Here is a 56,834-nt window from a genome sequence, read left to right on the forward strand (position 1 = left end):
CGCGAACGGACGGGTCGCGGTCCCGGCGTCCGACATGTACGGCACGACGTAGAAGGCGCAGTCGGCCGGGTCCGCCGGGAAGTCCCCCGTGCCGTCCCAGAAGCGGTAGACGAGGCCGTCCGGAAGCCCCTCGATCTCTTCGGCGGGATACGGCAGCCATACGTCGTGGGGCCGCGTCGAAGCGGTCGGCGTCGTCGTGGTGGCCCGGGTCGCCGGAGTGGTCGTGGTCGTCGAATTCGTCGGAGTCATGGTCAGAAGGCTATTGCCGGTCCCGGCACCGGGCCGCGTCCCGGCAGCGGCGCGGGGAGGGTCCGGGCCGTCAGGAGCCGTACGGGCAAAGGCGGTCGGCGGGAGGCTGCGCGAGGCGCGGCGGCCGGCAGAGGTTAGTTTGGGGTGCGTTGTGGTCCCGTGACGGCGGGGCCGAGGGAGGGTTCGGGGAGTTGGAGCGCAGGAGTCTCGGTGCGGCGGCGCTCGCCGTGGGTGCGGTCGGACTTGGCTGTATGCCGATGAGCTGGGCGTACAGCGCGTCGCAACGGCGCGGTGACCGAGCGTTGCGTGCGGTGCACGCCGCGCTCGACGCGGGGGTCCAACTGCTCGACACCGCCGACATGTACGGCCCCTTCACCAACGAACTGCTGGTCGGCCGGGCACTGAAGGGCCGCAGGTCCGATGCCTTCGTCTCCACCAAGTGCGGCCTGCTGGTGGGTGATCAGCACATCGTCGCCAACGGCCGGCCCGGATACGTGCGGCGGGCCTGCGACGCCTCGTTGCGACGGCTGCAGACCGATGTGATCGATCTGTACCAGCTCCACCGGGCCGACCCCGAGGTGCCGGTCGAGGAGACCTGGGGCGCGATGGCGGAGCTGGTGACGGCCGGGAAGGTGCGGGCGCTCGGGCTGTGCGCGGTCGGGGCGCGGGCTTCCCGGCGGCTCGGGGCCGGTATGTACGACGAAACGATCCGTCAGCTCGATCGGGTGCAGCAGGTCTTCCCGGTGAGCGCGGTCGAGGCCGAGCTCTCGGTCTGGTCGCGGGAGGCACTGGTGTCGCTGCTTCCCTGGTGTTCGGCGCGAGGCGTGGGGCTCTTGGCGGCGATGCCGCTGGGGAACGGTTTCCTGACGGGCACCCTGACTCCGGGACAGGGCTTCGAACCGGACGACCTGCGGGCGCGGCACCCCCGGTTCACGGCCGAGATGATGGCCGCGAACCAGCCGGTGGTGGCCGGGCTGCGCCGGATCGCCGAACGGCACGGGGCGACCGTGGCACAGGTGGCGCTGGCCTGGGTGCTGCGGCAGGGGCCGCACGTGGTGCCGATCCCCGGGACGAAGCGGGAGCACTGGGCGGTGGAGAACGCGGGGGCCGCCGGGCTGCGGCTGACCGAGCGGGACCTTCTCGAGATCGCCCGGCTGCCCCCGGCACGGGGGTCCTGGGACTGAGCACGGGCCCGGGTCGGCCATGGGGGCGCGGGGGCGGGGGCGGCGACGGGGCGGCCCGGGACGATCGCGCGGGGTCCGTGGGGCTCCGCGGTGGGGACCGGAGCCCGTTCCGCGGGCGTGGCCGTGGCGTTCCGGTGTCGTGCTCGCCGCGCCGATCGGCCGAGGAGATCGGCCGGGACGGGCGTCCCGGGGCGGGGCCTCGGTGTAAGAACGGTATCCGGGTCGTCGAAGGCGTTGAAGGGACCGGTGCTGTGCGCGGTGTTCTGTTCGGAACGGTACGAGGCCGAGGCTCAGCGGGAGGTGGAGGGCGGCCTCGACGCGCTGCCCGGGGCGTGACCGGGGCCTCGCTGGCCGCGGGTGCGCTCCTGCTGGCCTCGGGGTGTTCCTCGGACGTCGGTGCCGTCGGCGGGCAGGTCGGCGGCGTGCCCCCGTCCCGGGCCGCCGCCCCCTCCGCCACCGGCCCGGCGGCCACGCCGTCCGCGACGGTCGCCCCGCCGCCCGCGAAGGGCTCGGTGCGGGTGGTCTCCACGCTCACCGAGGGCCTCGATTCGCCGTGGGGGCTGGCGGAGCTGCCCGACGGCGATCTCCTGGTGTCCTCGCGCGACAAGGGCACGATCACCCTGATCGACGGGAGGAGCGGGAAGAAGACCCTGCTCGGCGCCGTGCCGGGGGTCGCGCCCGGCGGGGAGGGCGGGCTGCTGGGCATCGCCGTGTCCCCCGACTACGGTTCGGACCGTCTGGTGTACGCCTACTTCACGACCGCGTCCGACAACCGGATCGCGCGCATGCAGTACGACGAGAACGGCACGACGCCGGGCCGCCTGCTGGGCGCGCCGGACACGATCCTGCGCGGCATCCCGAAGGGCTCGGTCCACAACGGCGGGCGGATCGCCTTCGGCCCGGACCACATGCTGTACGCGGGCACCGGTGACACGGGCGACGACCGGCTGGCGCAGGACAGGAAGTCGCTGGGCGGGAAGATCCTGCGGATGACCCCTGACGGCAGGCCCCTGCACGGCAACCCGGAAGCCGACTCCGTGGTGTATTCGTACGGACACCGCAATGTGCAGGGGCTGGCCTGGGACCGGCACAAGCAGCTGTGGGCGTCCGAGTTCGGGCAGGACACCCGGGACGAGCTGAACCGGATCGTGCCGGGCGGCAACTACGGCTGGCCACAGGCCGAGGGGAGGTCCGGGAAGAGGGGATTCATCGATCCCGTGGCACAGTGGAAGACGTCCGAGGCGTCCCCGAGCGGGATCGCGTTCGCCGAGGGCTCGATCTGGATGGCGGCCCTGCGCGGTGAGCGGCTGTGGCGGATCCCGCTGTCCGGCAAGGAGGACGGGGAACCCCTGGCGGCCCCGCAGTCGTTCCTGGAGGGGAAGTACGGCCGTCTGCGCACCGTGCTCGCCGCGGGCGGCGACAAACTCTGGCTCGTGACGAACAATACGGACACGCGCGGCACCCCGAAGCCGGGAGACGACAGGATCCTGGTGCTGGAGGTGCGGTAGCGACTACAGCGGTGAAAGGGCGTGCGGCCGGTGTTCAACTTCTTCGAGGAAATCTTCGCACCGGGTCGCAGACACGCCGCCGAGGAACGCAAGCGGCTGGAGCTGTCCCGCGTCGATCTCGGCGTCGGCGACCCGGGGCGCGGTCCGATAGATCTGGCCTCCGGAAAGGTCGTCGTCCGCGCGCCCGGGAGCGGCAGGACGCCCGGTGCCGGCCGGCCGGACGACGACGGGTGCGCCCCGCCGGCGGGCCGGGGTCCGGCGCCGGAGGCCGTGTCCCGCCGCATACCGGGGGCCGCGTCTGCTCGCACACCGGACATGGGCTCGGCCACGGACCCCGACGCGGGCCCGGACGCCGAGCCGCGCGACGGCGGCGCTTCGCAGGGCGGGGCCGGGGCGCGGCCGTAGCACGGACCGTCGGGTTCGTCGGGTTCGTCGAGTACGTCCGGTGCGGCGCGGAACCGACGGAGCCAGAGGCGCGTCACAGGGCGTCGGTGGCGTCCTGGGCGGGGTACAGCCGGAGCCGATGGGCGAGGGCGGCCGCCTCGCCCGGCCGGAGACGCCGAGCTTGGCGAGGATGTTGGAGACGTGCACACTCGCCGTCTTGGGCGAGATGTACAGCTCCTCGGCGATCTTGCGATTGGTGCGGCCGGCGGCGACCAGCCGGTGCACTTCCTGTTCACGTCTCGTCAGTCCGAGGCGCTCCAGGGTCCGCGCCGCGGCCTCCCCCGGGTGGCGCTCGGCGTGTTCCGTCGCCGCGCCGGTGCCGTCGTCCGGGTCGGGAACGGTGACGGGGGGAGCCACGAGTGCGGTCACGGCGGCCGGTGCGCCGGGCCTCTCGCGTTCGCCGTCGACGCGACCGCGGGCCGGGCCGGGGTCGGCGAGGGGGACGCGGGCTCGTGCGGCCAGCCGCTCGACGGTCTCGGCCAGCGGGCGCGCGCCGAGCCGGAGGGCGGCGCGGTGGGCCTCGCACAGCAGGACGGTGGCGGCGGACCGGTCGCCGGGGCGCCGAGGAGAGCCGTGGCCCAGCGGCGGCGGATCCGCGCCAGCTCGTAGGGGCGGTGCAGGGGCGCGAAGGCCGTGGCGGCGCGGGACCAGTGGTCGGGGGCGTCGACCCCCTCGGCACGGGCCAGTTCGGCTTCGGCCCACAGGGCGTACGCGGCCCATACGGGGACGAGCGTCGGCAGCCGCTTCAGACGGGCCCGGACGTCGGCGAGGACCGCCGGCCGGTCGGCGTCCGCGGCGGTACGGCCCCGGAAGTCCGCCTCGGCCGCGGCGGCGACGAGGAGCAGCGGCAGCACGTACCGCTGCTGGGGTCCCGGGCCGGAAGTCCTCGTCCGCCAGGGTCTCGAACGCGGCCCGCGCCTCGGGCAGCCGGCCCCGTCGGACGGCGAGGCTCATGGTGTGCCGTACGAAGGTGATCCGGTGTCCAGGGTGAGAGCCGTATGAGCCGCATCCGCGTCGGGACAGGGCCAGTTGGACTTCAGCCTCGGCCAGATCGCCCCGGGCCAGGGCGAGTTCGGTACGGAAGGAGGCGACGCGGGCCCGTGCGCTCTCGGACCGGGCGGCACGTGCCGCCGCGGCTGCGGTCGTCCGGCTCTCGTCCCAATACCCCAGGGAGAACAGCGAGTTCGCCCGTTCGCAGCGGACGGACGCCTCCATGTCGGCGATGCCGAGGGCGCGGGCGGTGTCGATTCCGTCGTCGGCGGCCGCCACGGCTTCCAGCGAGCGGCCCATGGATTCGAGCGTGGCGGGGGAGGGCGGTGGCGGCCCGGCTCATGACGTCGGCCAGGCGCAGTTCGCCGGCCTTCTCGCGGACGGCGTACATCTCGGCGATGCCGTCGTCCACGCCGCCCGCATCGGCGGTGAGCCGGCCGCGCACGAGTCCGGCGTGCAGCGCGACGCGTTCGTCCCCGACGAGCCGGGCGTACTCCACGGCACGGTCGGCGGCCGACAGCGCGTTCGGCCCGGGCCGGTGCCGGGCACCCCATCCCGCGACGTTCATCAGGACGTCGGCGTGCACGGATGACGGGGGCAGTCCGCGCACGAGGTCCTGGGCGCGGGCCAGTTCCCGTCGGCCGTCGCCGTGTCCGAGGTCCTGTGCGAGCCGGGAGCGCCGGACCCACCAGGACGAGGACGACGACGCGTTGCGCGGAGACACGTTGTGGAGAACGGGGCGTACGGGAGGCCGTCGGCCCCGGTGCCCACGCAGCCGCCGACGGCGGCGACGGCCCCGCGTCGTACCGCCTCGCCCAGGAACTCCTCGACCAGTCTGGTCTTCCCGACGCCCGCCTAGCCGCCGATCAGCAGGGCTCGGGGACCGTCACCGGCGCCGCCGGTCCGGCCGTCGTCCGGCGCGGCGGCCCGGGTGAGCGCGTCCACGAGCGCGGCGAACTCGGCCGCGCGGCCGACGAACACGGGGCTGACGGACACCGAACCGACGGACAGCGAGCTGTCGGAGACGGGACCGACGGGCGCGGGGCCACCGGAGACGGGAATGACGGACTCAGGACTGACGGGCCGGGTCTCCACATCGCCGAGCATCGCACACGAGCCGGGAGCACGGATCCGGGAGCGGGGGTCCGGCAGCGGGTCCGGAACGAGGGTTCCGGAACGGGGGTTCGGGAACGTGGGTTCGGGAACGGGGTCCGGGAGCAGCGGTCCGGAAACGCAGGTCCCGGAGCACGGATCCGGGAGCACGGATCCGGGAGCACGGATCCGCGAACACGGCCCCGGAACTGGGGCGTCGGCCGTCGCGTACGTCCCGCCGCATCCATCGCGTCCAGCCGTTCCCACTCGCCCCCGTGCCTGCGGCCGTGCAGGAGTTCCCAGCGCCCCGGCCCACCCGTCCCCAGGCCTCCGGCCGTTCCACGCCGTACGGGCCCATGGTGGTACGGCGGACGACGCCCCCCGTACGCCGCCCGCCGCACCACCTCTCGCCGCACCGCCGTCGAGGACTCAGTCCGCGGCGGCGAACGCGGTCCGCAGCCGGGCCATGTAGTCGGCGAGCGCGGGGGCCCAGCACCCGTAGTTGTGTCCGCCGTCGCAGGTGGGGGCCAGTGACGACCCGTCGCCGTAGTCGACGAGACGGGTGCGCAGCCCGAGCTGGTCCGAGCGGGCCTTCACACGCTCTGCGGCGATCGCGGTGAAGTGGTCGATGAGCCCCTGGTCACCGGTGTAGAGCGTGGTCTCGGTCCCGGCGAGCGCGGACAGGTTGGCCGGGGAGGCCGGGTTGACCGCCTTCCAGACGCGGTCCGCGTCGAACACCGGGTAGGGGGAACCGTAGATGGCGTCGCTGTCCACGGTGGGGCCGTATCCGGTGCACTTGCCGGTGCCGGAGGGGGTGGAGGTGCTCACGGCGCACCACGCGCCCGTCAGGTTGAGCTCCGTGGCCAGGACCGCTCCCCGGATCTCCGCCATGTCGAAGTCGATGCCCCCGGACAGGGAGGCGGCATGGCCGAAGAGATCGGGACGGGCCTCGGCGTAGTGCAGGGCGCCGGAACCGCCCATCGAGAGACCGACGACGGCCCGGTGGGCCCGGTCGGCGACGGTCCGCAGGTTCGCGTCGATGAAGGGGACGACCTGATCGAGGTGGAACGTCTCCCAGTTCGCCGCCCCCACGACGGTGTTCTGCATGACCCAGTCGGCGTACCAGCCCTTGAGGCCGCCGTCCGGGACCACGGTGATCATCGAGTCCGAGCGCAGCGCGGGGGCTGCCGCCGCGTCGTTCACGTTCCCGCCCCCGCCGTGCAGGAAGTACGCCACCGGCCACCGTCGGTCGGGGTCGGAGCGATAGCCGCTGGGCAGGAAGACGCGGATCTTGTGCGGGCCCGACACCTGCGGTGTGGTCACGGTGATGGTGAAGTCGTTTGCCGAGTGCACCTCGGTGCCGCCCGGGACCTGGGTCAGTCCGAACCCGTCGGACAACACGGGTGGATCGGAGCCCTCGGCGCTCGCGGCCGGTGCAGCGAGCGTCGCCGTCACCGTCATCGCGGCGGCGACGACGGCCGTTCTCGCGTGCAGTCTCCAGGCGTTCAGTGCTGATCTCATCGGTGGTCCTTCCCGAGAGCGGATGTCTCTCATGGTTTCCGGGGGGAGGTGAGGAGCGGAGGGAGCGGACGCCCTTCGGGCTTCGGAGGGCTCAGAGCGCGCAGAACGCGTCCGTCATGCCCTTGCCCGTATCCGCCTGCCCCTTTGTCCCGGCGAGCATGTGGTACTCGTTGTTCGCGTGCAGCGCCTGCTCGGAGCCGTCCTCACTGGTGAGCCACTCGCTGAAGTAGCCGAGCACGGCACCGTTGTGGCCCCACGCCCACTTCCCGCAGGGCAGCTTGACGTGTTCGATGCCCAGGCCGTAGCCGGCGGTGCCCTCGGCGTTCACCGGCACCGTGGTCTTGAGCTCGGCCAGCTGCGCGGGCGCCAGGAGCTTCCCGGTCAGCAGGGCCCGGGAGAACGTGGCCAGGTCGTCCAGCGTCGAGACCATGGCACCGGCGCTCCCGGTGACCTGCACGTTGGAGACCGTGCCGTCGCCGATGAGGAGGACGCGCAGGACGTAGCCGTGAAGGTAGTTGCCGTACAGGGCGGGGTCCTCGGTGGGGAAGCTGGTGTCGCGCAGACCGAGCGGTTCGATGATCCGCCGCTGGACCTCGGTGGCCGGTTCCGAGCCGGTGACGGCCTTGATCACCATGCCCGCGAGCACGTAATTGGTGTTGGAGTAGCCGAACTTCTCCCCCGGCCCGGTCTTGGGAGCGCTCCGGGCGAGGCCGATGTCGACCAGGGACTGCGGCGCCATGGCCTCCCTCGGGTTGGTGTTGAGGTAGTACGGGGTGGACACCTGGAGGGCGCCGAGGTAGTCCGGCAGGCCCGAGGTGTGGTTGAGGAGCTGACGGATCGTGATCTTGGCGCCGTCGTAGCCGTTGGCGGCGACGGCGCCCGGCAGCCATCGGGCGACGGTGTCGTCCAGGGAGAGCCGGTGCTCGCCCTCCAGCTGGAGCAGCACGGTGGAGATGAACGCCTTGGTGTTGCTGCCGATCCGGAACTGCGCCTTCGGGTCGGCGGGCGCCTTGGCGGACAGGTCACCGACCCCCGCCTGCACGTACTGGGCGTTGTCGCCCTTGCGCACCATGCCGACCACGCCCGGGTATCCGTCGGCGACCCCCTGCTGGGCGCCGGACCGGAGGATGTCGGCGGGGGTCGATTCGACGGCGGTGGCCTGGCCGGCACCGCCCGCCAGGAGACAGACGGCGACGGCGGCCGTCAGCAGCCGGCCCCGGCGCCGCGACGACGGCCGGCGGGCCGTTCCCTCGGCGCCGGAACGACCGGCGTCCGTCGCCGTACGGGCCTCGGGACCGGCGAACATGCTCACGCTCATGCGTTTCTCTCCTTCTCGACCGGAATTAAGGGATCGTGCTGGAATCACGGAATCGTGGTGGTGCGGAACGGTGGGATGACGCGGCGGCGTGAACAGCCATGTTCACGCCCGTCGACCACGCACGGGGCGCGCACGCATCGACCGCGCACGAATCCCGCACATGTCGACTCACGTTCCTCACGGGCCTATCGACTGCACGCGGCCGCGATCATCAGCAACAGCAGGACGACTCCCACCAGCTGAAGACACCCGTTGCCGCTCTCCGGGTTCTTCCGGTTGGCCTCGACATGGCCACCGGGAGGAATCCCGGGATGCTGCTTGGTGTAGTGGTCCATCTGACGCCGCGCGCCCTCGGATTCACTGAGCCACGACGTCTTGAAACCGCATTCACCGCACCAGAAGCGATATGCCATGCCGACTCCTCCTATGTGGTGGCGGGAGGCATTTCCATGGGTGCCGGCCGGGTCCGGCGTCCGAACGGCTCCGCTCACCGCGGATCCGCTCGCCGCACCGGCCGGACACCCATGAGCCTGGCGTTCGCGCTGCTCGGAGGACAGGTCATGGCACCGGTCATATATGACCGGTCGTCACGGTAGGCTCACCGACGACCGCGCTCGGTGGTGGAAGGGTGTCGAAGTGACCGATCAGCTCGGCACGCTGTTGCGTCGGCTGCGGACCCGATCGGGGCTGACCCAGGAGCAGTTGGGGGAGCGGTCCGGGGTGAGCGTCAGCACCATCCGCAGACTGGAGACGGGGCGGTCGAGAGATCACCGGCTGGGGACGCTGAACCTGTTGGCGGACGCCCTCGAGGTCGGGCCCGACGACCGGCGGCAGATCGCGGCCCTGCTCGCGAAGCTCCAGGCGGTCGCGCCCGGTCCTGGACCGGCCGCCCCCGGTCCCCCGTCGGCCGAACCCGCCTCCCCTGCAATCGAATCGGCCGCAGGTGCTCTCGAACCGGCGTCCGTCGCGCCCGGATCGACCCTGCGCATTCCCGAACAGGCCTCACAATCACGTGAGTCGACCACCGCAGTTTCATCGGATTCGGCCACGGGAGTGCGCCTTTCGAGGTCCGGCACGGCCGATTCGCCCGGCACTCCGCCCGTACCGCATTCCGTTCCGGCGGCCCGCAGCATGTCCCCGGTGGACGTCCGAGGTGCGCTCGCCGACGCCGCCGCCGAATTGGCGAGGGAAATCGGGCGTCGCTGGCGGCGCGAGGAGGAACAGCGCCGGGTTCACGACCCGTTTCCGTTACCGGTGCGCTGGCGGGAGGCGCCGGAATTCCTGACGGACTATCCGGAGAACATTCAGCGCCTTCCTTCGGGGGCGACTCCGCACCGAATCGACCTGGAGGGCGACGTGCGGAGCGTGGCCGAGGTCTACCGGAGGATCCGGTCCGGGCGGCTGGTGATTCTGGGCCGGGCCGGATCGGGCAAGTCGATCCTGACGATCAGGTTCGTCCTGGACTATCTGGAGGACACGGACCACGCCGACAAGGTGCCGGTGATCTTCAGTCTCGGCTCCTGGGACCCGACGACGATCGCGTTGCGGGACTGGCTGGTCGACCGGCTGGTACGCGATCACCCGCATCTGGCCCGCCGGGCCCCCGACGGGGGGCCGCTGGCCGCCGCCCTCGTCGACGCCGGTCTCGTACTGCCGGTCCTGGACGGCTTCGACGAGGTCGCGGAGGGCCTGCGGCAGGCGTCACTGGAAGCACTCAACGCCGTCTCTCTCCCGCTCGTCCTGACCAGTCGGCGTGCCGAGTTCGCCGAGGCGGTCCATGCGGCGGGGACGCCCCTCGTCTGGGCGGCCGGGATCGAACTCACCGACCTCGCCCTCGACGACCTCGTGGCCTATCTGCCCAGGACGGCCAGGCCGATCGTCCGCGGCAAAGGCATCCGTGGTGAGGGCGCCGACGGTGCGGGTGTCCGCGGTCCAGGCGCCGACGGCGACGGGAGCACCCGGGACGGCGCGGTGTGGGGGCCGGTCCTGGACGGGCTGCGGGACCGGGAGGGCCGGGCGGCGGACGTACCGCTCGCCAGGGTCCTGAGCACCCCGCTCATGATCGTCCTGGCGCGGACGATGTACAGCGAGGCGCCCGACCGGAATCCGGTGGAACTGCTGGACACGGAACGGTTCCCCGACGAGAAGTCCCTGGAGGAACACCTGCTGGCGGGCTTCGTACCGACGGTCTACCGGGGCCACGCCGCCGAACTGACCGCCGCGGACCACCGGCGCGGCGAGCGGAACCGGGTCCGGGCCCGGCCCCGGACCGGGGACGGGAACCGGGACCCGGAAGGCACCGAGCGCTGGCTCGGCTATCTCGCCCACCACCTGGCCCGGCTCGACCGCGACCAGCAGGACCTCGCGTGGTGGCGGATCAGCGGCTCCGTGCGGCTGTCCACGCGCGTCGCGGCCGTCGCACTGGCCTCCGCGCTGAGCGTCGCCGTGTCCGAGTGGCTGGTCGCCCTGTTCTTCATTCCGATGGCGTTCGGTGATTCCCTCCTGCTGGGTGCCCTGATGGGGACATGCGCCGGTCTCTCCTTCGCGTGCGTGTACGGGATCATGGCCGCGGTCGGCGCCGGGACCTTCGAGCCGTCCTACGTGCGGCTGAGACTGCACCGCAGGGGCGAGGGCATCGGCCGGCGTCCGGTCCGCGTGTTCACCACCCGGTTCGGGGCCGTCCTGCTGGGCGGATTCGTCATGGGCGTCGGCTGCGCGAGCTCGCTCGCCCTCCAGCGCCGGCTGTCCTACGGCATCCCGCTCACGAACGAGCGGGTCATCGAGGGCACACTCATCAACATGTTGGCCTTCGGCCTGATCTTCGGGGCGGGCGCCGGGCTGGTGTTCGGCCTGCTGGCCGTGCTCGAAGCGCCCCTGGACGTCGCCTCGGCGGCCACCCCCGCCGGTCTGCTGGCCTGGAACCGCACGACGGTGGGCCGACAGGTCCTCGTCCTCATCCCGGCGCTCACCCTCGCGATCGCCCTCGACGGCTATCTGTTCACCGATCTGTTGCAGGAGTTCCTCGGACCGATGAACTGGGAGTTGGAGGACGGGCTCGTCATCGGGGCGGTCGGCGGCCTCGGCGGCGCGCTCTCGTACGCGTTCTCGTTCACCGCCTGGGGCCAGTGGGTGATCCTGGCCCGCGTCTGGCTGCCCCTGACCGGCAAGCTGCCCTGGGACACGGTCGCCTTCCTGGACGACGCGTACCGCCGGGGCGTGCTGCGCCAGACCGGGGCGGTCTACCAGTTCCGCCACATCCGGCTCCAGCACCACCTCGGCCGCTCGTACCGCGAGCAGCAGGCCCGGTACGCCCCGGCCGGATTCACCGGCCGGAAGTGACCAGGGGCGCGCCGTCACCCGCTCCCGCCCCGACCCGCCGCGGCGTCAGGCGTTCCGGGCGCGCCACTCCGGGGCCAGCACCGACCAGACCTCCGAGTCGTACCGCTCCCCGCGGTAGAGGTAGCTCTGTCGCAGCACTCCGTCGCGCCGCATGCCGAGCCGCCGGGCCACGGCGATGCTGCGGGTGTTCGTGCTGGTCGCCTGCCACTCCACGCGGTGCATGCCGCGCTCGTGGACCGCCCAGTCGATCAGTTTCCGCGCCGCCCGGGTGACCAGGCCGCGCCCCTCCCCCGCCGGTTCCAGCCAGCAGCCGATCTCGCAGTTGCCCGAGTCCGCCTCGAAGATCCGGAACAGGACACCGCCGACGAGCGTGCCGTCCAGCCAGATGCCGTAGAGCCGTCCGGTGTCGTTCGCCTGCTTCTCCGCGTACCGCAGGAGCAGGGCGCGTGCCGAGTCCGCGTCGGTGGCGAAGGAGGCGAGGGGGATCCAGGGGTCGACGAGTGCGCGGGCCCGGTCCATGTGGGCGAGGAACTCCTCGGCGTGCCACACCTCCAGCGGGCGCAGCTCCGCCCCCTCGCCTCCACGGCCCCGGTGGTTCGCCTGACCCGCGTGGCCGCTGCCGTCCCCGCGCTCCCCGCCGTCTCTGCCGATTGCGTCGTCTGCGTCGTCTGCGTCGTCGCCGAGGGATATCGCGAACATCATGCTCCGTCTCGAACCGTCTTCGTCGCCCGCGCGGCCCCGGCCTGTTCCGCCGGTGGCGCCGCGTGCGCCTCTCGCGCGATCCTCGCATGCGCCGTGCCGCGCTCCGGAGCCTCGATGCTGATCCGCGGCAGCCAGCGGTCCAGCCGGCGCGGCAGCCACCAGTTCGCGCCGCCGAGCAGATGCATCAGGGCGGGGACGAGCAGCGTACGCAGGACGAAGGCGTCGAGGGCCACGGCCGCGGCCAGCGCGATCCCGAACATGGCGATGACCCGGTCGCCGCTGAGGACGAATGCGAGGAAGACCGAAATCATGATCACCGCAGCGGAGTTGATCACCCGGCCGGTCTCGGCGAGACCGACCCGTACCGCCCTCCGGTTGTCACGGGTCTCCAGCCACTCCTCGTACATGCGCCCCACCAGGAACACCTGGTAGTCCATGGAGAGCCCGAAGAGCACGGACACCATGATCACCGGCAGGAACGGCTCGATCGGACCGGAGCTGCCCAGGCCCAGCAGTTCGCTCCCCCACCCCCACTGGAAGACCGCCACGACGACCCCGAACGAGGAGGCGACGGCGGCGATGTTCATCACGGCGGCCTTCAGCGGGATGGCGATCGACCGGAAGGCCAGCAGCAGGAGCAGACAGCCGAGCGTGATGACCACACCGACGAAGAGCGGCAGCTTGTCCATGACGGTCCGGGCGAAGTCGTCGTACCCGGCCGTGACCCCGCCCACATGGGCCTGGAGCGAGGTGTTCGCCTCGGCCTTCGGGATGACGTCCGAGCGCAGCCGGTCGACGAGGTCGCTGGTGTCCCGCGACTGCGGTGACGAGGTCGGTACGACGGTGACGAAGGCGGTGTCGCCGCCGGCGTTGTACGTGACCGGGCCGACCGAGGCCACTCCCTCGGTGGCGCGCAGCGTGGCGGGCAGGCCGTCCATCGCGAGCCGGTCCCCGGCGCCGTCGAGCTGCGCCACGATCGTCAACGGGCCGTTGACGCCGGGCCCGAATCCGTCGGACAGCAGGTCGTACGCCTGCCGGGTGGTCGACGAGGCCGGGTTGTTGCCCTGGTCGGAGGTGCCCGGGTGGAGGGAGAGCGTGGGCAGCGCCAGCACCAGCATCACCGCGGCGGCGAGTGAGCCGAGCAGTTTGGGGTGGCGTTCGACGAACCCGGACCAGCGGGCGGCGAACCCGGTGGGGACGTCGGGCCGCGGGCCCTCCTCGGCGAGCCGGGCCCGTTCGCGGCGGCTCAACGCCCGCATCCCGATGAAGGACAGCAGCGCGGGCAGCAGGGTCACGGACGCGGCCACGGTCAGGACGACGGTGAGCGAGGCCGCGATCGCCACACCGTTGAGGAATTCGAGTCGCAGGACGAGCATGCCGAGCAGCGCGACGCACACCGTGGCCCCGGCGAAGACGACGGCCCGGCCGGTCGTGGCGACGGCACCGCGCGCGGCGTCGGCGACCGGCATGCCCTGGCGCAGACCGGCGCGGTGCCGGGTGACGATGAACAGCGCGTAGTCGATGCCGACGCCCAGCCCGATCAGCATGCCCAGCATCGGGGCGAAGTCGGCGACGGTCATCACATGCCCCAGCAGCATGATGGCCGCGTACGCCGTTCCGACGGAGACGAGGGCGGTGGCGATGGGCAGCATGCTGGCGGCGAGGGAACCGAAGGCGAGGAACAGGACACCGGCCGCGACGACGACCCCGATGGCCTCGCTGAAGTGGATGGCGGGCGCCTCGGTGAGGGCGACGGCCGGTCCGCCGAGTTCCACCCGGAGGTGGTCGGCCTCGGCCGCCTTCGCCGTGTCCACGAGGGCCCGCGCCTGGTGCGCGGGGATCTCGTCGGACGGCCGGTCGAAGGTGACCGTGGCGTAGGCGGTGCGTCCGTCGGGGCTGATCTGTCCGGCGCCGGACGCCCCGTACGGCCCGGTGACGGCACCGACTCCGGGCAGTTCCTCGACCGCGTGCAGGGTGCGGGTCATGGTCTGCCGGACGTCGGCGGCCCGCACGGTGGAGTCGGTGGTGTGCCAGACGATGGTGTCCGTGTCCCCGCCGAGGTCCGTGAAGCCGTCCTTCAGGAGATCGGCGGCCCGGCCGGCCTCCGTGCCGGGCACGTCGTACTGGTTGGAGTACGCGGAGCCGGCGAGGCCCGCCGCGGTGGCGGCGCCGCCGAGGGCGAGAAGCCAGACGAGAACAGTGACGAGGCGGTGCCTGATACACCAACGGGCAAGGGCGGCCACCTGACGTGCTCCCTGACGGTTCGCGGACGGTTCGCGGCTCTTCCGGCACACGGCTCGTCGGGCTCGTGCCGCCACGGGTGGGTGGCGCACGGGGGAACGAGACATGGAGCACCCGCGAAGAACGCATGACGTGGGTATGTCCACTCTCGCAGCCGATGGTGATCCTTTGCCCCATTCGTGGCATTACTCACAGGCCCCGCCCGCGAGCGGTGCCTGGTTGCTCGTCCCTGATTCCTTGTGCGTGCCGCCCTGGCCGCGGTGCCGTCGGGCGGTCACGGCCCTCCCGCCGCGGCGGTCCGTCGTCGAGCCGGCCCGAGACCGCGTACCGGCGGTCGGCGTGGGCGACGACGTGCCCGGCCGGAGCGGCCCGGGAGAGCTCGCCGGGCGGGGTGGTGGGGACGGCCGGCTCCCGGAACGGATCACCGTTGCGGTGGTCGTCGAGGACCTCCGTGCACAAATGGGACCGGACGCCCGCACTCCTCGCCCTCCGGCACCGGCGCATCCAGGGCTCGGCGGCCGGGGCGGGCGCGTCCACCACGGCCCGCTCCACCGGGGCGCCGCTCCACCGGGGCGCCGCGCCGCCCGGGAACGCACGAGGCTCCATGCCCACCAGCGTGACCACGAGCACGCGGGGCGCGGACCGACGGTTCCGCCCGGCCTCGAACCTCCGTGCGAACCGCGGGGCTCCGGCCGCCCGTGAACGGCCGGTCCGGCCGTCGCCGTCAGCCGGAGACGCTCGCCCGGCCGTTCTCGATGTGTCCCATCAGCCGACGCCGGAAGCCGCCCTCCCCGTCGACGGTGATCTCCAGGTCGTACCAGCCGTGCGCGTCCGCCGCCGAGTGCACCACCGTACGGCTGCGTCCCGGCTTGACCTCGACCGTCCTGGTCCAGTCGCGCAGGTCCGCCTCGTCGACGTATCCGAGCGGCCGCACGGTGAAGGTGAGCGTCGTCCGCCCGTTGTTGCGCAGGACGAGATGCAGATCCCGCTCGTGCGCGTCGATCCGTGAGCCGACCTCGGCACCGGCCGCGGCGGCGCCCTGGGCGGGCCCGGCGAACTCGCGCCGGAAGCCGTTGGGGCCCGTCACCGTGAACCGGTACGCCGAGCCGTTGACGGGCACCGACCAGTGCGCCGTGCCCTTCACGTCGCGATGCTGCGGCACGGGGAACTCGCCCGCGTACGGGTACAGCGTGAAGTGCGCGGAGGAGCGGCCGGTGTTGCCGAGGGCCACGCGCACCTCACCGCCCACCAGCCGGGCCTGCGCGTCCGGCTGGTACGGCAGCGGGCGGGCCGGGCGCACCCCGGGCTCCTGTGCGGGCATGTGCTGCACGAGCGGCGGCCTCGGCGCCCAGCGTCCGGTGAACGGCGGGATGGCGCCGGGCTGTTCCACGTCGGGCCGCCGCCGTGCGCGCTTGAAGTCGAAGGCCGAGGTCAGATCGCCGGTGACGGTGCGCCGCCAGGCGCCGATGTTCGGCTCCTCCACCCCGGTCCAGCGCTCCAGGAAGCGGATGACGGAGGTGTGGTCGAAGACCTCGGAGCAAACGTAACCGCCCACGGTCCAGGGCGAGACGACGAGCAGCGGGACCCGCATGCCGAGACCGGTCGGCTTGCCCTCCCACCGCTCCTCGGCCACCTCCGGCGGCGCGACGGGCGGCGGCACGTGGTCGAAGAAGCCGTCGTTCTCGTCGTAGTTGATGAGGACGGCGGTGTGCCGCCAGACCTCGGGGTGCCTGCCCAGCACGTCCAGGATCTTGTAGACGATCGTCGCGCTGTGGACCGGCGAGGAGACGCTGGGGTGCTCGGAGTCGAGGGCCGACGGCACCAGGTAGGAGACCTCGGGGAGGGTGCCCGCCGCCACGTCCTTGGCGAACTCGTCGGCCAGCGTGCCGGTCTCCACCCGGCGCAGCCCGCGCTCGAAGAGGCTGCGCTCGGTCCTGTCCAGGGTGGCGACGCCCTGTTCGAGCAGCCCGAACAACCGCTCCCGCTCGGCGGCGTCCGCTTCCCGGACGGCCGAGTAGAAGGACTCCATGTACGTATGACCACCGGTCCTCGCCAGCGCCTTGCGGGCGATCGCCTTGAAGGTGGCGAAGAACTCGATCTGGTTGTCGGTGAAGTTCTCCCACTCGGTGTACGTGCGCCAGCTGCGGCCCGCCTTCTCCAGCCGCTCCGCGTAGGTGCCCCAGTCGTACCCGGGGTGCGTGCCCTCGTCGTACGCGTCGTTGCCGACGGCCCGCTTCCCGTTCGGCTCGTAGCCCGTCCTCCCGCTCCAGAGGTGGTTGCGGTTGGGGCTGGTCGAGGAGTGGATCGAGGAGTGGTAGGCGTCGCAGACCGTGAAGGTGTCGGCCAGTTCGTAGTGCAGCGGGATGTCGCGGCGGTCGTAGTACGCCATGGTGGCGGCCGTCTTCGCGCTCACCCAGCCGTTCATCCAGCCGTCGGCCCACGCTCGGCCGCCGCCGTTCCAGGAGTGGTCGAGCGCGCCGATGTACTGGAGGTCCTTCTTCTGCGTCTCGGCGGCTCCCCGCACCGGGAACGGCAGCACGGAGGCGCCGAGCGGGGCGGGCTGCTCGAAGACCGGCCTGCCGGAGGGCAGCTCGATCGCGTTGCGGTCGCCGAAGCCGCGCACGCCCCGGAGCGTGCCGAAGTAATGATCGAAGGAACGGTTCTCCTGCATCAGGATCACCACGTGCCTGATGTCCCGGAGCCCACTCCCACCGGACCCGGCCGGGTGCGTCGGCTGCGCGGCCATCGCGGCCTGCAGCGACGGCGGCAGCAGCGACCCCGCCGCCGCGGCGCCGAGCGCGCCGCCACCGAGTGCGAAGAGCCGTCGCCGTGAGATGTCCGTGGTCAAGTGAGCCTCCCGAGTCCTGTCGTATGGCCGGGAACGTAATCACGCCAGGTGGCCTCGGGAAGGACTCCGTACGGCTCGGTGGTGAACGTCCAACACGTCGGCCGGAAAGTCCAACCGCCCCCACAGGCCCACGACGGTCCGGCGCCGGTTCGCCCACGCGGTCCGGCCCCGAAGCACCCGGCCGCCCCGGCCCGAGGCACCCGCAGCCGTCCCGGTCCGAAGGAGGCGCCAGGCCGTCCCGGTCCATGGCGCCCGCGGGGGCCCGGCCGAGGCTCGCGCGGCGGTCGGCGCGTCCGCACCGGCGGACGCGGACCCCGGCCCGGACGCGTCGCCGGACGATTCCGGGGGCGCGAACGACGAGGGCGACGACCCGTCGCCGGACCCATCGCCGGACCCGTCGACGCCCGGGGTCGCCGACAACGCCACGGAGGTCTCGCTGACCACGCCGAACCCGGTGGCCGACGCCGACGGGTTCGAGGTGGGCTCCGCGAACCTCAACACCCGATTGCGCACGGACGCCCATGTGGCATCGCCGGACTGCACCACCGAGCCGTACATGGAGTTCGACCTCGGGCGCGCCTGGACCACCTTCGACCTGACGGCGGGGATCGACGACGACTCGAACTACGAGACGGGACGGCTGACCGTCAAGGTGGACGACACCACGCTCTGGGTCGGGACGCTCGAACCGGGCAAGCCGCAGCGGCTGTCCCTGAAGGTGGCGAACGGGCTGCGGCTGCGCATCCAGGTGGACGAGGACTGCGACGGCGCGAAACTCACGCTCGGCACCCCGCTGCTCAAGCGGTAGACGCGGGCGACGGCCCGGACCGCGCACGACGGGGCGGACCGCCCGGGACGGCCTGCTCATGGCGAGACCTGCTCGGGACGGCCTGCTCGGGCCGCCCGCCCCGCCCCGCGTCACGCCCCGATCAGCCGCAGCGCGCCCCACGGCGCCATCGTCGAGAGGCCCAGCGTCGCCGGTACGGTCAGCAGACCGAGCCGGGTGAAGTGGCCGAGCTCCGGCGCGGCGTCGTGGCTGTGCGGGACACGGCGCCGGAGCAGGGTGGCGAGCGAGCCGACACAGGTCAGGTTCGGGCCGAGGTTCACACCGACCAGTGCGGCGAGCACGGGCCGGGACCGGCCGCCGCCACGACCGGGAGCAGGCCGGAGCCGGGGCGCCGGCGGCTGACACGGCCGAAGGGGCGGTGCACCCGGATCACGGGTGCACCGCCCCTTCTGGACGACCACGGGGACCGCCCGTGCTACGGCCGGATCAGCCCTCGACGCCGAGCTTCTCCAGGATCAGCTCGCGCACCCGGGCCGCGTCCGCCTGGCCGCGGGTGGCCTTCATGACCGCGCCGACGAGCGCGCCCGCCGCCGCGACCTTGCCGCCGCGGATCTTGTCCGCGATGGCGCCGTTGGCGGCGATGGCCTCGTCCACGGCCGCGCCCAGCGCGCCCTCGTCCGAGACGACCTTCAGGCCGCGCTTCTCGACGACGGTGTCCGGGTCGCCCTCGCCCGCGAGGACGCCCTCGATGACCTGGCGGGCCAGCTTGTCGTTGAGGTCGCCCGAGGCGACGAGCTCGGCCACCCGGGCGACCTGCGCCGGGGTGATCGGCAGCTCGTCGAGGCCGCGGCCGGTCTCGTTGGCGTTACGGGCCAGCTCGCCCATCCACCACTTGCGGGCCTGGTCCGAGGGGGCGCCCGCCTCGGTCGTGGCGACGATCAGGTCGACCGCGCCCGCGTTGAGGATGGACTGCATGTCGTGCCCGGAGACGCCCCACTCCTCCTTGAGCCGGTTGCGGCGCACCCGCGGCAGCTCGGGGAGGCCGCCCCGCAGCTCCTCGACCCACTCCCGGGCGGGGGCGACCGGCACCAGGTCGGGCTCGGGGAAGTAGCGGTAGTCCTCGGCGTTGTCCTTGATGCGGCCGGACGTGGTCGAGCCGTCCTCCTCGTGGAAGTGACGGGTCTCCTGCACGACCGTGCCGCCGGAGCCCAGCACCGCGGCGTGGCGCTGGATCTCGAAGCGGACGGCGCGCTCGACGGAACGCAGCGAGTTCACGTTCTTCGTCTCGGAGCGCGTACCGAACGTCTCGGTGCCCTGCGGGCGCAGCGACAGGTTGACGTCGCAGCGCATCTGGCCCATCTCCATCCGGGCCTCCGAGACGCCGAGCGCCTTGATGAGCTCGCGGAGCTCGGCGACGTACGCCTTGGCGACCTCGGGGGCACGGGCGCCCGCGCCCTCGATCGGCTTGGTGACGATCTCGATGAGCGGGATGCCGGCGCGGTTGTAGTCCAGCAGGGAGTGCGAGGCGCCCTGGATGCGGCCGGTGGCACCGCCGACGTGGGTCGACTTGCCGGTGTCCTCCTCCATGTGGGCGCGCTCGATGTGCACGCGGAAGACCTCGCCGTCCTCCAGCTGGACGTCCAGATAGCCGTTGAAGGCGATCGGCTCGTCGTACTGGGAGGTCTGGAAGTTCTTCGGCATGTCCGGATAGAAGTAGTTCTTCCGGGCGAAGCGGCACCACTCGGCGATCTCGCAGTTCAGCGCGAGGCCGATCTTGATGGCGGACTCGACGCCGATCTCGTTGACGACCGGCAGCGCGCCGGGCAGTCCGAGGCAGACCGGGCAGGTCTGGGAGTTGGCGTCCTGCTTCAGCTCGGTCGAGCAGCCGCAGAACATCTTGGTCTTGGTGCCGAGCTCGACATGGACCTCCAGGCCCATGACGGGGTCGTAGGACGCGAGGGCGTCCTCGTACGACACCAGGTCGGTGACAGTCACGGTGAAACTTTCCCTCTCAGCCCAGCAGTACGTCGTCGTCGCCGATGCGCTTGAGTTCGCGCAGCAGCAGGGCGATACCGGTGGCGATGGCGGCGGCGGAGACGACGGCGTCGACCAGCCGGAGCGTGTCGTGCTCGGAGCGGGCCTGCTTGGCCTGCCTGATGACACCGAGCGCCCCGAAGGCGGTGGTGCCGATGGACAGGTACGTACCGGCCTTGGACTTCTTGAAGCCCTTGGCCTTGCTCAGCGCGTTCACAGTGACGGAGCCTCCTCCAGCAGCGGATGTCCCCACTTTTCCACGAAGGCGGCCTCGACGGCGGCTCCGACCTTGTACAGCCGGTCGTCCTTCATGGCGGGGGCGATGATCTGCAGACCGACCGGCAGGCCGTCCTCCGGGGCCAGACCGCAGGGCAGCGACATGGCGGCGTTGCCGGCGAGGTTGGTCGGGATGGTGCAGAGGTCCGCGAGGTACATCGCCATCGGATCGTCGGCGCGCTCGCCGATCGGGAAGGCGGTGGTGGGCGTCGTCGGCGAGACGATTACATCGACCTGCTCGAAGGCCCGCTCGAAGTCCCGGGTGATCAGAGTGCGGACCTTCTGCGCGGAGCCGTAGTACGCGTCGTAGTAGCCGGAGCTGAGCGCGTACGTGCCGAGGATGACGCGGCGCTTGACCTCGTCGCCGAAACCGGCCTCGCGGGTGAGCGCGGTGACGTCCTCGGCGGACTTCGTGCCGTCGTCGCCGACCCGCAGGCCGTAGCGCATGGCGTCGAAGCGGGCCAGGTTGGAGGAGCACTCGGACGGCGCGATCAGGTAGTAGGCCGACAGCGCGAGGTCGAAGGACGGGCAGTCCAGCTCGACGATCGTGGCGCCGAGCGACTTCAGCAGCTCGACCGACTCGTTGAACCGCTGGACGACGCCGGCCTGGTAGCCCTCGCCGGAGAACTGCTTGACGACGCCGACCCGCATGCCCTCGACGCTGCCGTTGCGTGCGGCCTCGACGACCGGCGGGACCGGGGCGTCGATGGACGTCGAGTCCATCGGGTCGTGGCCGCCGATCACCGCGTGCAGCAGCGCCGCGTCCAGGACCGTACGGGCGCAGGGCCCGCCCTGGTCGAGGGAGCTGGAGAACGCCACCATGCCGTAGCGGGAGACGCCGCCGTAGGTGGGCTTGACGCCGACGGTGCCGGTGACGGCGGCGGGCTGGCGGATGGAGCCGCCGGTGTCCGTGCCGATGGCCAGCGGGGCCTCGTACGAGGCGAGCGCGGCCGAGGAGCCGCCGCCGGAGCCGCCCGGGATCCGCGTGAGGTCCCACGGGTTGCCGGTCGGGCCGTAGGCGCTGTTCTCGGTGGAGGACCCCATGGCGAACTCGTCCATGTTGGTCTTGCCGAGGATGACGACGTCGGCGTCCTTCAGCTTCTTGGTGAGGGTCGCGTCGTACGGCGGGATCCAGCCCTCGAGGATCTTGGAACCGACGGTGGTCGGGATGCCCTCGGTGGTGAAGATGTCCTTGAGCGCGAGCGGGACACCCGCCAGCGGGCCCAGCTTCTCGCCCGCCGCCCGCTTCGCGTCGACGGCACGGGCCTGCGCGAGCGCGCCCTCGCGGTCGACGTGCAGGAAGGCGTGGACCTTCTCGTCGACCGCGTCGATCCGGGCCAGGTGCGCCTCGGTGACCTCGACGGCGGTCAGCTCGCCGGACGCGATCTTCTCGGCGATCTCGGCGGCGGTGAGCTTGATGATGGTGCTGTTGTCCGTCATGGTTTCAGCCCTCCCCCAGGATCTGCGGCACCTTGAAACGCTGCTGCTCCTGGGCCGGGGCGCCGGAGAGCGCCTGCTCGGGGGTGAGCGACGGACGGACCTCGTCCGCGCGCATGACGTTGGTCAGCGGCAGCGGGTGGGAGGTCGGCGGTACGTCTTGGTCGGCGACCTCGGAGACGCGGGCGACCGCGCCGATGATGTCGTCGAGCTGACCGGCGAAGTGATCGAGCTCTTCGCCCTTCAGCTCCAGACGCGCCAGCCGGGCGAGGTGGGCGACCTCCTCGCGCGTGATGCCAGGCATGCAGCGATCCTCAGGGGTTGGTGTGCGGTTTTGGCCCAATCCTATGGTGTCGGCCGCCAACGCTCCCGCCACCCGGGTGAACCTCCTGGTCGGGCGGCCGATCGGGGCCGGCCGCCCTCGCCGTCGCGGACGCGGGCCGGACGGTCGCGCCGTCGCGCACCCGTGTCGGGCGGTGGCGACGCACGTCGGCGGTCAGGTCGTCGCGGGCCGCGAGTCGGCCGTCCGTCCCGGAGGGCGCTGCTCCAGCTCCGGCGTCGCCGCGGCGGCTGCGGCGGCTGCGGCGGCCGCGGCCGCCAGCTCGGCCGGTCGGCGCCAGCCGTGCTCGCCGCGCGCCCGCAGCCAGGCCGTCGTCTCCTGCGGCGGCATCGCCGCGGCGACCAGCCATCCCTGCACGGCGTCGCAGCGCAGGTCCCGCAGCCGCTCCCAGGTCTGGTCGTCCTCGACGCCCTCCGCGACCACCAGCAGGCCCAGCGAATGCGCCAGGTCGATGGTGCAGCGGACGATCTCCGCGTCCTCGTTGTCGACGGCCAGCCGGGCCACGAACGACCGGTCGATCTTCAGCTCGCTGACCGGCAGCCGCCGCAGATGGACCAGCGAGGAGTACCCCGTGCCGAAGTCGTCGAGGGACATCTTCACGCCGTGCCCGGTGAGCCCGGCCAGGGTGTCGGCGGCGCGCTGCGGGTCCTCCAGCAGCACATGCTCCGTGATCTCCAGCTGGAGCGCCCCGGCCGGGACGCCGTGCCGGGCGAGCCGGGCCGCGACGCTGCCCGCGAATCCGGGGGTGTGGACGTCGCGCGGCGAGACGTTGACCGCGACCGGGACGAACAGCCCCTGCGCCCGCCACCGGGCGACCTGGGCCAGCGCCGTCTCCAGGACGTACTCCGTGAGGTGCGGCATGAGCCCGGACGACTCGGCGATGGCGATGAACTCGTCCGGAGGGACCCGCCCGCGCTCCGGGTGCACCCAGCGCACCAGCGCTTCGAGGCCGGCCACCTGGCCGTCGAAACGGACCTTCGGCTGGTAGTGGAGCTCCACCTCACCGGCGTCCAGCGCCCGTCTCAGGTCGCCGAGGAGCCCGAGCCGGTCGGGGGTGTTGCTGTCCCGCTTCGACTCGTACACCTCGACACCCGTGCGGTCGCGCTTGGCCTGGTACATCGCCACGTCCGCCCGCCTGAGCAGACCTTCCGCGTCCGGTGCGTGGTCCGGGTGGACGGCGACCCCCGCGCTGGCCTCCAGCACCAGGGTCAGACCGTCCAGGTCCAGCGGGGAGGACAGCGCCGCGACCAGGTGGCGGGCGACCCGCTGGGCGCTGGTCGTGGAGTCGGTGGTCGGCAGGAGCACGGCGAACTCGTCGCCGCCGAGCCGTGCGGCCTCCGCCCCGCGCGGAAGCGCGAGCCGGAGCCGCTCCGCTATCTGCAGCAGCAGCCGGTCCCCCGCCAGATGGCCGAGGGTGTCGTTGACCGCCCGGAAGCGGTCGAGATCGATCAGGACGAGAGCGGCCCTGGCCCCGACGGCCTCGGCGTCCTCCAGGGCCGTCCAGATGCGTTCCAGCAGCCACTGCCGGTTGGGCAGCCCGGTCAGCGGGTCGCGCAGCTGCTCCTCCGCGCGGGCCCGCGCGATCCAGAGGGTGGAGTCCAGGGCGATGAGCGGCACCGCGAACAGGGGCAGGAGCATCGGCATGGTCATCGCGACGACGCAGATCAGCGGTGCGATGCCGATCAGCGCCGCCATGAGGAGGCCCTGCCGGAGCAGGGTGGTGCGGGCGACGGTCGGCAGTCCGCCGCCCTGGGGGGCTCCCGCGTACCAGAGCAGGAGGCGGCTGACGAGCAGATAGGTGCAGGCGGCCAGCAGGATCTCGGGGAGGTCGGCGATGCCCCAGTCGAGTGGCTGCCAGGGGGATTCGACGGTCTGGACGTCGCCGAACGCGGCGAGAACCAGGGCCGCCGCGCCTATGCCCAGGATGTCCACGGCTCCGTGCAGCAGCCCTTGCCACCAGCGTTGCCGGCGGGCGACTCCGACGAGCACGACGACGACCAGGCTCACCAGCCCGGCGGCCAGCCAGCCGTAGAGCAGCAGCACGGCGAGCGTGAGGGCGGCCCCGGAACCGGCGCCGCCCGACCACCGGTCGCGTCCGAGCGCCACCAGGTGGCCGACGACGACACCGGTGAGGACGGCGAGGGACCAGCCGGCCTCGCCGTCGGGAAAAAGTGCGCGCCCCTCGCTCAGGGCCCGGTAGAAACCGGTCGCGATCAGAACGAAGGCGAACGCGATGGCAACGGCACCCACCTTGGGTGTGAGGCCGACGAAACCTTGCAGCCGCGACACCGGTGCGGCGCTCTCGGTCGGTTTCATTCCGTCCCTCTCACAGCCGGCGGTGCCCATGTCACCCGATGGTTCAGTTCCATGCCACCACGACCCGGAATTCCCATCCGCGGCCGGGCACGGCAGACGCACATCCCAACAGTAGGCCGCAACAGGCCGATAAGGGCAGCGCTCTACCGCTCTTGCCCGAATGCGAACCGACCCTTCACCAGCATCTGATATGCGCCGTTCGGGTGAACCCGCCCAACTGGGGGCAACCCTTGCCCCCTTCCACCCGCATATGACGCCTCTGTTCCTTTTCGTTCGTCATGTGCCCCTGGATTCACCCCTTCGACCGGCCATGGTCCCGTCCTCGCCCCGATCATTCCGCCGGTTCCGCGACGGGCGCGGCGGCCTCGCGCGCGGCCTCCGGTCCCTGTTCGAGCAGCACGGTGAAGCCGTCCTCGTCCAGCACGGGCACCTTCAGCTGCACCGCCTTGTCGTACTTCGAACCGGGGTTGTCGCCGACGACCACGAAGGAGGTCTTCTTCGACACCGAACCCGTCACCTTCGCCCCGCGGCTCTGCAACGCCTCCTTCGCGCCGTCCCTGGTGTGGCCGGACAGCGTGCCGGTGACGACGACGGTGAGCCCTTCGAGCGGGCGCGGCCCCGCCGCTTCCCCCGCTTCCTCGTCCTCCATCCGGACCCCGGCCTCCCGCCACTTGCGCAGGATCTCGCGGTGCCAGTCCTCGGCGAGCCACTGCTTCACCGAGGCGGCGATGATCCCGCCGATCCCGTCGGCCTCGACCAGCTCCTGCTCGGTCGCCTCGTCGATCCGCTCGATGGAGCGGAACTGACGGGCCAGCTCGGCCGCCGCGACCGGGCCCACGTGCCGGATGGAGAGCCCGGTGAGGATCCGGGCGAGCGGAGCGCTCCTGGCCGCGGCGATGGCGTCGAGCATGGCGAGCGCGTTCTTCTTCGACTCGCCCTGCTGGTTGGCGAAGACCCAGGCGGTCTTCTCCTCGCCGGTCTTCGGGTCGCGCCTGGGCAGCCCGCTGTCCGGGTCACGGACGTAGGCGCGGATCGGCAGGAGCTGTTCGATGGTCAGCCCGAAGAGGTCGCCCTCGTCGCGCAGCGGCGGCTCGGCGGGTTCCAGAGGCTGTGTCAGGGCCGCCGCCGCGACATAGCCGAAGTGGTCGATGTCGAGACACTTGCGGCTCGCGAGGTAGTAGACCCGTTCCCGCAACTGAGCGGGGCACGAGCGTGCGTTGGGACACCGGAGGTCGACATCGGCCTCCTTCATGGGCTTCAGCTCCGTACCGCACTCCGGGCAGTGCGTCGGCATCACGAACTCCCGCTCGGTGCCGTCGCGCAGATCGACGACCGGGCCGAGGATCTCCGGGATCACGTCGCCCGCCTTGCGGAGCACGACCGTGTCCCCGATGAGGACGCCCTTCGCCTTCACCACGTTCTGGTTGTGCAGGGTGGCGAACTCGACCTCGGAGCCCGCCACCTCGACCGGCTCGACCTGCGCGTACGGCGTGACGCGGCCGGTGCGGCCGACACCGACGCGGATGTTCACCAGCTTGGTGTTGACCTCCTCCGGCGGGTACTTCCAGGCGATCGCCCAGCGCGGGGCGCGCGAGGTGGAGCCCAGCCGGCCCTGGAGCGGGATCTCGTCGAGCTTGACGACGACACCGTCGATCTCGTGCTCCACGGAGTGCCGGTTCTCGCCGTAGTACGCGATGAACTCCCGTACGCCGTCCAGCGAATCCACCACCTTGTTGTGCCGGGCGGTGGGCAGGCCCCATTCGTGCAGCAGCTCGTAGGCGTGCGAGAGACGGTCGATGTCGAGGCCCTCACGGGCGCCGATGCCGTGCACCACCATGTGCAGCGGGCGGGTGGCGGTGACCTTCGGGTCCTTCTGGCGCAGTGAACCGGCCGCCGCGTTGCGTGGGTTGGCGAACGGCTTGTCCTGCGCCGCGACCAGCCGGGCGTTCAGCTCCTCGAAGGCGTGCATCGGGAAGAAGACCTCGCCGCGGATCTCGACCAGCTCCGGGATCCGGTCGCCCTTCAGCCGGTGCGGGATCTCGGCGATCGTACGGATGTTGGGCGTGATGTCCTCGCCGGTCCGGCCGTCGCCCCGGGTCGCGGCGCGGGTCAGCCGCCCCTGCTCGTAGGTGAGGTTGACCGCGAGACCGTCGACCTTCAGCTCGCACAGGAAGTGATGGCCGGTGGTGCCGACGTCCTTGGCGATCCGTTCGCCCCAGGCCGTCAGCTCCTCCTCGTCGAAGGCGTTGTCCAGCGACAGCATCCGCTCGCGGTGCTCGACGGAGGTGAATTCCGTCCGGTACGGACCCGCCACCTTCTGCGTCGGCGAATCCGGCGTGCGCAGCTGCGGGTACTCCTCCTCCAGGCCCTCCAGTTCACGCATCAGCCGGTCGAACTCGGCGTCGCTCACGACCGGCTGGTCGTTCACGTAGTAGCGGAAGCGGTGCTCCTCGATCTGTTCGGCGAGGAGCGCGTGCCGCTCCCGGACCTGTGCGGGCACCGCCGTCTGCTGTTCGCCGGCCATCGTTCCGTCCTCCCGTTACCCGTGACCCCGTTACTCAGGGTTGTCTGCGAGTGATCTCGCGGCCCGGGCGCAGTGGGCGAGCGCGGCGCGCGCGTACGCGGGCGAGGCGCCCGCCAGTCCGCACGCCGGGGTGATCACCACGGACCGCGTCAGCGTCCCCGGATTCAGCCCCAGCCTGCGCCACAGCGTCCTGACCCCCATGACGCTACCGCCCGGGTCGGGCAATCCGCCCGAGGCCGGGTCGGTGCCGGGCACCACTCCGAAGAAGATCTGGGTGCCGCCCTCGACCGCCTCCCCGATCGCTTCCTCCTCACGCTCGGTGAGCAGTCCGAGATCGAACGAGATCCCGTCCGCCCCGGCCCTGCGCAGCAGCGCGAACGGTACGTCGGGGGCGCAGCTGTGCACGACCGTCGCCCCGTCCCCGGCCGCTGCCAGGACGTCGCGCAGGGCGCCCTCCACGATCTGCCGGTCCACGGCCCGGTAGGTGCGGTAGCCGCTGGCCGTCCTGATCCCCCCGCGCAGGACACCGGTCAGCGACGGTTCGTCGAGCTGGAGCACCACGTCGGCGCCGGGCACCCGGCGCCGCACCTCCGCGAGATGGGCGCGCAGCCCCTCCGCCAGGGAGGCCGTCAGGTCACGGCAGGCCCCCGGGTCGCCGAGCGCGGCCTCGCCACCCCGCCGTTCCAGCGCGGCGGCCAGCGTCCACGGGCCGACGGCCTGGACCTTGAGCGGCCCCTCGTACCCCTGGGTGAACTCCTCCAGGGCGTCGAGGTCCTCGCCCAGCCAGGACCTGGCCCGCCGGGTGTCCCGGCCGGGCCGGTCGCTGACCCGCCAGCCGCTGGGCTCGACGTGCCCGTACAGGTCCACGAGCAGCCCGACGGTCCGCCCGATCATGTCCGCACCGGGCCCACGGGCCGGGAGCTCCGCCAGATACGGCAGCCCCTCGCCGTCCCCGAAGGACCCGGTGACGGTCTTCGCCGCCTCCCGCGCGTCTCCTCCGGGCATGGAACCGATTCCGGTGGCCCGGCAACCCTCGAACTTGTTCGTCTCGCTCACGTGGGAAGCCTAAAGGCCGTCCACGGCCCGTGGTGCGGGACGGCCGCCGGACCGGACCCTCACCACGCGGGACGGCCGCCCGATCCGCGCGGTGACGGTCCGGCCGTGTACGGTCCGGGCGGTCGGCGGCCGGGGCGCGCGAGGGTCAGCGGCCGGGGCGCACCCTGAGGTCGGTGACCTCGGCGTCGCGCGGCAGGTCGAGAGCCGCCAGGATCGTGGTGGCCACCGACTCCGGGTCGATCCAGCGGGAGGGGTCGTACTCCTTTCCCTCCTGCTGGTGGACCTTGGCCTGCATGGGGCTGGCGGTGCGTCCCGGGTAGACAGAGGTGACCCGGACCCCGTTCGCGTGTTCCTCCTGGCGCAGCGAGTCGGCGAGCGCCTTCAGACCGTGCTTGCTCGCGGCGTACGCGGCCCACTCCGCGGACGCCGCGAGCCCGGCGCCGGAGTTCACGAAGAGCACATGCCCCTGGGCGACCCGCAGCTGCGGCAGGAGGAGCCGGGTCAGCTCGGCGGGCGCGATCAGGTTGGCGTTGAGCTGCAAGTGCCACGCCTTGGGCGTGAGGTCGCCGACCGCGCCGAGCTCCACGACGCCCGCGACGTGCAGCAGCGAGTCGACCCGTTCCGGCATCGTCTGGTGGGCGAACGCCCAGGACAGCCGGTCCGGGTTGGCGAGGTCGCCGACGAGCGTACGGGCGCCGGGGTGCAGCTCGGCGAGCTCCTTGGCGCGGGCCGCGTCGCGGGCCACCAGCACGGCCTCGTCACCGCGCTCCAGAAGACGACGGGTGACGGCTGCGCCGATGCCGGACCCGGCGCCGGTGATGACATGTGTGGGCATACCGCCATGATCTCATCAGGTCGCCGGGCCGCCGGTCGTGCCCCGGAGCCGCGCACCGCGCCGCCGCACACGCCTGTCGGCGCATGACCGCGCGATCCGTGCGCCCGCGTCACCGCTGCTCGGCCGCGTCCTCCAGGTGGGCCAGGGCGCTCGCGCCGTCCTTGGCGAAGAACACCAGGTCGGTGAGCGGGATGGGGAGGAAGCCCTCGTCCTCCATCCGCTGGAACTGCTGGTGCAGCCCGTCGTAGAAGCCCGCCGTGTTCAGCAGGACGATCGGCTTGTCGTGCTTGCCGTGCTTCTTCAGCTCCAGGATCTCGGTCGCCTCGTCGAGCGTCCCGGTGCCGCCCACCATGATCACGACGGCGTCGGCTTTCTCCAGGAGCAGCGCCTTGCGCTCGGCGAGATCGCGGGCGATCACCATCTCGTCGGCGTTGGTACGCGCCTTGTCGGCGAGGAAGTCGACCGACACGCCGACCAGCCGTCCGCCCGCCTCCTGCACGCCATCGGCGACGACCTTCATCAGCCCGCTCTCCGACCCGCCCCAGACGAGGGTGTGCCCGCCCTTGCCGATCAGCTCGGCGAATTCACGGGCGGGGCGGGTGTAGCGGTCGGCGAGGTCGGCGGCGGAGAGGAAGACGCAGATGTTCATAGCGGACACCGTAGAGGTCGCCACCGGCAGGCCACGCCACCGGGCCCGTTTCCGGCCATGCCGAGAGGACGGGGAAGGCCGGGGGAAAGGCCCGAACGGCAGGGACGACGAGGGAAGAAAACGGCCCGCGACTCGGCTGAACAAGGCATGACCTCCACACAGGGACATCAGGGGCACGCGGGACACCAGGGACGCCAGGGGCACCCGGAACACGCGGGGGACGCGGGGCACGCGGGGCACACGGGACACCGCATTACCGTCGAGCCCGGCACCGAGCACGTACGGGTGGTCCACGACGGGCAGGTGCTCGCCGAGAGCCGCCGCCCGATCGTCCTGCGCGAGACGGGCTGCCCGGTCCGCTACTACCTGCCGCCCGAGGACGTCCGTACGGACCTCCTGACGGCCTCGGACACGCGGACGCACTGCCCGTTCAAGGGCGATGCCTCCTACTGGTCGCTTCCGGACGCGGCCGATCTCGTCTGGGCCTATCCCGATCCGAAACCCGAAGTCGCCCCGATCAAGAACCACTTCTGCTTCTACGAAACCGAGACCGTCACCGGCTGAATGTCCCCGGCCGGCCGCCTCGCGACCGCCGGGGCCGCCCGCTCAACCACCGCCCCAACCTGCGGACTTGAGGAATCCCAAAGAATCTTGGGCCGGAGCGATGAGTTTTCGGGAGGGCGGTGGTCTGCACTTGCATGGACAAGACTCTCTCCCCCGACGGCACCGTGATCGCCTATCGGCGCCGAGGTGAAGGACCGCCGGTGGTCCTGGTTGGCGGAGCGCTGGGCACGGCGGCGACCGAGGCGCCCCTGGCGCGCCTCCTCGCCCCGCGCTTCGGCGTGGTCACGTACGACAGACGCGGACGCGGCTCCAGCGGCGACAACGGCCCGTACGCGGTGGAACGCGAGATCGAGGACCTGGCCGCGCTCATCGCGGCAGTGGGCGGCCGGGCCTCGGTGTTCGGGGTGGGCGCGGGCGGGGCGCTGGCCCTGGAGGCCGCCGCGGCGGGGGTGCCCGTCGACCTGCTGGCGGTGTACGAGCCCACGTACACGCCCGGCGCCGCCGGGGCGCAGTTCAAGGCGTCCTGCACGGCCCGCCTGCACCGTCTGCTGTCCGCCGAGGACCGCGCCGGGGCCGTGGAACTGTTCCTGTCCGTGACGGGCGTCCCGGCCGACACCGTCGCCCGGATGCGGCGTGCACCGCTGTGGCACGACCTGGTGTCGCTGGCCCACACCCTGGCGTACGACGACGCGTTGCTCGGCGACGGTTCGATCCCGGCCGAGCGCTTCGCCTCCGTGACGGCCCGGACCCTGGTGGTGTGCGGCGGTTCCAGCACCGCCCGGGCCCACCGGTCGACCCGTGCCCTGGCGGATGCCGTTCCGCGTGCCCGCCACCGCACCCTGACGGGCCAGACCCGCGACCTGGCGCCCCAGGCGGTGGCCCCGGTGCTGACGGAATTCTTCGCCGAGGACACGCGCCCCCTGCTCCGGGCATCCTGACCCCCGCCCTCCGGCACGGCCGCACCCGCACGGGGGTCGGGCGAGGCCGTGCCGGAGGCGCGGGAACGCCGGTACGGGCAGGACACGGCCGGGGCGGGCCCGCGGCCGAGCGCCGACGCGAACCAGACGGTGCCGCCACCCGGCCCCGACGCACCCTCCCCCTGGGCGTATCCCCCGTGCGAGGGTGACGACCATGCCGCAACAGGGGCATCGCCCCCGGTCCTTCAGATCCGTGTTCGGGCTCGCCCCGACGCGATTCGCCGCATGCCGCAAGATCGACGCACCGGATCTGGAACACGCTTTGGCGGACGACGCCACGCTCTGCGGTATCCCTCGGCCGGAGGTGACGGTCCATCGGCACCTCTTCGCCGCGGGGAACCCCCGGGCATGTCCGCACTGCGGGGTGAAGGCGGAGCGGGGGTGAGATGCTGTGCGGGTGGCGCTCCCTGGTTCCCGCACGAAGACGACGGACATGTGGCTGCTGCCGGAGGACGAGATTCTCGTGGGGCAGCGGATTCGCGGCGCTCTCCCCGACGGCGCGTGGCTGTGCAGTCAGCCCGGCCCCGCGGGCCTGCACGAGGTGCATCTGCATCAGACGGTGGAGCAGGCGCTGAGCTGCGGCGGAGTGCAGGCGTTCCTGCTCCTTCCGGCGGGAGCGGCGGCACCGGCCGGCGTCGTCACGACCGACGGGGTGACCGCCCGGCCCGAGCTGCGGCATGTGGCCATCGCGCAGCTCCTGTGCTCACGCCGCGTCCGGGACCAGGACGGCGAGGTCTTCCGAGCCGGACGCCTGGCGGTCCGCTGGAACGAACCCGACGTCGGCCCCGAGACGCACCGGCTCCTCACCGGACAGACGCGCCTGGTCTGGCAGGCGCTGCGATCCGCGACGCGGCCGGCCGCGTTCACGGACCCGACCGGCCGGAGGACGAACGGGCAGCGGATCGGGGCCGCCGCACAGGACCTGGTGGCCCGTACCGGCATGCCCCTGACGCGCGGAGGAGCCCAACGCCTGCACCTGGCGGCGAAGCCGCCCCGGCACTGAGGACACGGCCGCGCATGCGAAGCGCGCGCTTCGATCAGCCGAAGCCCGCAGCACACGCCGGAGCGGTCAGCCCGCCGCTGCCGCGGCCTTTCGCCGGACCGTCGTCGCGATGGTCGCGGAGCCCACCACGCGGGTGCCGTCGTAGAGGACGACGGCCTGGCCCGGGGCCACGCCGCGGACCGGCTCGGTGAAGGTGACGTGCAGGGTGTCGTCGACGAACTCCGCCGTCACCTCGGTCTCGCCGCCGTGGGCACGGAGCTGGGCGGTGTAGGTGCCGGGGCCGGCCGGGGCGGTGCCGCACCAGCGGGGCTTGACGGCGGTGAGGGCGGTGACGTCGAGAGCTTCGACCGGGCCGACCGTCACCGTGTTGTTCACCGGGGAGATGTCCAGGACGTAGCGCGGCTTGCCGTCGGGGGCGGGGTGGCCGATGCGCAGGCCCTTGCGCTGGCCGATGGTGAAGCCGTACGCGCCCTCGTGGGTGCCGACCTTCGTGCCCGACTCGTCGACGATGTCGCCCTCGGCCGTGCCGAGCCGGCTCGCCAGGAAGCCCTGGGTGTCGCCGTCGGCGATGAAGCAGATGTCATGGCTGTCGGGCTTCTTCGCGACGGCCAGGCCCCGGCGCTCGGCCTCGGCGCGGATCTCGTCCTTGGTGGTGAGGGTGTCGCCGAGCGGGAACATCGCGTGGGCGAGCTGCTTGTCGTCGAGGACGCCGAGGACGTACGACTGGTCCTTCGCCATGTCGGAGGCCCGGTGCAGTTCGCGGCTGCCGTCCTCGCGGACGACGACGGTGGCATAGTGGCCCGTGCACACGGCGTCGAAGCCGAGCGCGAGGGCCTTGTCGAGCAGCGCGGCGAACTTGATCTTCTCGTTGCAGCGCAGACAGGGGTTGGGCGTGCGGCCGGCCTCATACTCCGCGACGAAGTCGTCCACCACGTCCTCGCGGAAGCGTTCCGCCAGGTCCCACACGTAGAACGGGATGCCGATGACGTCCGCGGCGCGACGGGCGTCCCGGGAGTCCTCGATCGTGCAGCAGCCGCGCGCCCCGGTACGGAAGGACTGCGGGTTCGCGGAGAGCGCGAGGTGCACACCGGTCACGTCGTGGCCCGCCTCGGCGGCGCGGGCGGCGGCGACGGCCGAGTCGACACCGCCCGACATGGCGGCGAGCACGCGGAGGGGACGCTGGGAAGTCTGAGTCATAGCCCCACCAGGGTACGGGGCTCCGGGAACGGAACGCTCACGGATATGCGTTGGGGATCACATGGGTGCGAAGAAGGCCACGGGGTCCGGAGGGTCCGCGGCGGGGGCGGGGCGCGGCGTCAGCAGGCGCGGGCTGCTGATCGGCGCCGCCGCCACGGCCGCGGTGGCGGGCTCGGCCGTGCTGGCGCGGGACGAGTTGGAACGGGCCTGGTGGCGGCTGCCCGGAGTGGACAAGCCCCGGACACCGGGCGAGGTCGACTACGCGCGGGCCCAGTGGATATCGGCGTCCGAGGCGAACTGGCGCCGGGCCGACCGCCCCGCGGACTACGCGATCGACCGGATCGTCGTCCATGTCACCCAGGGCAGCTACCGCAGCGCGGTGAGGGTCTTCCAGGACCCGGGCCACGGCGCGGCGGCGCACTACGTGGTGCGCCGGGACGGCCATGTGACGCAGATGATCCGTGAGCTGGACGTGGCGTTCCATGCGGGGAACCGGTCGTACAACGAACGCAGCGTCGGCATCGAGCACGAGGGGTTCGTGGACCGGCCGCAGGACTTCACGGCCGAGATGTACGAGGCGTCCGCCCGGCTGGCGGCGGCGATCTGCGAGCGGTACGGGATACCCGTCGACCGCGAGCACATCGTCGGGCATGTGGAGGTGCCGGGCGCGGACCACACCGACCCCGGGCCGCACTGGGACTGGAACCGGTATCTGAAGCTCGTCCGGGCGGCCCGGACCGCCGGGACGGCGGGAACGCGGGCGGGTACCCCGGGCGCCTGACCGCGCACGCGCCCCGCGCGTCCTGTGCGCCCTGCGCGGCCGAGCGTCCCGTATGCGCCGGTCCGGCCGGACCCCGCGGTGCTCCGCGCCGGCTCGGACGAGTCCCGCCGTGTCAGACGAGTCCCGCCATGCGTGCCCGCTCGACCGCCGGGCCGATGGCGCGGGCCACCTCGTCGATGTCCTGCTTCGTGGACGTGTGGCCGAGCGAGAAGCGCAGGGTGCCCCGGGCCAGGTCCGGATCGCTGCCGGTGGCCAGCAGGACGTGGCTGGGCTGGGCGATGCCCGCGGTGCACGCGGAACCGGTGGAGCACTCGATGCCCTGGGCGTCCAGCAGCAGGAGCAGGGAGTCGCCCTCGCAGCCGGGGAAAGTGAAGTGGGCGTTGGCCGGGAGCCGGCCGCCGGGGGCCGGGTCACCACCGAGCACGGCGTCGGGTACGGCCGCCCGCACCGCCGCGACGAGGTCGTCGCGCAGCCCGCCGATCTCGCGGGCGAACTCCTCGCGGCCGTCGGCGGCCAGACGTCCGGCGATGGCGAAGGCGGCGATGGCGGGGGTGTCGAGGGTGCCCGAGCGGACGTGCCGTTCCTGGCCGCCGCCGTGCAGTACGGGCACGGGGGTGTACTCACGGCCGAGCAGCAGCGCGCCGATGCCGAACGGGCCGCCGATCTTGTGCGCGCTGACCGTCATCGCGGCCAGGCCGGAGCGGGCGAAGTCGACGTCCAGCTGCCCGAACGCCTGCACCGCGTCGGCATGCATGGGCACGTCGAACTCGCGGGCCACCTCCGTCAGTTCGCGTACCGGCATGATCGTGCCGATCTCGTTGTTGGCCCACATGACGGTGATCAGGGCGATGTCGTCGGGGTCGCGGAGGACCGCCTCGCGCAGCGCGTCGGCGTGGACGCGGCCGTACCGGTCGACGGGGAGGTACTCGACGTTCGCGCCCTCGTGCTCGGCGAGCCAGTGGACGGCGTCCAGCACCGCATGGTGCTCGACCGGGCTGGCCAGCACCCGGGTGCGGCGGGGGTCGGCGTCGCGGCGGGCCCAGTACAGGCCCTTCACCGCGAGGTTGTCGGCCTCGGTGCCACCGGAGGTGAAGACCACTTCGCTGGGGCGTGCGCCGAGCGCGTCGGCGAGGGTCTCTCTCGACTCCTCGACGGTACGACGGGCCCGGCGCCCCGCGGCGTGCAGCGAGGACGCGTTACCGGTGGCAGCGAGCTGGGCAGTCATCGCGGCGATCACTTCGGGAAGCATCGGCGTGGTCGCGGCGTGGTCGAGGTAAGCCATGGTGGGCCCGATTCTACGAGCCCGCCCGCCCGTACGCGGCGGGGCGTACGCACGGCGCATCGCTGCCCGGTACCCGCGCACCGGTCGGCTCCTCCGGCCGCCCGCTCCCGGCCCGGGACCGACCCGGCGGAGCCGTGCTGCCCGGATTCTCGATCCGGGCTCGCGATCCGGGCTCTCGATCCGTTGCCGCCGGCCGGGTCGTTCCAGTCGCACCCGCGTGGCACACCGGGTGCCGGGTCGCATCCGCGTGGCACGCCGCGTGCCCGTCCCGGTGCCGCGCGCCCCGTCACGCACCGCCTCGCCGGTACCGCAGGGTCGACGGCCGGTCGGCCCGGTCAGCCCGAGAAGCCCCAGGAGATCGTGCCGGAACCGGTCACCAGAACGGCCAGCACCACGAGATCGGCGATACCGAGGGCGAGCCCGAGGAAGGCGCGTCCGCGGCGGGAGGTGGCGCGGGCGAGGGCGAGGATCGCCATGACGACGGCCGCCGGGCCGAGCAGGATGTTCATCACCAGCAAGCCGACGAGCCCGAGCACGAAGGAGGCGACGGCCAGTCCGTCGGCGTCCCGGCCGTCGCGCCGACGCCGGTCGGCCGCGACCGCGCTGCCCGCCTCGCCCCCGGCCTCGGGCTCGGGCCCGGTCCCGGATCCGGACCCGGCGTCGGCGTCGGCGTCGGCGGCGGACGGCACGTGGGTGCCGGGGTTCGCGGTGGGGCGGCGGCGTACGGACGCGGTGAGTGTCATGGGGGACGAGCTCCTTCGTACGTGCGGCGATCGGGGCTGTCGGATCTCCGGACCCGCGATCATCGGGACCTGCGCTGCCCGGACGCCCGCTCCCGCACGGCGAAGACCAGCAGCCAGCAGCCGATCACGGTGGCGAGCGCGAAACTCAGCGGAAGCGGAATCTGGACCACGGCTCCGAGCACGAGTCCGAGCAGAAGCAGGGCGGCGACGAGGGCGATCATGTTCGGCCTTTCCGCGAGCTCTTCGTGAGCCATTGAGATTACGACTGTTCACTGACTGCTCAGTCTAGACCCGACGCCCCTTCCCCACTCCGGAGAACAGTTGTTTACTGAATGGCATGAGTCACACTGTCGGCATCCGCCGGACCCAGAAGTTGAGAACGCGTCAGGCCCTGCTGGATGCCGCGCTCGGGCTTCTGGAGCACCAGAGCCTCAGCGGCCTGGGGCTGCGTGAGGTGACACGGGCCGCCGGGGTCACGCCCACCGCCTTCTACCGGCACTTCGACGACACGGCCGCCCTCGGCGTGGCGCTTGTCGAGGAGGCACTGGGCAGCCTGCACGGAACGCTCCGCGCGATCGTCGACGAGAGTCGCGACGGTGACGAACGACTCGAACGCGGCTTGGAGTTGATCATCCGTCATGTCTCCGATCAGCCCGCCCACTTCCGTTTCATCGCGCGCGAGCAGCATGGCGGCGTGAAGGCGGTCCGCGATGCCATCGCGGCCCAACTGCGGCAATTCGGCCGGGAGGTCGCGGAGGTGCTCGCCGAAGAACCGGAATCGCGGGGCTGGAGCGAGGAGGATCTGCTGATGCTGGGCGGCCTCCACGTCGACCACCTGGTGATCACGACCTCCGCGCTCCTGGAGGCGGGGCCCGACGGGGAGCGGGAGGTCGCCGAGGTGGCCCGCCGACGACTGAGGCTGATCGCCCTCGGCAGACGGCACTGGCTGGACCGAGCGGGCGACGAGCGGACCCACTCCGACAAGGGCGACGACGAGGACGACGGCAACAGCGGCAACAGCGCACCCCGTCCGGGCATCCTCCGGGCGGAAGGCGACCGGCCGACAGGCTCGTGAAGCCCCCAGCACGGCCTGCGGGGCCCACGGAAAGCCCGTGAGCCCCGCCAGGGTGCCCGTGAAGCCGAGGGGCCACCGGCGCCGATACGGCACCGGTGGCCCCTGCCGCGTACTCCCCCGTCGTCCGCGGCCTTCCGAACCCGCGCGGGTCAGCCGAACTGGCCCGGCTGGTAGTCGCCGGCCGGCTGCTGGGCGATGACGTTCAGGCGGTTGAAGGCGTTGATGACGGCGATGATCGACACCAGGGCGCCAAGCTGCTCCTCGTCGTAGTACTTGGCGGCATTGGCCCAGACCTCGTCGCTGACGCCACCGGCCGCGTCGGCGATGCGGGTGCCCTGCTCCGCGAGCTCCAGCGCGGCGCGCTCGGCGTCGGTGAACACCGTGGCCTCGCGCCAGGCCGCGACCAGGTTGAGACGCTCCCAGGTCTCCCCGGAGTGCACGGCGTCCTTGCTATGCATGTCGACGCAGAAGCCGCACCCGTTGATCTGGCTGGCACGGAGCAGCACCAGTTCGCGCGTCGCGGCCGGCAGTGACGAGTCCGCGACCGGCTTCCCGGCCGAGACGAGGTGCTTCAGGGCCTTGGCCGCGACCGGGTTGGTGAAGAGGTTCAAGCGAGCTTCCATGGTGCACTCCTTGGCCGTTGTTGGCGGTTACACCCCTTCGACGGAGACGAGCCGCACGATGTGACACGTACCAGTGTGACCTGCGTCTCCCTCTCGGGCTGCCGCTCCGCGCGATCAGCGGATGCCACCGGCCCGTCACGATCGGCCCGGCACGCCCGCCATACCCGTCACATGCTTCGCGTCCATCACGCGCGTCGCGTGCATCGCGCCGGTCATGCACGTCGCTCGGGGCGCGCGGCGGTGACCAGCCACGCGGCGCTGCGCAGGCGCAGCGGGCCGTCCCCCTCATGGGCCGCAGGATCTCGCGGAGCCGCTGGGGGGCGCGGTCACGGACCTCCGGTCCGACCTGGCCGGTCAGGTGGCGTCCGGGGCCGGACTCCAGCAGGAAGGCGGACGCGTCCTCGGCATCCCTCCCCCACGTCCCGTACGCGTCCACGGCACCGCGTCGATCCGCTCGAATCCGGCGGCCGACAGCATCCGGCCGACGTCGGCCTGATTCCGGGCAGCGGCGGCCCGGGCGACGCCGGTCCGAGTCCGAGCGGCGTCGACTGAACCGGTCCCGGGAGAGTCGGGGCCGGACCTTCCCGCAGCCGCTACCCGCGCGGCGCCCGGGCCAGCTGACGGGACTGCGCGACCAGGCGGTCCGCGCTGTCCCAGACGTCCGCGTCCTCCTCCAGGAAGCCGCCCGCGAGGTTGCGGGTGGTGATGGAGACCCGCAGCGGGCCGGGAGCGGGGCGGCAGCGGACGTGGGTGGTGAGTTCGACGGTCGGCGTCCAGCCCTTGAGGCCCAGCTCGAACGCGGTGGGCGGCAGCGCGTCGACGGTGAGCAGGAGGGAGAGCGGATCGGGGTCGCGACCGTCCGCGAGGCCGAACCAGCCACGCATCTCGCCCTTTCCGGAGGGGGCTCCGACCGCCCACCCGACCGTCGCCGGGTCGAGCTTGATGTCGATCCGGTCGGCGATGGCGGAGCTGCCGGGGATGGGGGCCGGGCCGTCGCCGGGGCCGAGGCAGTGCTCGACGGGCGGGATGGCCGGCGGCTGCGCCGAGGTGCGCACCTCTCCGCTCAGCGTGTCCAGATCGCCGTAGGTGGCGATGACACGGATGCGCTCGGTCTCGGTGCCGTCCTCCGCGTACTGGAAGAGGGATGCCTGCCCGGTCGAGAGGGTACGGCCGGTGCGGACCGTCTGCGTACGGATCAACGCGGGGCCCGGGACGGACGCGGTGAGGTAGTGGGCGGAGATCGAGAAGGGGTCCGGGTGGGGCAGGGCGTCGCCGAGCGCGCGGCCGAGCATGGCCAGCAGATAGCCGCCGTTGACCGCATGGATGATCGTCCATCCGGCGGAGAGCTCGGCGTCGTAGACGCCTTCCTCACGACGGACGACGGCCGTGTCGCGGTCGAACTCGCTGTCACCGATGGTCGCGGTCGCCTGAGTGATTCGCGCCGCTCGCTCTGCTGCCTGTGCCATGCGATGCACCGTACACCGACAGCATTACTAAGCGGTAGCTTTTTCTTATGAGAAGAATGGGGCCGGGATGACCGGATACTCCCGGAAGTAGCGTCCTGGGGGGCGCACCGCCTCCCGGGACACGAACCCGTCCGGAACCAACCACCCGGAACGGGCCACCGTCCATCACGGACCGCCGCCCATGGACGAACCGCGTCGCATGGACGGACCACGTCACATGGCCGCGGAACCCTCCTCGGCCGTCGACGACCGCCGGTTGTACGCGCGCGGGGCGCGCCAGTGGAAGCGCATCGCGAGCAGCCGCAGCACGAATGCCGCGATCACCGCGGCGCCGCTGGTGAGCGCGTTGAGTGCGTCGAAACGGATGCACAGCACGATGATCGCGGCGCCGACGATCGCGGGCACCGCGTACAGGTCCCGGTCCCAGCGCAGCAGGGACGGCACTTCGTTGGCCAGGACATCGCGCAGTACGCCGCCGCCCACCGCGGTGGCCAGTCCGAGCGCCGCCGACGCGGTCAGGCCGAGGCCGTACCCGTACGCCTTGACCGTGCCGGTGACGCAGAACAGCCCGAGGCCCGCCGCGTCGAAGACGTTGACCGCCACCTGGATCCGCTCGACGTGCGGATGCAGGAAGAACACCAGCACCGCAGCGAGCAGCGGGGTGGTGAAGTAGCCGAGGTCCGTGAACGCCGCGGGCGGGACCGCGCCGATGACGATGTCACGGAACAGCCCTCCGCCCAGCGCGGTCACCTCGGCGAGCACCGCGATGCCGAAGACATCGAAGTTCTTGCGTACGGCGAGCAGCGCGCCCGAGATCGCGAAGACGAAGATCCCGGCGATGTCGAGCGCGTGCTGGACGGAGGGCGTGAACAGTTCGTTGAGCACCGGGCAATTGTGCCGGTACTACTCCTTGGGGCCGACCTCCGGCGTATCGGACGACGTTCCCCCTGCGGCGGCACCGGACGACGGTCCCTCGGCGGGACCCTCCGCGGCCGAACCCCCGGCCGGCTCCTCCGCCGCTTCCTCCGCCGCGGACCCGGCCGCCGACTTCTCCGCCGCGGACTCCTCCGCCGCGCCGCCGTCGGCCTCCGCCTTCTGGATCGAGACGATCTCGATCGCCTCGCGCGCCTCCTCCGTCACCGTCTCCCCCGGCACCTGGTCCGCCGCGTTCTCCGGGTGGTGGCAGGCGACCTGGTGCCCGGTCCTCAGCGCGACCAGCGGCGGTTCCTGTGTCCGGCAGGTCTCCGTCGCCTTCCAGCAGCGGGTGTGGAAGCGGCATCCGCTGGGCGGCGAGATCGGCGACGGCACGTCGCCCTTCAGCAGGATGCGCTCGCTCTTGGCCGACCGGCGCCTCGGGTCCGGGATCGGGACCGCGGACAGCAGCGCCTTGGTGTACGGGTGCATCGGCGCCTTGTAGAGCGAGTCGCGATCGGCCAGCTCCACGATCTTGCCGAGGTACATCACCGCGATCCGGTCCGAGACGTGCCGGACGACCGAGAGGTCATGGGCGATGATCACGTACGTCAGGCCCAGCTCGGCCTGGAGGTCGTCGAGCAGGTTCACGACCTGTGCCTGGATGGAGACGTCCAGCGCCGACACCGGCTCGTCCGCCACCACGAGCTTGGGCTTGAGCGCGAGCGCGCGGGCGATCCCGATGCGCTGACGCTGGCCGCCGGAGAACTCGTGCGGGTAGCGGTTGTAGTGCTCGGGGTTGAGGCCCACGACCTCCAGCAGCCGCTGAACCTCCTTCTTCACACCGCCCTCGGGCGTCACTCCCTGGAGCTTGAAGGGGGCTCCCACGATCGTGCCGATGGTGTGCCGGGGGTTCAGCGACGAGTACGGGTCCTGGAAGATCATCTGCATGTCGCGGCGCATCGGGCGCATGGCGCCGACGCCGAGGTGCGTGATGTCCTGGCCCTCGAACTCGATCTTCCCCGCGGTGGGTTCGAGCAGCCGGGTGATCAGCCGGCCCATCGTCGACTTGCCGCAGCCCGACTCCCCGACGACGCCCAGGGTCTCGCCCGCGTGCACCTCGAAGTCGATCCCGTCGACCGCCTTCACGGCGCCGACGGTGCGCTGCAGCATCCCCTTCTTGATGGGGAAGTGCTTCTGCAGGCCGGTCGTCCTCAGCAGCACCTCGCGGGAGGCGGAGCCCTTCTCGGCACTCGCCCCGTTCCCGGAGGCCCGCTGCCCGGGCACCTCCGTGTCCCTGCCCGCGTTCGCCACGTCCTCGCCCCCGCTCGCCATGCCCTTGTCCTCGCTCGTCACGGCCTTGTCCTCGCTCACAGCTTGGGCGCAATCTCTTCGGTCCAGATCCGCTCCCGCTGCTCCTGCGACATGTGGCAGGCCGCCCAGTGCCGGCCGCCGACCTCGCGCAGCTCGGGCCGTACGGTGCGGGTCACGTCGCCCTCGGGCACGTCCGCGTACGGGCAGCGCGGGTTGAAGGCGCAGCCCGACGGGATGTTGATGAGCGACGGCGGGGAGCCCTTGACCGGGATGAGCCGGTCGGTCTGGTCGCGGTCGAGACGCGGCATCGAGCCCAGCAGCCCCCAGGTGTAGGGGTGCCGGGGTTCGTAGAACACCTTCTCGGCCGGTCCGCGCTCGACGCAGCGCCCGCCGTACATCACGAGGATGTCGTCGGCGAGTTCGGCCACCACGCCCAGGTCGTGGGTGATGACGATGACCGCGGAGCCGAACTCCTTCTGCAGATCGCGGATCAGGTCGAGGATCTGCGCCTGGACAGTCACGTCCAGGGCGGTCGTCGGCTCGTCGGCGATCAGCAGCTCGGGGTTGTTGACCAAGGACATCGCGATCATCGCGCGCTGGCGCATCCCGCCGGAGAACTCGTGCGGGTAGCTGTCCACGCGCTTGTCGGGCTGCGGGATGCCGACCCGGTCGAGCATCTCGATCGCGCGCCTGCGGGCGGTCTTCTTGTCCACATCGTGGTGGACCCGGTACGCCTCCACGATCTGCTTGCCGATCGTGTAGTACGGGTGCAGCGCCGACAGCGGGTCCTGGAAGATCATGGCCATGTCGCGGCCGCGCAGCCTGCGGACCTCGTCGGGGTCGGCGGACAGCAGTTCCTTGCCGTCCAGCCAGATCTCGCCGGAGAGGCGGGCCTTGCGCTTGCCGTACTGGCCGGCGGTGTGCAGGCCCATGATGCCGAGCGAGGTGACGGACTTGCCGGAGCCGGACTCGCCCACGATGCCGAGGGTCTTGCCCTTCTCCAGCGTGAAGCTGAGCCCGTCCACGGACTTGACGAGGCCGTCGTCGGTCGGGAAGTGCACCTTCAGGTCGCGCACGTCCAGGAAGGCGGTGGGGGCGGGCGAGTCCGCGACGGGTTCGCCCAGCGCGGCACCGCTCTTGTGCAGTTCGGTCATCCCAGCCTCACTCGCGGGTCGATGACGGCGTACATGATGTCGACGACGAGGTTGGCGACGGCGATGGCGAGCGCCGCGAACAGGGTGACGCCGAGGATCACCGGGAGGTCCTTGTCGCTGATGGCCTGGACGGCCGCGAGACCCAGACCGGGCAGGTTGAACGTGGACTCGGTCAGGACCGCTCCGCCGAGGAGCACGCCGATGTCGAGGCCGAAGACGGTGAGGATCGGCGTCATCGCGGAACGCAGGGCGTGCCGGGTGATCACGGTGCCCTCGCCCAGGCCCTTGGCGCGGGCGGTGCGGATGTAGTCCTCGCCCAGCACGTCGAGCATGGTGGCCCGGGTGAGCCGGGCGTACATCGCGGCGTTCAGGAACGCGAGCACGATCCACGGCAGGATCAGGGTCTGGAACCAGACGCCGATGCCGTCGTCCGTGGAGAGGTTGTCGGCGATGTGCACCCACCCGAGGTTGTGCACGAAGAGGCCCATCGCGACCATGCCGGTGAAGAAGATCGGCAGGGAGACGCCGCCGAGGGCGGTGGTCATCGCGGCCCGGTCCCAGATGGTGCCGCGCTTGAGCGCGGACACGACACCGGTGGCGACGCCGCCGAGGAGCCACAGCACGCAGGCGCCCGCGGCGAGCGCGCCGGTGACGGGCAGGGCGTCCTTGAGAGTGGTCCAGACCGGTACCTCGGTGCGGAAGGAGTACCCGAAGCAGGGGGCGGCGCAGTGGGTGACGTCGTCACCGTTCGCGTAGTCGCGCCCCATCGGGATGCCCTTGACGAAGTCCCAGAACTGGACGAGGAGGGGCTCGTCGAGCCCCAGTTTGATCCGGATGCCCGCGAGCTGCTCGGCACCGGTGGCCTTGCCGGCGAAGAGGACTGCGACGTCCTGACCCGCCCACTTGGGCAGCATGAAGAAGATGGTGAAGGTCGCGAGCAGTACGACGAGCACCATGATGACTACGGCGAACAGGCGCCGGATGAGATAAGCAAGCACTGTGCGCGGCCCGGCGGTGGCCGGGATCCCTCGTGGGGTTCCCAGCCACCGCCCCGGCCATCACCTGCCCTTCGGACTGGCGGGTTTCGGCGGCGGTGGGGCGGCCGACGGAGTCGGCCGCTGTTGCTGTCGACGGCAGCGGCTGCTGTTGCCGCTGCCGTCGACGACTACTTGACGACGCCGAGCGAGACGTAGTCGTAACGGCCGTTGTAGGCGTCGGACATGTAGACGTTCGTCAGTCGGTTGCCGCGCCAGGTGATGTTCTTCTCGTAGATGAAGGGCATCCAGTCGGCCTGGTCGAGGATCCGCTTGTCGATCTGGCCGTAGATCTCACCGGCCTTGTCCGCGTCGGTCTCCGCGATCGCCTGGTCGAAGAGCTTGTCGACCTGCGGGTCCTTCAGCTGCGACTCGTTGTAGTTGCCGGTCTCCGAGAGGAAGCGGCTGTCCCACAGCGGCTGGCCGAAGCCCTGGCCGGACGGGAAGTCCGGGCCCCAGCCGCTCATGGTCATGCCGTAGCCGCGCTGCTTCACCACCGACGGCGAACCGCTGATGCTGGCCGCCTCGGCACCGTTGATCGGGTCGACCGCGACCTTGATGCCGACCTTGCCGAGCTGCGCCTGGAGCGCCTCGGCGGTGTCGACCTCGCCCGGGTTGTTGTTGCGGGCGGTGAGCTTGGTGGAGAAGCCGTTCGGCTGGCCGCACTGCTTCAGCTCGTCCTTGGCCTTGGCCAGGTCCGGCTTGCCCTTGCGGGCGAGGACGCCGTACGGGTCGTAGTCGCTGTGACCCTTGATGGACGCCGGGAGGGCGCTGTTGGCGATCGCGCCACCGGCGATCTCGCCACCGCGGACCTGCTGGAGGGCGGCGAAGTCCGTGGCGTAGAAGACGGCCTTGCGGCAGTGGACGTCGTCGAGCGGCTTCGCGGTGTGGACCAGGGCGACGTAGCGGACGAACGACGTCTGCATGTTGTCGACGCTGTCCTTGTGCTTCTGGATGGCGGTGACGCGGCCGGACTGGGTCATGCCGGTGCCGTTGAGGTCGACGTCGTAGTCGCCGTCCATCAGCTTCTTGTCGTTCTCCTCCAGGTTGGCGGAGATCGTCACGGTGATCTTGTCCGGGAGCGCGGCGCGCACCGGGTCCGACGACTTCTGCCACTTGTCGTTGCGGACGAGCACGATGCTCTTGTTCGGCTTGTACGACTCGAACTTGTACGGGCCGGAGGAGAACGGGCGCTGGGTGTACTTGGCCTTGGTGTCCTGGGACGCCTTCACGGGCGTGCCGGACGGCATGGCCAGGAACTGCTCGAAGTCACCGTTGGGCTTGGGCAGTTTGAAGATGATGGTGTTGTCGTCGGGCGTCTCGATCGCCTTCAGGCCGAGCTTGTCCGGCGACGAGTCCTTGTACGGGCCCTTGTACTCGCCCTTCGGGTCCAGCGCCTGCTTCAGGTACTGCGGACCACCGGTGATGGTGTCCGTCGCCCAGATGCGCTCGATGCCGTACTTGACGTCCTTGGACGTCAGCTTGGAGCCGTCCTCCCAGGTCACGCCCTCACGCAGCTTGTACGTGTAGGTCTTGCCGCCGTCCGTGATCTCGGCGGGGCCGGTGGCGAGGTCACCGACCAGCTTGGTCGAGGCGACACCCGGCTTGGTGTCGTACGTGACCAGCTGGCGGGTGTAGAAGCGCATGAAGTCCCAGGCCATGCCGTAGTAGGCACGCTGCGGGTCGGCCGAGTCCAGGTCCTGCTTGCCGACCATCTTCAGCGTCCCGCCCTTTTTGGTGGACGGGTTGGCGACCTTGTTGAACGCCGCGTTGAAGCCCGCGCCCTTCGCGCTGCCACCGTCGCTGTCGCCGTCGCCGCCGCCGCACGCCGTGGTGGTCATCAGCGCCGCGACCACGAGGGCCGCACCAGCGGTGAGCCGTCGCTTCGTGGAAACCGTGGACATTTTCTCGCAACCTCCGAGATCGCGGTCCCAGGCCGTTGCATGCCGGAGAACCATGGGAGAAGCCACCTGACGGTGCGGCAGGGGCAAGTCGTGGGTCATCGGGTCCCCTTGGGGTCCAGGGCGTCGCGCAGCCCGTCCCCGAAGAGGTTGAAGGCCAGTACGGTGATGAAGATCGTCACGCCGGGAAAGACCATGAACATCGGGTCGTGCTCGTACGTCTCCAGGGCGTCGCGCAGCATGCCGCCCCAGGAGGCCGTGGGCGGGCGGACACCGGCACCGAGGAAGCTGAGGGCCGCTTCGGTGAGGATGTTGGTGGGGATCATGAGCGTCGCGTAGACGGTGATCGGTGCCACCAGGTTCGGCAGCAGCTCACGGAAGAGGATGTGCCCGCGCCCGCCGCCGAGGCTCCGCGCGGCCTCCACGTACTCGCGTTCGCGCAGCGAGAGCGTCTGTCCGCGGACGATGCGTCCCACGTACGGCCAGCCGAAGAAGCCGATGACGGCGACGAGTACGGCGATGCGCACCCCGCTGCCGGTGAGACCGAGCAGGTCGTCGGGGAGGACCGAGACCAGGGAGATGATGAAGAGCAGCTGCGGGAAGGAGAGCAGCACGTCCATCACCCGGCTGATCACGGCGTCGATCCAGCCGCCGAAGTAGCCGGCGACGATGCCGAAGAGCGTGCCGAGGGCCACGGCGACCAGGGCCGCCAGGAACGCCACGAGCAGCGAGATACGGGCGCCGTAGACGATCCGGCTGAAGACGTCCCGTCCCTTGTTGGGCTCGACCCCGAAGAGGAAGTCGCTGCTGATGCCGCCGAGGGAGCCGGTGGGCAGGTTGGTCAGCGGGTCGAGCTTGTCCTGGTGGAAGTCGTTCGGCGGGTGCCCCAGCAGGGAGACGATCAGCGGCGCGAAGACCGCCACCGCGATCAGGAGGAGGACGACGATGCCACCCGTCAGAGCGACCTTGTCCTGCTTGAGGCGGCTCCAGGCGATCTGCTTGAGGGAGCGTCCCTCGACCTTCTTGGCCCCGGAGCCGGCCGCGGGCCCACCGGTCGCGTTCGGATCCGTCTCCGTGGTCGGCTCGTGCAGTGGTGCCGTCATCGTGGCAAGGACCCCTCTCAACCGGCGGTGGCCGGGCCGAACTGGCCGCTGTGGCGGCACGGATCAGTCAAGTCGTACGCGGAGGCGGCAAGACGCCCTTGCTGCGGGAGTCTTCATCGCAGCCGCGCGCGGTAGCCATACCGACAGGCGAATGGATGCCTAACCGTGATGCGGGCCGACGCGATCCGTTATCCGGACGCACGTGAACGCCCGTCGAACACAGGTCAGTTGATGTTCAACATGGCGATGACTCGCATACTCTTCGCTTTCGCCACCAGACGGTTCCGGAACGGCGATGTGCGACATGAAGGGCATGCGTGGCCTGTTCCGGACATCCTGGCCGAACGGCCGTGCGCCGGGGCGAGGTTGGGGTGGAAGCGTCGCGGGGCGCGGGACGGCTTGCGCGCACATCACGCGCCGCGGCGCACGCGCCCGCGGGAAGCGGTGTCAGTACGCGCCCGCGCCCGGCGGGTAGCCGTAGCCGGTCGCCGGGGCGTGGGCCTCACGGTCGTAGAACGGGCGGGAGTTGGCGCGCAGCCACATCGCGACCGGGTCGTACTCGTCGGACATCGCGACGGTGGAGACGGGCAGCCCCTCCGGGACCGCGGCGAGAGACTGCCGCATCATCGCGCGCACCGCGTCGACGGAGGGCCGGCTCGTGTCGTACAGGTCGAGGCCGATGGCGAGGTACGCCGTGCCGAGCGCGGGCTGCACCCAGGCGCGGCGCAGCGAGCGGATCGCGGGGGTGCGGTGGGCGTTCTGCGCGAGCAGGGCGTAGAACTGCGGGATCTCGATGGCCGGCTCGGTGAGCCGGAGCGGACCGGCGGGCATCCGGTCGAGGCCGGTGGCGATCCGGCGCAGGTCCAGCCAGGGGATGCCGACGCCGCCGCCCGGGGCGTGCGGGTTGAGCCAGATGCCCCAGCGGTCGGGGAACAGGGCGCGGGCGATGTCGAGGCCGGTGACCACTTCATGGGCCCGGGTCCAGCCGCTGGCCGAGAGCTCCTGGGCGGAGGTCACGCAGGGGGCGTAGCCGAGACCGTCGATCTCCATGTTTCCGTACTGGGCATCGGGCGAACCCGCCCGGCCGTTCCAGAGAAGCATCCAGATCCGGTCGTGCGCGAGGGCCTGGAGCAGTGCCTCGTACGCCTCGTAGCGCCCGGGCGTCACTTGGCGCAGCATGTGCTCGACCTGCCCGGCCGCCGCGGTGCCTGACGCACTCACCTGGTCCCGCCCCTCTTCGATCCTCTGTGCCGGCCCGCCGCTCCCGGGGCACACGGGCGCGGCATGATGCCGTGACACCCGCCATGAAACCAGCTTAGGTGCCGGTCCTGACACCGACTTGACGCCTCGGACCCGGAGGGTGGCCCACGGTGTGCGCGGCGGGCGGTGCGCCCACCACGCGCCTCGCACTGACGTTCGCCGCCCCGCGTGGGTGCGAGCCGGGCGTCGCACGGCGGGCGACGCCTCGACGACCGGGCCTACCGCTGCGCGCGCTGGTAGAACGGACGGATCCGCTCCCGCATCCAGTCCCCGACCGGATCCTGCGCCACGTCGAGCAGAACCAGGTTGACGGGCCAGGGCACCGCCACGCGGCCGAGCGCGCGGCCCAGCGCGGCCATCGGGGCATCGCGCGCGGCCTCGTCCCAGGCGGCGAACTCCACACCGATGAAGAGGACGGGGTCGTCGCCCTCGATGCTGGCCAGCGTGCGGCGGGCGGTGAGCACGACGCCGCTCTCCTCGAACTCCCCGGCGGCGGCGGAGAGGAAGTCGACGGGTTCCTCCTGCCAGTCCGGTTCATACAGGCGGACCCGGCCTCCGGTGGCCGGTCCGTCCAGCGGGGTGCGTCCGGTGCGGCAGAGCTCGGCCACGGCGGGCGGCGGCAGCGGCACCCCGACCGCGCCGCCGGGGTTCACGGCCATGCCGAGCTGCGGGGGCAGGCCGCGGGCGAATTCGACGGCGGGGGCGACGGTGTAGGACATCCGGTCGCCGACACAGCCGAGGAACTGCTGTTCGGAGCTGAAGACGGGGACGAACGCCGCTCCGTCGATCTCCAGCGTCGGCAGGTCGAGGTCCGGGGAGTCGGGGCCGCCGCCGTTGGGGAGCGGCACCCATACGTGGCTGCGCCCGAGCACCTCGACGAGGCGCCCGCCAGCCTCCGCCGCTCCGACCGAGGCCATCAGCACCTCTTCGAGCTCGTTGGCCGGCCATCCGCTCTGCGGATGGGACTGGACCTGCGCCGGAATGTCCACTGCTTCCCCTTCTTTCCCGAGCTCCTGCCCGAGCCTTCCGGCAGAAGGTTACGACCTGGGGGCGAGCGGGGTGGATCAGGGAGCGTCCTGGTGCGGCTTCGACCGCGAGGCGGAGGGGGCGGCGCGGCGTCGACGAGCGACGACCACGCGGCGGGCGGAGTCGCGAGGCGGCGCGAGCCCGCCCCCTGCCACTCCCCGCCCCGGGTCGTCGATGCCCGTCCCGGCGGCCGCCCGGCCCCGAGCCGCGCCCCGGTGAGGTGACCGGCTACCCGGGCCGCGTCCCCGTGAACGTGATGCGGTCCAGCAGCCCCGCCGCCTCCCGGTCCAGGAGCACGGCCGAGGCGCAGCCGGGCGGCAGCAGTCCAGTCTCGGTGTCCCGGAGCAGTCGGCCGACCGCCCTGCGGTGCCGGGCGAACGCGTACCCGGAGACGCCCCGGCCGCGTTCCCGCTGTCCCTCCCGCGCGGTCTGCGGCGTGACGTCGAGCAGCAGCAGGTGGAGGTCGCGGCCCCGGCGCCGCGCGTCACGGGCCAGCCAGCGGCGTACCCAGGTCTGCGTTCCGCAGTCGTGCACGACGACGGACTCGCCGGAGCGCAGCGCCCGCCGCAGCCCCGCGTAGTGGGCGAGGCGGACGAGCGGGCGGTAGAGGGCGTACGGGAGTAGGCGCGGCATCCTCCGCGCCCAGTGGTCCCGGGTGTCCTGCGAATCGATGGTGCGGACCGTGGCGGTCCGCCGGATGAGGGTGGATTTGCCGCTGCCGGGCAGCCCGGAGACCACCACCACGTCGCCCGCCGCGAAGCGCAGGCCGCGCGGGGCCTGCCCGCCGCGCCGCCGCAGGTCGCGCACGACCGGTGCGGGACGGCCGAGCGCCTCCCCGGCCGGGGCTCCGGCCTGTGCGGGCATCGCGCCGTGCGCGGCCCCCGCGGTCGTCGCGTACCGCCGTAACGTCATCGCCCTCCCCCTGTCGGATGTCCACCCATGGCCGAAGTGTAAAGAAACGGTAATGCGGCACAACCGTCCACGCCGTTGAACTGCCCCGGGGACCGGGGCCCCACTCCGGCGCGATGCGTGCGATGATGGCCCGGCCAACTGCATAAAGGCCGTTTGAATCCGCGCGGGAGAGTTCCGGTCATTGGATGGGCCGGGCGCCGAAGGAGCAAGTTCCTCCCTTGAATCTCTCAGGCCCCGTACCGCGTGGATGAGGCAGATCTGAAAAGCGGGCCGCCCGGCGGCTCCACCCAAGGTGCAAGCCGAACCGGACCCTTCGGGGGCTTTCGGCGAACCTCTCAGGTTCCGATGACAGATGGGGAGGGATTGTCCTCGCCGTCATGCCCCGGGAGCCACACCATGACCACCGCACCCCGCCGTACAGCCCTCGATGCCCTGCACCGTTCGCTGGGCGCGACCATGACCGACTTCGCGGGCTGGGACATGCCGCTGCGGTACGCCAGCGAGCGCGACGAGCACAACGCGGTCCGTACCCAGGCCGGTCTCTTCGACCTGTCGCACATGGGCGAGATCACCGTCACCGGCCCCGAGGCCGCGGACTTCCTGAACTTCGCGCTGGTCGGCAACATCGGCACCGTCGCCGTCGGCCGCGCCCGCTACACGATGATCTGCGCCGAGGACGGCGGCATCCTCGACGACCTGATCGTCTACCGGCTGGGAGAGGCCGCGGCCCCCGAGTATCTGGTCGTCGCCAACGCGGGCAACGCCCAGATCGTGCTGGACGCGCTCACCGGCCGGGCCGGGGGCTTCGACACCGAGGTGCGCGACGACCGCGACGCGTACGCGCTGCTCGCCGTCCAGGGGCCCGCCTCCGTCGCCATCCTTTCCTCGGTCACCGACGCCGACCTGGACGGCCTGAAGTACTACGCCGGGCTTCCGGGCACGGTCGCCGGTGTCCCCGCGCTGATCGCCCGTACCGGCTACACCGGAGAGGACGGCTTCGAGCTGTTCGTCGCGCCCGAGCACGCCGAGGGGCTGTGGAAGGCCCTCACCGAGGCGGGCGCCCCGCACGGCCTGGTCCCCTGCGGGCTCTCCTGCCGCGACACGCTGCGCCTGGAGGCGGGCATGCCGCTCTACGGCCATGAGCTGACCACCGCGCTGACCCCGTTCGACGCCGGTCTCGGCCGGGTCGTGAAGTTCGAGAAGGAGGGCGACTTCGTCGGCCGCGAGGCCCTGGAGGCCGCCGCCGAGCGCGCCGAGGCCGCCCCGCCCCGCAAGCTCGTCGGGCTGGTCGCCACGGGCCGCCGGGTGCCGCGCGCCGGCTACTCCGTGGTCGTCGGCGGCGAGGTCGTCGGCGAGGTGACCTCGGGCGCCCCGTCGCCCACCCTCGGCAAGCCGATCGCCATCGCGTACGTGGACGCCGCGTACGCCACGCCCGGCACCGAGGGCGTCGGGGTGGACATCCGGGGCAACCACGAGCCGTACGAGGTCGTGGCGCTGCCGTTCTACAAGCGCCGGAAGTGACGCCCGGCCGGGGCTCCGGAAGAGGTGTCGGCGCCGCGTCCGGCACCCGAGTGCCCCGAAAGTGACGCAATCGCGTCTCATACCGTAAGACCACCGTTCATCAGCACTCCCCCGCGTACAGGAGAATTCAGGTCATGAGCAACCCCCAGCAGCTGCGTTACAGCAAGGAGCACGAGTGGCTGTCGACCGCCGAGGACGGTGTCGCCACGGTCGGCATCACCGAGTTCGCCGCCAACGCGCTCGGTGACGTCGTCTACGCGCAGCTCCCCGCGGTCGGCGACACGGTGACCGCGGGCGAGACCTGCGGCGAGCTGGAGTCGACCAAGTCGGTGAGCGACCTCTACTCGCCGGTGACCGGCGAGGTCACCGCCGCGAACCAGGACGTCGTGGACGACCCCTCGCTGGTGAACTCCGCTCCCTTCGAAGGCGGCTGGCTGTTCAAGGTACGTGTCGCGGAGGAGCCGAAGGACCTGCTCTCCGCCGACGAGTACACCGAGTTCTCCGGCAACTGAGACCCCAAGGGACCACTTGATGTCGCTTCTCAACTCCTCCCTCCACGAGCTGGACCCGGACGTCGCCGCCGCCGTCGACGCCGAGCTCCGCCGACAGCAGTCCACCCTCGAGATGATCGCGTCGGAGAACTTCGCTCCGGTCGCGGTGATGGAGGCCCAGGGCTCCGTCCTCACCAACAAGTACGCCGAGGGCTACCCGGGCCGCCGCTACTACGGCGGCTGCGAGCACGTCGACGTCGTCGAGCAGATCGCCATCGACCGGATCAAGGCCCTGTTCGGCGCCGAGGCCGCGAACGTCCAGCCGCACTCGGGAGCGCAGGCCAACGCCGCCGCGATGTTCGCGCTGCTGAAGCCCGGCGACACGATCATGGGTCTGAACCTGGCCCACGGCGGTCACCTGACCCACGGCATGAAGATCAACTTCTCCGGCAAGCTCTACAACGTGGTCCCGTACCACGTGGGCGAAGACGGCCTCGTGGACATGGCCGAGGTCGAGCGCCTGGCCAAGGAGGCCAAGCCGAAGCTGATCGTCGCCGGCTGGTCCGCCTACCCCCGTCAGCTGGACTTCCCCGCCTTCCGCCGGATCGCGGACGAGGTCGGCGCGTACCTGATGGTCGACATGGCGCACTTCGCCGGGCTGGTGGCGGCGGGCCTGCACCCCAACCCGGTGCCGCACGCCCATGTCGTCACGACCACCACGCACAAGACCCTCGGCGGTCCGCGCGGCGGCGTCATCCTGTCGACGCAGGAGCTGGCCAAGAAGATCAACTCGGCTGTCTTCCCGGGTCAGCAGGGCGGTCCGCTGGAGCACGTGATCGCGGCCAAGGCGGTCTCGTTCAAGGTCGCGGCGACCGAGGAGTTCAAGGAGCGCCAGCAGCGCACGCTGGAGGGTGCCCGCATCCTCGCCGAGCGGCTGGTCCAGCCGGACGTCACCGAGGCCGGTGTCTCCGTGCTGTCCGGCGGCACGGACGTCCACCTGGTCCTCGTCGACCTGCGCGACTCCGAGCTGGACGGCCAGCAGGCCGAGGACCGGCTGCACGAGATTGGCATCACCGTCAACCGGAACGCCGTCCCGAACGACCCGCGGCCGCCGATGGTCACCTCGGGTCTGCGGATCGGCACTCCCGCCCTGGCCACCCGCGGTTTCGGCGCCGAGGACTTCACCGAGGTGGCGGAGATCATCGCCGCCGCGCTGAAGCCGTCGTACGACGCCGACGCCCTGAAGGCCCGTGTCGTCGCGCTGGCCGAGAAGTTCCCGCTGTACCCCGGCCTGTCGTAGGCCGGGCTCGGGCCGTACCGGCACAGTCCGGAACACGGTCCGCGGCTCTCGGGCGGGGCACCGCGCACACTGGGACGGTGAGCGCGGTGCCCCATCCCTTGTCCCCTGCTCTCCGGGCCGACCGGCCCGTGCGCACCACCCGGCAGACAACGGCGTCTACCAACCCTGAGGAGTACCCGTGGCCATCTCGGTCTTCGACCTGTTCTCGATCGGCATCGGCCCGTCCAGCTCCCATACGGTCGGCCCGATGCGCGCCGCCCGTATGTTCGCGCGTCGGCTGAAGAACGAGGGGCTGATCGCCCACACCGCCTCGGTACGCGCGGAGCTGTACGGCTCGCTCGGCGCGACCGGCCACGGCCACGGCACCCCCAAGGCCGTCCTGCTCGGCCTGGAGGGCGAGTCGCCCCGCACCGTCGACGTGGAGAGCGCCGACGAGCGGGTCGAGCACATCCGCGCCACCGGCCGGATCAATCTGCTCGGCATGCACGAGATCGACTTCGACGCCGACGAGCAGCTGGTCCTGCACCGCCGCAAGGCCCTCCCCTACCACGCCAACGGCATGACGATCCTCGCCTTCGACCGCGACGGCGCGACGCTGCTGGAGAAGACGTACTACTCGGTCGGCGGCGGCTTCGTCGTGGACGAGGACGCGGTCGGCGCGGACCGGATCGTCCTCGACGACACCGTGCTGAAGCACCCCTTCCGCACCGGCGACGAACTGCTACGGCTCTCCCGTGAGACCGGCCTGTCCATCTCCTCGCTGATGCTGGAGAACGAGAAGGCGTGGCGCACCGAGGACGAGATCCGCTCGGGTCTGCTCGACATCTGGCACGTCATGCAGGCGTGCGTCGCGCGCGGCATGTCCCGCGAGGGCATCCTGCCCGGCGGCCTCAAGGTCCGCCGCCGCGCCGCGACGACCGCCCGCCAGCTGCGCGCCGAGGGCGCCCCGCAGGCCCACGCGATGGAGTGGATCACCCTCTACGCGATGGCGGTCAACGAGGAGAACGCCGCGGGCGGCCGGGTCGTCACCGCGCCCACCAACGGCGCCGCCGGGATCATCCCGGCCGTGCTGCACTACTACATGAACTTCGCGGCCGGCGGCGCCACCGAGGCGGAGAAGGAGGACGGCGTCGTCCGCTTCCTGCTCGCCGCCGGGGCCATCGGCATGCTGTTCAAGGAGAACGCCTCCATCTCCGGCGCCGAGGTCGGCTGCCAGGGCGAGGTCGGCTCCGCCTGCTCCATGGCCGCGGGCGCCCTCGCCGAGGTCCTCGGCGGCACCCCCGAGCAGGTCGAGAACGCCGCCGAGATCGGCATGGAGCACAACCTCGGCCTGACCTGCGACCCGGTCGGCGGCCTCGTCCAGATCCCGTGCATCGAACGCAACGGCATGGCCGCGGTCAAGGCCGTCACGGCCGCGAAGATGGCCCTGCGCGGCGACGGCAGCCACAAGGTCTCCCTGGACAAGGTCATCAAGACCATGAAGGAGACCGGCGCGGACATGAGCGTGAAGTACAAGGAAACGGCCCGGGGCGGGCTGGCGGTGAACATCATCGAGTGCTGAGGGGGACGGGCCCTGATCGGCGCGTGCTCATCTCTCGGCGCTGTCAGGGCCTTCCCCGTCACCGCTCGGCCCGGCCTGGCCCGGCCACCGGAGGAGATCACTCGGCCAGTCGCTCCTCCAGCGGTCGACCATCTCAGGAAGCGCCTCGATCTGCACATCGGTGTGATCGGCGCCCTTGCAGACGCGGTGGTCGACCTCGGCGCCCCGGGCGCGCATGCGGCGGTGAAGGAGGTCGCCGCTCCGGTCCCGGCCGCGGGGAGCGATCCTCGTCATCGGCGCCGAGGCGCTGTCCCGGCTGACGGATCCGGGGCGAGTGCTGCCCCTGGCCGAGGCCGGGAGGGATTCCGGGCCATGGTGCGGGGCGAACTGTACGGAAAGGCCGTGCTGGTCCCGTAACGGCCTGCGCTCACCCGGTGGCGGTGACCGTCGTCAGCAGGACCCACACCTCGTCCGCCACCTCCTGGGCCGGGCGCGGCGTGCTTTCCTCCAGCCAGGCCGCGACGGCACCGAGGAGCGCGCCGGACAGGAACGCCGCCCGCGCGGCCCGCGCCACGACGAGGCGCCCCTTGCCCGAGGGCGAGGGGGCGTCGAGGTCGGCGAGTTCCTTCATGATCTGTTCGGTCACCGCGGTCCGGATGCGGTAGGCCAGCCGGGCGCTGCCGTCCGGGCCGAACAGCACGCGGTAGAGCCGGACGTTCTCGTGGAAGTACGCGAAGAAGCCGACCAGCGGCTCCGGCGTGCCCACCACATCGTCCGTGAAATGTGTGGGACAGCACTGGGCGGCACGGTGGGCGGCCTCGGAGACGGACTCCTCCACCGCGGCGAGCAGGGCATCGTCCCGGTCCTTGTAGTGCAGGTAAAAGGTGGCTCTGCCGATTCCGGCCCGCTGAGTGATGTCGGCGATCGTGATCGAATCCAGGTCGCGTTCCTGCACCAGGTCGAGGACCGCGTTCTGCAGTGCCTGCTCACTGCGGCGCACCCGAGGATCAACTGCCCGGGTACCGGCCTGTCTTGCCCCCACGAGCCCCCCTGCCGCCCGTTCCATCGTCATGGTCTCCGCGTCGCTGCGCGTCCAGACCATACATCCTGGACGCATGTTCATTATTAGACAGTTGCCCATTACTGGACTCGTGTCTAGTATCTCCCGACGGCTCTCGCCTGTGGGCAGGCACGAACTGCTCGATTCGAGCCTCGGGAAAGACTGAGAAGGGGGCAGCGGTGATTGTCGAAGTCTGGTCGGACGTGGTGTGCCCTTGGTGCTACCTGGGCAAGCGGCGCCTCGACCGCGCCGTACGCCAGTGGCACGAGCAGGGCGGGGAGCCGCTCACCGTGGTACTGCGCCCCTTCCAGCTCGCCCCGGACGCCCCCCTGGAGAGCCGGCCGCTCACTGCCGAACAGCTGGCCGCGATCGAGGCATCCGTCCAGCACACTCCGGAGACGGTCTCGGGCTACTTCGCCGAGATCGCCCGGGACCACGGGCCGGACTTCACCTGGCGGCCTGCCTGGTCGCCGAACACCTTCCAGGCACACCGTCTCCTGGCCCTCGCCCTGGAACAGGGAGGCCCTGATCTCCAGTGGCAACTGTCGGAGCAGCTCTTCCGTGCGCACTTCGGAGCGGGCGAGGACCTGGGCGACCGCGCGGTACTCGCCGCGGTCGCCGAGCGCGCCGGAGTGAGCGGCGCCGCCGGGTTCCTGGTCGGCGGACGACTCACCGGCACGGTGCGCAGCGCGCTCACCGAGGGCACGGTCTCGGGCGTACGGGCTGCCCCCACCTTCGTCGTCCGGGGCCGGGCGCTGGCCGGTGCCCAGTCGGTGCAGGCGCTCCTGGACCACTTCGACGTCGCAGCGGAGGCGGCGGACGCCGAGGGGGACGAGGACGTACGGCGCTACCGCCTCGCCCGCGCCATGCTCGACGTCGGTGACCCGCTCAGCGCCGCCGACACC

49 protein-coding genes, 3 pseudogenes and 1 riboswitch (2 of these 53 only partly in view) are annotated in these 56,834 nt (G+C 71.8%); of the genes and pseudogenes, 15 read left to right on the plus strand and 37 right to left on the minus strand.

Annotated elements, in window-relative coordinates:
• A protein-coding gene (locus tag ACFYY6_RS04405) for a 2-hydroxyacid dehydrogenase (protein ID WP_386608100.1) crosses the window boundary here: on the minus strand, positions 1 to 249 show its start. 765 nt of this gene lie to the left of the window's left edge; only the first 249 of its 1,014 coding nucleotides appear in the window; the start codon lies at positions 247 to 249; the stop codon falls past the left edge of the window.
• 191 nt (positions 250 to 440) lie between these two features.
• Between ACFYY6_RS04405 and ACFYY6_RS04410 the strand changes: the two genes are divergently transcribed.
• From ACFYY6_RS04410 to ACFYY6_RS04420, 3 genes are all read left to right on the plus strand, one after another.
• On the plus strand, positions 441 to 1,433 hold the full coding sequence (locus tag ACFYY6_RS04410; RefSeq protein WP_351627242.1) for an aldo/keto reductase: 993 nt from the start codon (positions 441 to 443) through the stop codon (positions 1,431 to 1,433).
• 251 nt (positions 1,434 to 1,684) lie between these two features.
• Positions 1,685 to 2,941: a PQQ-dependent sugar dehydrogenase gene (locus tag ACFYY6_RS04415; RefSeq protein WP_386608098.1), complete on the plus strand. Its 1,257-nt coding sequence runs from the start codon at positions 1,685 to 1,687 to the stop codon at positions 2,939 to 2,941.
• 21 nt (positions 2,942 to 2,962) lie between these two features.
• Positions 2,963 to 3,346: a DUF6191 domain-containing protein gene (locus ACFYY6_RS04420; protein WP_386608096.1), complete on the plus strand. Its 384-nt coding sequence runs from the start codon at positions 2,963 to 2,965 to the stop codon at positions 3,344 to 3,346.
• A 73-nt stretch (positions 3,347 to 3,419) separates the two neighbouring features.
• On the opposite strand, the pseudogene ACFYY6_RS04425 reads toward ACFYY6_RS04420, so the two are convergent.
• The 5 genes and pseudogenes from ACFYY6_RS04425 to ACFYY6_RS04445 form a co-directional block, all read right to left on the minus strand.
• Positions 3,420 to 5,069: pseudogene (locus tag ACFYY6_RS04425) on the minus strand (LuxR C-terminal-related transcriptional regulator); the annotation flags it as partial.
• Positions 5,070 to 5,074: 5 nt separating this feature from the next.
• Positions 5,075 to 5,482, minus strand: a pseudogene (locus ACFYY6_RS04430) (ATP-binding protein); the annotation flags it as partial.
• Positions 5,483 to 5,896: 414 nt separating this feature from the next.
• Positions 5,897 to 6,988, minus strand: coding sequence for an alpha/beta hydrolase-fold protein (locus tag ACFYY6_RS04435; protein WP_351521420.1), 1,092 nt, complete (start codon positions 6,986 to 6,988; stop codon positions 5,897 to 5,899).
• Positions 6,989 to 7,079: 91 nt separating this feature from the next.
• Positions 7,080 to 8,306: a serine hydrolase domain-containing protein gene (locus ACFYY6_RS04440; protein WP_389191616.1), complete on the minus strand. Its 1,227-nt coding sequence runs from the start codon at positions 8,304 to 8,306 to the stop codon at positions 7,080 to 7,082.
• A gap of 185 nt (positions 8,307 to 8,491) precedes the next feature.
• Positions 8,492 to 8,719 (minus strand): hypothetical protein, encoded by a 228-nt coding sequence (locus ACFYY6_RS04445; RefSeq protein ID WP_351521423.1) that lies wholly within the window; start codon positions 8,717 to 8,719, stop codon positions 8,492 to 8,494.
• A 223-nt stretch (positions 8,720 to 8,942) separates the two neighbouring features.
• On the opposite strand from ACFYY6_RS04445, the gene ACFYY6_RS04450 reads away from it, so the two are divergent.
• Positions 8,943 to 11,645: a helix-turn-helix domain-containing protein gene (locus ACFYY6_RS04450; protein WP_388648007.1), complete on the plus strand. Its 2,703-nt coding sequence runs from the start codon at positions 8,943 to 8,945 to the stop codon at positions 11,643 to 11,645.
• 45 nt (positions 11,646 to 11,690) lie between these two features.
• On the opposite strand, the gene ACFYY6_RS04455 is transcribed toward ACFYY6_RS04450, so the two are convergent.
• The 4 genes from ACFYY6_RS04455 to ACFYY6_RS04470 form a co-directional block, all read right to left on the minus strand.
• Positions 11,691 to 12,347 (minus strand): GNAT family N-acetyltransferase, encoded by a 657-nt coding sequence (locus tag ACFYY6_RS04455; RefSeq protein WP_389191619.1) that lies wholly within the window; start codon positions 12,345 to 12,347, stop codon positions 11,691 to 11,693.
• On the minus strand, positions 12,344 to 14,590 hold the full coding sequence (locus ACFYY6_RS04460; protein WP_388648009.1) for an MMPL family transporter: 2,247 nt from the start codon (positions 14,588 to 14,590) through the stop codon (positions 12,344 to 12,346). The genes ACFYY6_RS04455 and ACFYY6_RS04460 overlap by 4 nt, the downstream gene beginning before the upstream one ends.
• A gap of 187 nt (positions 14,591 to 14,777) precedes the next feature.
• A complete protein-coding gene (locus ACFYY6_RS04465) occupies positions 14,778 to 15,194 on the minus strand; it encodes a hypothetical protein (RefSeq protein WP_389191622.1) in 417 nt (138 codons plus the stop codon).
• 118 nt (positions 15,195 to 15,312) lie between these two features.
• Positions 15,313 to 17,436: a phosphocholine-specific phospholipase C gene (locus ACFYY6_RS04470; protein WP_389191625.1), complete on the minus strand. Its 2,124-nt coding sequence runs from the start codon at positions 17,434 to 17,436 to the stop codon at positions 15,313 to 15,315.
• Positions 17,437 to 17,890: 454 nt separating this feature from the next.
• Here ACFYY6_RS04470 and ACFYY6_RS04475 point away from each other — a divergent pair, with 454 nt between their 5' ends.
• Positions 17,891 to 18,244: an NPCBM/NEW2 domain-containing protein gene (locus ACFYY6_RS04475; protein WP_389191628.1), complete on the plus strand. Its 354-nt coding sequence runs from the start codon at positions 17,891 to 17,893 to the stop codon at positions 18,242 to 18,244.
• 110 nt (positions 18,245 to 18,354) lie between these two features.
• Here the strand turns inward: ACFYY6_RS04475 and ACFYY6_RS04480 are convergent.
• The 10 genes and pseudogenes from ACFYY6_RS04480 to ACFYY6_RS04525 form a co-directional block, all read right to left on the minus strand.
• A pseudogene (locus tag ACFYY6_RS04480) lies at positions 18,355 to 18,599 on the minus strand (arsenic transporter); the annotation flags it as partial.
• A gap of 110 nt (positions 18,600 to 18,709) precedes the next feature.
• Positions 18,710 to 20,218: an Asp-tRNA(Asn)/Glu-tRNA(Gln) amidotransferase subunit GatB gene (gatB, locus tag ACFYY6_RS04485; RefSeq protein ID WP_351523772.1), complete on the minus strand. Its 1,509-nt coding sequence runs from the start codon at positions 20,216 to 20,218 to the stop codon at positions 18,710 to 18,712.
• A gap of 16 nt (positions 20,219 to 20,234) precedes the next feature.
• Entirely contained in the window at positions 20,235 to 20,474 is a 240-nt protein-coding gene (locus ACFYY6_RS04490; RefSeq protein WP_351523773.1) for a hypothetical protein, read from the minus strand.
• Positions 20,471 to 21,973, minus strand: a complete 1,503-nt coding sequence (gene gatA, locus ACFYY6_RS04495; RefSeq protein ID WP_351627216.1) for an Asp-tRNA(Asn)/Glu-tRNA(Gln) amidotransferase subunit GatA — start codon at positions 21,971 to 21,973, stop codon at positions 20,471 to 20,473. Before gatA ends, ACFYY6_RS04490 begins: the two co-directional genes overlap by 4 nt.
• A 4-nt stretch (positions 21,974 to 21,977) precedes the next feature.
• Positions 21,978 to 22,274 (minus strand): Asp-tRNA(Asn)/Glu-tRNA(Gln) amidotransferase subunit GatC, encoded by a 297-nt coding sequence (gatC, locus tag ACFYY6_RS04500; RefSeq protein WP_389191631.1) that lies wholly within the window; start codon positions 22,272 to 22,274, stop codon positions 21,978 to 21,980.
• A gap of 192 nt (positions 22,275 to 22,466) precedes the next feature.
• On the minus strand, positions 22,467 to 24,626 hold the full coding sequence (locus ACFYY6_RS04505) for a putative bifunctional diguanylate cyclase/phosphodiesterase (RefSeq protein WP_389191634.1): 2,160 nt from the start codon (positions 24,624 to 24,626) through the stop codon (positions 22,467 to 22,469).
• A 331-nt stretch (positions 24,627 to 24,957) separates the two neighbouring features.
• A complete protein-coding gene (gene ligA / locus ACFYY6_RS04510; RefSeq protein WP_389191637.1) occupies positions 24,958 to 27,150 on the minus strand; it encodes an NAD-dependent DNA ligase LigA in 2,193 nt (730 codons plus the stop codon).
• A gap of 30 nt (positions 27,151 to 27,180) precedes the next feature.
• Positions 27,181 to 28,206 carry a methionine synthase gene (locus ACFYY6_RS04515; protein ID WP_351523779.1) on the minus strand — a complete coding sequence of 342 codons (1,026 nt, stop codon included), beginning with the start codon at positions 28,204 to 28,206 and terminating at the stop codon, positions 27,181 to 27,183.
• 145 nt (positions 28,207 to 28,351) lie between these two features.
• The gene (locus ACFYY6_RS04520) at positions 28,352 to 29,041 is read right to left on the minus strand and encodes an SDR family oxidoreductase (RefSeq protein ID WP_351523781.1); all 690 of its coding nucleotides are present in this window, start codon (positions 29,039 to 29,041) and stop codon (positions 28,352 to 28,354) included.
• Positions 29,042 to 29,150: 109 nt separating this feature from the next.
• Entirely contained in the window at positions 29,151 to 29,690 is a 540-nt protein-coding gene (locus ACFYY6_RS04525; protein ID WP_351523783.1) for a TIGR00730 family Rossman fold protein, read from the minus strand.
• Positions 29,691 to 29,837: 147 nt separating this feature from the next.
• On the opposite strand from ACFYY6_RS04525, the gene ACFYY6_RS04530 reads away from it, so the two are divergent.
• The 3 genes from ACFYY6_RS04530 (at position 29,838) to ACFYY6_RS04540 (ending at position 32,234) form a co-directional block, all read left to right on the plus strand.
• A complete protein-coding gene (locus ACFYY6_RS04530) occupies positions 29,838 to 30,254 on the plus strand; it encodes a DUF427 domain-containing protein (protein ID WP_389191641.1) in 417 nt (138 codons plus the stop codon).
• 134 nt (positions 30,255 to 30,388) lie between these two features.
• Entirely contained in the window at positions 30,389 to 31,192 is an 804-nt protein-coding gene (locus tag ACFYY6_RS04535; protein WP_351523786.1) for an alpha/beta fold hydrolase, read from the plus strand.
• 436 nt (positions 31,193 to 31,628) lie between these two features.
• On the plus strand, positions 31,629 to 32,234 hold the full coding sequence (locus ACFYY6_RS04540; protein ID WP_389191645.1) for a hypothetical protein: 606 nt from the start codon (positions 31,629 to 31,631) through the stop codon (positions 32,232 to 32,234).
• 66 nt (positions 32,235 to 32,300) lie between these two features.
• On the opposite strand, the gene mnmA is transcribed toward ACFYY6_RS04540, so the two are convergent.
• Entirely contained in the window at positions 32,301 to 33,431 is a 1,131-nt protein-coding gene (mnmA, locus tag ACFYY6_RS04545; RefSeq protein WP_389191648.1) for a tRNA 2-thiouridine(34) synthase MnmA, read from the minus strand.
• Positions 33,432 to 33,492: 61 nt separating this feature from the next.
• On the opposite strand from mnmA, the gene ACFYY6_RS04550 reads away from it, so the two are divergent.
• On the plus strand, positions 33,493 to 34,212 hold the full coding sequence (locus ACFYY6_RS04550) for an N-acetylmuramoyl-L-alanine amidase (RefSeq protein ID WP_389191651.1): 720 nt from the start codon (positions 33,493 to 33,495) through the stop codon (positions 34,210 to 34,212).
• A gap of 112 nt (positions 34,213 to 34,324) precedes the next feature.
• Here the strand turns inward: ACFYY6_RS04550 and ACFYY6_RS04555 are convergent, their stop codons facing one another.
• From ACFYY6_RS04555 to ACFYY6_RS04565, 3 genes are all read right to left on the minus strand, one after another.
• Positions 34,325 to 35,494 carry a cysteine desulfurase family protein gene (locus ACFYY6_RS04555; RefSeq protein WP_351627197.1) on the minus strand — a complete coding sequence of 390 codons (1,170 nt, stop codon included), beginning with the start codon at positions 35,492 to 35,494 and terminating at the stop codon, positions 34,325 to 34,327.
• A gap of 335 nt (positions 35,495 to 35,829) precedes the next feature.
• Entirely contained in the window at positions 35,830 to 36,237 is a 408-nt protein-coding gene (locus ACFYY6_RS04560; protein ID WP_389191654.1) for a DUF4190 domain-containing protein, read from the minus strand.
• A gap of 59 nt (positions 36,238 to 36,296) precedes the next feature.
• A complete protein-coding gene (locus ACFYY6_RS04565) occupies positions 36,297 to 36,491 on the minus strand; it encodes a hypothetical protein (RefSeq protein WP_389191851.1) in 195 nt (64 codons plus the stop codon).
• An 83-nt stretch (positions 36,492 to 36,574) separates the two neighbouring features.
• Between ACFYY6_RS04565 and ACFYY6_RS04570 the strand changes: the two genes are divergently transcribed.
• Positions 36,575 to 37,312 (plus strand): TetR family transcriptional regulator, encoded by a 738-nt coding sequence (locus ACFYY6_RS04570; RefSeq protein ID WP_389191657.1) that lies wholly within the window; start codon positions 36,575 to 36,577, stop codon positions 37,310 to 37,312.
• A 149-nt stretch (positions 37,313 to 37,461) separates the two neighbouring features.
• On the opposite strand, the gene ACFYY6_RS04575 is transcribed toward ACFYY6_RS04570, so the two are convergent.
• The 11 genes from ACFYY6_RS04575 to ACFYY6_RS04625 all read right to left on the minus strand — a co-directional run bounded on the left by ACFYY6_RS04575 (position 37,462) and on the right by ACFYY6_RS04625 (position 50,017).
• Complete coding sequence (locus tag ACFYY6_RS04575) at positions 37,462 to 37,935, minus strand: carboxymuconolactone decarboxylase family protein (RefSeq protein WP_351523796.1); 474 nt, start codon at positions 37,933 to 37,935, stop codon at positions 37,462 to 37,464.
• A 593-nt stretch (positions 37,936 to 38,528) separates the two neighbouring features.
• On the minus strand, positions 38,529 to 39,401 hold the full coding sequence (locus ACFYY6_RS04580; protein ID WP_351523797.1) for a thioesterase family protein: 873 nt from the start codon (positions 39,399 to 39,401) through the stop codon (positions 38,529 to 38,531).
• Between the two features lie 213 nt (positions 39,402 to 39,614).
• Positions 39,615 to 40,286, minus strand: coding sequence for a trimeric intracellular cation channel family protein (locus ACFYY6_RS04585; RefSeq protein WP_351523799.1), 672 nt, complete (start codon positions 40,284 to 40,286; stop codon positions 39,615 to 39,617).
• A gap of 18 nt (positions 40,287 to 40,304) precedes the next feature.
• Complete coding sequence (locus ACFYY6_RS04590) at positions 40,305 to 41,648, minus strand: ABC transporter ATP-binding protein (RefSeq protein ID WP_386608157.1); 1,344 nt, start codon at positions 41,646 to 41,648, stop codon at positions 40,305 to 40,307.
• Positions 41,649 to 41,683: 35 nt separating this feature from the next.
• Positions 41,684 to 42,781: an ABC transporter ATP-binding protein gene (locus ACFYY6_RS04595; RefSeq protein WP_073784655.1), complete on the minus strand. Its 1,098-nt coding sequence runs from the start codon at positions 42,779 to 42,781 to the stop codon at positions 41,684 to 41,686.
• Positions 42,778 to 43,779, minus strand: coding sequence for an ABC transporter permease (locus ACFYY6_RS04600; RefSeq protein ID WP_351523801.1), 1,002 nt, complete (start codon positions 43,777 to 43,779; stop codon positions 42,778 to 42,780). The genes ACFYY6_RS04595 and ACFYY6_RS04600 overlap by 4 nt, the downstream gene beginning before the upstream one ends.
• 167 nt (positions 43,780 to 43,946) lie before the next feature.
• Positions 43,947 to 45,719: an ABC transporter substrate-binding protein gene (locus ACFYY6_RS04605; protein ID WP_351522843.1), complete on the minus strand. Its 1,773-nt coding sequence runs from the start codon at positions 45,717 to 45,719 to the stop codon at positions 43,947 to 43,949.
• A gap of 95 nt (positions 45,720 to 45,814) precedes the next feature.
• Positions 45,815 to 46,819 carry an ABC transporter permease gene (locus ACFYY6_RS04610; RefSeq protein WP_362019323.1) on the minus strand — a complete coding sequence of 335 codons (1,005 nt, stop codon included), beginning with the start codon at positions 46,817 to 46,819 and terminating at the stop codon, positions 45,815 to 45,817.
• Positions 46,820 to 47,266: 447 nt separating this feature from the next.
• The gene (locus tag ACFYY6_RS04615) at positions 47,267 to 48,040 is read right to left on the minus strand and encodes an enhanced serine sensitivity protein SseB C-terminal domain-containing protein (RefSeq protein ID WP_351522846.1); all 774 of its coding nucleotides are present in this window, start codon (positions 48,038 to 48,040) and stop codon (positions 47,267 to 47,269) included.
• Between the two features lie 257 nt (positions 48,041 to 48,297).
• Positions 48,298 to 49,068: an enhanced serine sensitivity protein SseB gene (locus tag ACFYY6_RS04620; RefSeq protein ID WP_351522847.1), complete on the minus strand. Its 771-nt coding sequence runs from the start codon at positions 49,066 to 49,068 to the stop codon at positions 48,298 to 48,300.
• Between the two features lie 265 nt (positions 49,069 to 49,333).
• A complete protein-coding gene (locus ACFYY6_RS04625; RefSeq protein WP_351522849.1) occupies positions 49,334 to 50,017 on the minus strand; it encodes an AAA family ATPase in 684 nt (227 codons plus the stop codon).
• 154 nt (positions 50,018 to 50,171) lie between these two features.
• Positions 50,172 to 50,269, plus strand: a riboswitch (glycine riboswitch).
• 144 nt (positions 50,270 to 50,413) lie between these two features.
• Between ACFYY6_RS04625 and gcvT the strand changes: the two genes are divergently transcribed.
• The 4 genes from gcvT to ACFYY6_RS04645 all read left to right on the plus strand — a co-directional run bounded on the left by gcvT (position 50,414) and on the right by ACFYY6_RS04645 (position 54,890).
• Positions 50,414 to 51,538: a glycine cleavage system aminomethyltransferase GcvT gene (gcvT, locus tag ACFYY6_RS04630; RefSeq protein WP_351522851.1), complete on the plus strand. Its 1,125-nt coding sequence runs from the start codon at positions 50,414 to 50,416 to the stop codon at positions 51,536 to 51,538.
• Positions 51,539 to 51,672: 134 nt separating this feature from the next.
• A complete protein-coding gene (gene gcvH, locus ACFYY6_RS04635) occupies positions 51,673 to 52,050 on the plus strand; it encodes a glycine cleavage system protein GcvH (protein WP_351522852.1) in 378 nt (125 codons plus the stop codon).
• A 19-nt stretch (positions 52,051 to 52,069) separates the two neighbouring features.
• Entirely contained in the window at positions 52,070 to 53,329 is a 1,260-nt protein-coding gene (glyA, locus tag ACFYY6_RS04640) for a serine hydroxymethyltransferase (RefSeq protein WP_351522854.1), read from the plus strand.
• 178 nt (positions 53,330 to 53,507) lie between these two features.
• On the plus strand, positions 53,508 to 54,890 hold the full coding sequence (locus tag ACFYY6_RS04645; protein WP_351522855.1) for an L-serine ammonia-lyase: 1,383 nt from the start codon (positions 53,508 to 53,510) through the stop codon (positions 54,888 to 54,890).
• 27 nt (positions 54,891 to 54,917) lie between these two features.
• Here ACFYY6_RS04645 and ACFYY6_RS04650 read toward each other — a convergent pair whose 3' ends face one another.
• Together ACFYY6_RS04650 and ACFYY6_RS04655 are read right to left on the minus strand one after the other, a co-directional pair.
• Positions 54,918 to 55,163: a hypothetical protein gene (locus ACFYY6_RS04650; protein WP_351522856.1), complete on the minus strand. Its 246-nt coding sequence runs from the start codon at positions 55,161 to 55,163 to the stop codon at positions 54,918 to 54,920.
• A 133-nt stretch (positions 55,164 to 55,296) separates the two neighbouring features.
• Positions 55,297 to 55,869, minus strand: a complete 573-nt coding sequence (locus ACFYY6_RS04655; RefSeq protein ID WP_351522857.1) for a TetR/AcrR family transcriptional regulator — start codon at positions 55,867 to 55,869, stop codon at positions 55,297 to 55,299.
• 239 nt (positions 55,870 to 56,108) lie between these two features.
• Here ACFYY6_RS04655 and ACFYY6_RS04660 point away from each other — a divergent pair, with 239 nt between their 5' ends.
• Positions 56,109 to 56,834, plus strand: the 5' portion of a protein-coding gene (locus tag ACFYY6_RS04660) for a DsbA family protein (protein WP_351522858.1). 282 nt of this gene lie beyond the right edge of the window; 726 of the gene's 1,008 nt are visible here — the first part of the coding sequence; its start codon is at positions 56,109 to 56,111; its stop codon lies beyond the right edge, outside the window.

The sequence above is a fragment of the Streptomyces sp. NPDC001750 genome, assembly GCF_042892615.1.
GTDB lineage: Bacteria > Actinomycetota > Actinomycetes > Streptomycetales > Streptomycetaceae > Streptomyces.

Bases quoted from the DNA above. Each gene is read 5' to 3' on its own strand.
- ACFYY6_RS04435 (WP_351521420.1), bottom strand. From the start codon at position 6,988: ATGAGATCAGCACTGAACGCCTGGAGACTGCACGCGAGAACGGCCGTC.
- ACFYY6_RS04440 (WP_389191616.1), bottom strand. From the start codon at position 8,306: ATGAGCGTGAGCATGTTCGCCGGTCCCGAGGCCCGTACGGCGACGGAC.
- ACFYY6_RS04445 (WP_351521423.1), bottom strand. From the start codon at position 8,719: ATGGCATATCGCTTCTGGTGCGGTGAATGCGGTTTCAAGACGTCGTGG.
- ACFYY6_RS04455 (WP_389191619.1), bottom strand. From the start codon at position 12,347: ATGATGTTCGCGATATCCCTCGGCGACGACGCAGACGACGCAGACGAC.
- ACFYY6_RS04465 (WP_389191622.1), bottom strand. From the start codon at position 15,194: ATGGAGCCTCGTGCGTTCCCGGGCGGCGCGGCGCCCCGGTGGAGCGGC.
- gatA (WP_351627216.1), bottom strand. From the start codon at position 21,973: ATGACGGACAACAGCACCATCATCAAGCTCACCGCCGCCGAGATCGCC.
- gatC (WP_389191631.1), bottom strand. From the start codon at position 22,274: ATGCCTGGCATCACGCGCGAGGAGGTCGCCCACCTCGCCCGGCTGGCG.
- ACFYY6_RS04505 (WP_389191634.1), bottom strand. From the start codon at position 24,626: ATGAAACCGACCGAGAGCGCCGCACCGGTGTCGCGGCTGCAAGGTTTC.
- ligA (WP_389191637.1), bottom strand. From the start codon at position 27,150: ATGGCCGGCGAACAGCAGACGGCGGTGCCCGCACAGGTCCGGGAGCGG.
- ACFYY6_RS04520 (WP_351523781.1), bottom strand. From the start codon at position 29,041: ATGCCCACACATGTCATCACCGGCGCCGGGTCCGGCATCGGCGCAGCC.
- ACFYY6_RS04525 (WP_351523783.1), bottom strand. From the start codon at position 29,690: ATGAACATCTGCGTCTTCCTCTCCGCCGCCGACCTCGCCGACCGCTAC.
- ACFYY6_RS04530 (WP_389191641.1), top strand. From the start codon at position 29,838: ATGACCTCCACACAGGGACATCAGGGGCACGCGGGACACCAGGGACGC.
- ACFYY6_RS04535 (WP_351523786.1), top strand. From the start codon at position 30,389: ATGGACAAGACTCTCTCCCCCGACGGCACCGTGATCGCCTATCGGCGC.
- mnmA (WP_389191648.1), bottom strand. From the start codon at position 33,431: ATGACTCAGACTTCCCAGCGTCCCCTCCGCGTGCTCGCCGCCATGTCG.
- ACFYY6_RS04550 (WP_389191651.1), top strand. From the start codon at position 33,493: ATGGGTGCGAAGAAGGCCACGGGGTCCGGAGGGTCCGCGGCGGGGGCG.
- ACFYY6_RS04555 (WP_351627197.1), bottom strand. From the start codon at position 35,494: ATGGCTTACCTCGACCACGCCGCGACCACGCCGATGCTTCCCGAAGTG.
- ACFYY6_RS04560 (WP_389191654.1), bottom strand. From the start codon at position 36,237: ATGACACTCACCGCGTCCGTACGCCGCCGCCCCACCGCGAACCCCGGC.
- ACFYY6_RS04565 (WP_389191851.1), bottom strand. From the start codon at position 36,491: ATGGCTCACGAAGAGCTCGCGGAAAGGCCGAACATGATCGCCCTCGTC.
- ACFYY6_RS04570 (WP_389191657.1), top strand. From the start codon at position 36,575: ATGAGTCACACTGTCGGCATCCGCCGGACCCAGAAGTTGAGAACGCGT.
- ACFYY6_RS04575 (WP_351523796.1), bottom strand. From the start codon at position 37,935: ATGGAAGCTCGCTTGAACCTCTTCACCAACCCGGTCGCGGCCAAGGCC.
- ACFYY6_RS04580 (WP_351523797.1), bottom strand. From the start codon at position 39,401: ATGGCACAGGCAGCAGAGCGAGCGGCGCGAATCACTCAGGCGACCGCG.
- ACFYY6_RS04590 (WP_386608157.1), bottom strand. From the start codon at position 41,648: ATGGCGAGCGGGGGCGAGGACGTGGCGAACGCGGGCAGGGACACGGAG.
- ACFYY6_RS04595 (WP_073784655.1), bottom strand. From the start codon at position 42,781: ATGACCGAACTGCACAAGAGCGGTGCCGCGCTGGGCGAACCCGTCGCG.
- ACFYY6_RS04605 (WP_351522843.1), bottom strand. From the start codon at position 45,719: ATGTCCACGGTTTCCACGAAGCGACGGCTCACCGCTGGTGCGGCCCTC.
- ACFYY6_RS04610 (WP_362019323.1), bottom strand. From the start codon at position 46,819: ATGACGGCACCACTGCACGAGCCGACCACGGAGACGGATCCGAACGCG.
- ACFYY6_RS04625 (WP_351522849.1), bottom strand. From the start codon at position 50,017: ATGACGTTACGGCGGTACGCGACGACCGCGGGGGCCGCGCACGGCGCG.
- gcvT (WP_351522851.1), top strand. From the start codon at position 50,414: ATGACCACCGCACCCCGCCGTACAGCCCTCGATGCCCTGCACCGTTCG.
- gcvH (WP_351522852.1), top strand. From the start codon at position 51,673: ATGAGCAACCCCCAGCAGCTGCGTTACAGCAAGGAGCACGAGTGGCTG.
- glyA (WP_351522854.1), top strand. From the start codon at position 52,070: ATGTCGCTTCTCAACTCCTCCCTCCACGAGCTGGACCCGGACGTCGCC.
- ACFYY6_RS04650 (WP_351522856.1), bottom strand. From the start codon at position 55,163: ATGACGAGGATCGCTCCCCGCGGCCGGGACCGGAGCGGCGACCTCCTT.